Origin of the sequence: Desulfobacula sp., from assembly GCF_030145145.1 — a bacterium.
Lineage (GTDB): Bacteria > Desulfobacterota > Desulfobacteria > Desulfobacterales > Desulfobacteraceae > Desulfobacula.
On record NZ_JAQYWD010000028.1, the window covers coordinates 1 to 57,671 of the forward strand.

Consider the following 57,671-nt stretch of genomic DNA (forward strand, 5'->3'; position numbering starts at 1 on the left):
CCTAAAAAAGGTCCTACTTGACGGCTTTTAGCAAACCGAACGGGATCTTCAATAGTCAATACAAAACACAGGGCTGTGATGGGACCGACACCGGTTACTTGACTTAAATACTGTGTTTCCGGATACTGTTCGATGCTCAGTTGTTCAATCTGCCGGTCAAGTTCTTTTATCTGTTCAGTCAAATGAAAAATTGTTTTAAACACGAACCCCAGCGCCGGTTGAAGTTCAGACGGCACAAGAGATTCACAACGTTTGGCAAAACTTGCTGTACTGCATTTGGGCAAACGGTCACCATTTGCCTTGACAAGTCCTCTTACATGGTTGATCAATTGGGTGCGACTCTTCACCAGCATATCACGGGATTTAATTGTTGCCAGATCCGCTTGTGCCTGGCTACCACGATGGTACAATGGATGTAAAAGTCTGGGTTCTACCCGGCAGACCATGCCCAATATTCGGGCATCACGTGCATCGGATTTGTCAGTACTGTCCCAAATCAATCTTAGTTTACGGGGGTTCCCTACATACACGGTTAAACCCATTTCAGTGAGCAAACGGCTTATCCATGGAGAGTGGGTCCCGGCTTCCATGGCCACTTTAGCGTATTTGTACGGATTGAAAAATTTGCTCACACCGATTTTTGTGTTAATCACCTTGGCGGTTTCCAATTCATTACCATCACCGTCAAACACTACCGCTATATGAAATTTGTCTCCCAAATCAATTCCAATTGTGATATTATTTTTGTTATCCATGGCTGGTCCCTCCTTTTTTGCAGCCCTTCGGGTGACTGCGTTATTGATTTACTTGAGCGTGATTATATCACAACTCGTCGGAGGGATCAGCCTTCTCATATTATCTAACTTCGCCCACTTGTCGTAATTGATGGTTCGACGGGGTATTGGCCGAAACGATGATCAAGCCCCATATATGATATAGTGTCAGGATGTTTACATTGACGCATATCGTCGATGTGCAATTTCATAATTATTTATGATGCGGCCGTCCCTCATATCGATCACACGTTTGGCATGCTCAGCCACGTCCATTTCATGGGTTACAAGAACAATGGTAATTCCTTCATCATTGAGCGTTTGAAACAGGGCAAGGATCTCTTCTGTGGTTCGGCTGTCCAGGTTACCAGTGGGTTCATCTGCGAGAATAATGGCAGGATCTGTCACCAAAGCCCTGGCAATGGCAACCCGTTGCTGTTGCCCACCTGAAAGCTGGTTGGGTTCGTGAAGGATTCGTTTTGCAAGCCCGACCATATCAAGCGCCTCTTTTGCTCTTTTGTCAGGATGATGTATTTGTTTTCCCCTTCTATAGAGGAGTGGCAGCTGCACATTTTCCAGGGCTGTTGTTCTGGCAAGCAGGTTGTATCCTTGAAACACAAAGCCGATTCTTTGATTGCGAATGTCGGACAAAGCGTTCTTGTCCATTTGACTCACCTTTAATCCCTCCAGAAAATATTCCCCGTGATCGGCTTGATCCAGGCAGCCGATGATGTTCATGAGGGTGGATTTCCCTGATCCGGATGTACCAATTATTGCGAGAAAATCCCCCCTGTCAACGGTGAGAGAGATGCCATCCAGTGCATGGACGGTTTCTCCGCCCAGGTGAAAGGTTTTTTTGATATTTTTGAGTTGTATTGTTTTCATTTTTTCTCCACTTATGGATTGTCCATAAACCCTTTTGATTTAAACCTGCGTCTACCTTCTCGGCCCACGACCGCCTCCGGAGAGCTTTGGAAGAATTTTTGACAAAAACCCGTTGGAACTTTCGGTCTTCTCAATATTTTTTCCGATGATGACCGAGATCCCGGGGGTTAAATTTTCACCTTTTATCACCGAAGTTGTGCCGTCGGTGATACCGGTGGTAACAAGAATGCGTTTGGGGATTCCCCCACCCAGCACATAGATGCCGAGATCATCATTTTTATTGCGGTCATCAAGCCTGAAATTCAGGGCAGCATTTGAAATCAACAGTTCGTTTTCCGCCTTTTCCACCACAAAATCTGCTGTAGCGGTCATACCCGGAAGCAGTTTTCCCTTCTTGTTTGGCGCAGCCACAATTACTGTATAGGTCACTACATTGGAAGTCTCGGTAGGATTCATCTGTATTTGGGTTACGGTTCCGTAAAAGAGATCATCGGGATAGGACTGAACGGTAAATATCGCCTTTTGTCCCTTTTTTACCATGCCGATATCACTTTCATCAACGCTTGCCCCGATCTCCATGTTTGACAGATTTTCTGCAATAATGAAAATGGTTGGCGTACTTAAACTGGCTGCCACCGTCTGTCCCTCTTCGATATCCCGTTGGAGGACGACACCGTTAATGGGAGATCTGATTTGGGCGTTCCGGAGATTGATTTTTTCTTTTTTTAAAACAGCCTGTGCAGATAAAAGCTCCGCCCTTGCCGTCTCCTTTTCAGTCTCATAGACGAGGATCTCCTGGGCTGAAAGATGTCCCTGCTCGTACAACGGCTGATTCCTTTCATATTCGGCTGTGGCCTGTTTGTAGAGTGCCCGAACCTTGATAACCGAAGCGTTTGCTGCATCCACCGCTGCATTAAACGTATCCAGATCAAGCTCTGCCAGGATTTGTCCTTTTGTCACCCGGGCATTATAATCAACCAATACTTTTTTGATTGTACCGGACACCTGTGTTCCCACCTCCACGGTTCCAACAGCTGAAAGGGTTCCGGTACAGGAAATCGTGTTTTCTATACTGCCCCTTTTGATTTTTTCCATCTGGAATTGGGATGCTTTTGGCGTCTCTCGATATGAAGAAGCGACCAAAGACTGGTGAATGGTAAGCATAATGAAAAGAACGCCACAGGCCATGAGTGTCGGTTTTAAAAATTTTAGCCCTATTTTTACAACTTTCATGACAATTCCTCCTTTAAAATATGGGATAACCCAAGATCTCCTTTGTAAAAAAAGATGGAAATGATTTTCAGTATTTTATCCACCTCCGCTTGGATCATGTCATTCCGGGCTTCCACTTGATCGGACCGGATCTGGGTTAATTCAGTCAAATTGGCCGCACCCATTTTGTACCGCTGAAAAACGGATTCCAAGGACTTGTTGGTATAAAACAGTCTGGATTTGGACACTAGGATCGACTCACATGCTGTTTGGTAGTCGGCAACTGCCTGACCCAGCTCCAAACGGATCTGTTGTTTCAATTTTTTCAGGGTCACAGTTGCCGATTGTTTGTCTATTTTTGCCTGATTCACTCGGGTTCGGGTCAGATGCCTGTCAAAAATAGGCAGGAAGACTGAGACCCCTATGTAAGAATATAGATTATCGTCGCCGAACTGATCCCCAAAATTTTCATCATACCGGTTGTCATACAGGCTTCCCATGCCGGCATTAAAATCCACTGACGGGTATTTGCCGGATGCCGCCTCCTTTATCTTCGCTTTTTTTGCAGAAACGTTTTTCTCCAGTGCAAGAAGATCTGGGCGGGTTTGAAAAGCTGCCTGTATGAGACGATCAGTATCTGTTTCAGGTATCATGGTGGAAATCGTGATTTTGGGTATCTCAATCTCGATATCGCCCGGGACTGAGACACCTATTGTTTTAATTAGCTGCATCTTACTGATTTTGTAGGTGTTTTCAGCGCTGATCAAATCGAATCTGGCTTTAGCGGTTTCAGCCTGCTGCTGGTAAAGGTCTGTGGCCGGGACTTTACCGGCTTCTTGAAAGGCTTTGATCTCTTTCTCCTGCTGGAGGTTGTTTGTCAGATTCTCCAGGGCCACTTCAATTTTTTGGCGTTGTTGCGCAACATCGATATATGCACTCACAGTATCATAGATCACTTGCTGCTCCTGCCTGGTCTGTGAGTGTTCCTCTGAAGACAAATCATAACCTGCACTCTCAAGAGATGCCTTATCATCGAATCCTTTAAAAAGATTGAGTTGGGAGAATACTTCTGCTCCCTGGGTATAATAGTCGTGGTTTAAGCCTGATTGCCCATAGTTATTATTCAGGGCTGTATTTGCGATACCGGTTATTTGGGGTAAATAATCGTTTTTTTCCTTCTTAAGGGCAAGCATTGAGTATTGAACATTGTTTTTTGCAAGTTTCAAATCCTGATTGTTTTTTAGGGCCAGCTCAATCGCCTCAACCAGACTTATTTTCTGGACTTCAGACGCCTCTGCCACCCCCTGGGAAAAAACATGAAGGAACAAAGCAATCAGTAAAAAAAAAACGATTTGTTTATTCGTCATCCATGGTAAAATCCTAGATCCTAGTATCACCCGAATTTTTTCTTTTTTTAAATCCTTCATCATTATTGTTTTTCTGCCTTCTATTCTTTGGTTAAAATTTTTGATCATGATCACTTTTCATCTTGAAAAGTGATCTGAATATAACCAATTTTTTTTTCTCTTGCTGTAAAGTTACAGTTAAGCCAGGGTTAAGAATTGTAAATTCCGATCCAAATGACTTTACGTTTCTTCACATGCAAAATGATCGTATTCGTGTATAATGAAAACCGGATAAAGCAAACAACCATATAGCTGTATTTATTGTTTTTTTTAATAGTTAAGAGAAAGCCATGAACCGTATTCTTGTGATCGATGATGATGAAGAGCTCTGTGAACTGTTAAGCGATTATCTGACCCCTGAGGGATTTGATATCAAGGCGGTTCAGACCCCGGAAGAGGGTCTTTCACTTGCCCTCAGCCAAGTCCATGATCTGGTGGTTTTAGATGTAATGATGCCGGGGATGAGCGGGTTCGACACCCTGCGCCATATTCGTGCCAAATCTCAAATCCCCGTTATTATGCTTACGGCAAGGGGGGATGATGTCGATCGGATTGTAGGCCTGGAGATGGGAGCAGATGACTATCTGCCAAAGCCGTTTAATCCCAGAGAGCTTGTGGCAAGGATTCGTGCTGTACAGCGGCGATTTGAGACAAGATCAGACGCTGAAGATATACCCCAGCAGAGTCCCTCACTTGAGATAGGAGATGTTATCCTCAATCCTGGACCAAGGACGGTGATGATAGGTAAAAAACCCGTTTCGTTCACAGCAGTTGAATTCACACTTCTTTATGAACTCATGAAAAATGCCGGTAATGTGGTCAATCGCGATGTTCTTTCTGAAACTGTTCTGGGCAGGAAACTGGATATTTTTGACAGAAGCATTGATGTTCATGTGAGCAGTCTCAGGAAAAAAATGGGACCAAGATATCAGGGCATTGAGCGGATTCAAAGTATCCGTGGTCTAAAATATATTTATGCCCTGCCGGAAGAAGGGGTATAAGGAGACGTGTACAAATAATGAGCACTCAAACAAAGAAATTTTGCTCTGGTCTTTTCCTGAACAACTACCTCTCCAGCATAATAAGAAAAAATCTCTTTTTAAAGATTCTCTTTTTTACCTGCAGTATCAATTTATTATCTGTGGGAATCGCCCTGCTGGTAGCATTCACTTCCAGTACCGGGCCTGCTGCAAGGATGAAGCACCAGGAGTAAAATCGTCAACAGAATCTTGCTCAACTCCTTTATCTTTATTCAACCCCCTTGATTGAAAAGTGGATTTCAGATGGAAAATCCGCCTCAATATCCTATGCCGATCAACTGGAAAACATTGAAAATGTCGTTCGAAATGCCATTCGATATACGAATGAAAGTACAACCGTGAACATCAGTATTGAAGCCAAAAACTCAGAAAAAGATCCTGTCATCCTGATCATTGAGGACAACGGCCCAGGCGTTCCTTCGATAAATTTGCCCCATCTTTTCAAGCCATTTTACAGGGTAGAAGGAGACCGAGGAAGAAAAACCGGTGGTACCGGTGTGGGCCTTGCCATTGCAGACAGAGCCATTAAACTTCATGATGGAGAAATCAGGGCAGAAAATTCAAAGGATGGCGGCCTGAAAATCATCATCACTATTCCCAAAACAATCATTGCCGGTTAATGTGCCCAGCCTTTTTGTTTTACAGTCCCAATACGGGTCAGTTCACCATTTTCTCACCAAAAAAGTTGGTCTGGTCTAATAGGAGCGGTTTTACAACCGCTCCTTGGGGTTTGCTTAAAAACTATGCAATGGCGCCCATAAAACCACTAACAACAGAATCGTCATAACTTCCGGTCAAATCTGTCATTATGGATGTCATTGCATCATGATAGGCCTGGGTCGCAGCGTTTTGGGTCAAGATTGTCTGACTCATCCCCTGAGAACTGCTCATTCTGGCTTCACGTTCGTCCATTCCCTGCTGAATTTCATCCTGTGACAGAATGCCATCCTGATTCAGGTCCAGTTGTGAAAAGATTCCAGTCGCCAGGCTGGTTTCTTCGGCACTGATGCTGCCATCTTCATCCGCATCCTCCTGTGCAAGGAGGGCTTCCAATTCAGACTCCTCTGTGCTACCCACGTCACCAGAGGGTGGGGGTGGGCCACCGCCCATCATTGGAGAAGGACCGCCGCCCATCATTGGGGGCGGACCATTGGAAAAAACCTCTTCCAGTTCGTCGGAATTCAGATCACCGCTTGAATCTGAATCCGCATCTGCAAACATGCTTTCGGACATGGGGGTTTCATCAATGGTCAATACCCCATCCTGATTGGCATCATCGTTTTTCATGATGCTCTCACTGCTGGGTGGCTCAAACGTACTGCCACCCGCACTCTGGTTTCCGCGCATGTTCATGGACTGGTAAGCAAAACTTGATTGTCCAAGTCCTTGAATACTCATTTCATTCTCCTTAAAAATTTATTGGAATTAAAAAGTTAATCTCAATTAATCTCCAATTTCAAACCGCATACGCATTGCTTTCCTCCTTTTTTATGAAATTTATATTCAAGCTCAGGCCCAAAATAGGCCTTGCCTGATTTGAAATATACAAAAAGAAGGCCAGGGACCCCAAAGGCGCACCCACTAGAATAAAGTCCCCATGGAAATACTATTATTTGCCCCTGAAAGCCATAATTCAAGCCCTGGATCTAATCCACACATTATTAACACATTTCAACGGACAGATACCCGGCTCACACCTGCTGTTTTACAGGCTGCCCGTTATATTCTCTACAAAGAGTATGATTCTAATCGCATTTGGGGCCCTGTCTTCTGTCGGCAGGCGGATTGTCTGGACGAAGGACCAGACGATCGCCTTCCGCTTCACATGTACCTGTCACCGTATCGCCGAAGGGGCTTTGAAATTCTGCAGTATCTCCAACAGATTTTCCTTCACAGGCAGTATAGGCTTCCGGTGGGGGACCTTGATGCTCTCTGCCTCCTCCCTGGGCAAATGATTGAGCCATATACAAATTAAAGCTGATAAGAATTCCAAACAAGGCCACAGCCATCATTAAGGCCATCGCTATTGATTTACGAGCATGAGTTGTCATTGTAGATTCTCCTAAATTTATTGTTGATTATTTTCGCGATCCTTTTCAAAATGTTTAAAGAGATCGCACGGCGGTCTTTGAAATTTTGTTTCAGACAATTCGCTTTTTTCTATGTAGCCATCGGCATCTTGGTCAAGATCCAAAAAATGGTCATCAGGTCCGGAAAATTCTTCCAATGAAACCCTCACGTCATTGTCTGTGTCGAACTGCTGGAAAAATTGTTCAGATGCCTCTGCTCTCATTTCCAGGGAATGGGCAAAGCCCATGGCAACAAGTAACAGAATCAGCATAATTGCTGTCAATATGATAAGCTCTTTTATATCCTGCATCATTATGCCAAACTTTTTAATATCCTGAATCACATACATTTTACGACTCCTTTTTAAAGGGTGTTTAAGGGCTATCCTTGGCTCTATTTTTTGGGAGGAGGACCATCGGGCATTTCGCCCTTTTTAATAAATCCATCTGGGTTAATTTTCATTTTAATGCTCCTTTTTTATATTGTTCCAATACGTGTATGGTAACATCCAATTATGTGAACCAAGTGATCAAAATATGTGGACAAATAGAGGATTGCCCAGGAAAGCTTGAACCTGTTTTTGTAATTGATAGGCGAGTGAGTAGGATTGAGGATCCCGACGCGGGAAAACCGCACGTATGGCAGCGAAAAGCGAGCGTGCCAAACGCTATAAGACTTCACTGAATTCGAACAACGCACCGCTTACTTTGACGAAGATATCTGCATGGCTGTAAAAAAGGGGGTTAACATTCTTGGGCTTGATCATGGTTTCGGCCAATACCCAGGTGGGATTAGGCTTGCGTTATTGACACTTTTGCTGAATTTCTTGCAATCCTGGATTTTTCTCCAGCCTCTAAGCTCGACATTTATTTCTGTGCCCCTTAAAGGGCTTGTAAAGCAAAAACCTGCACTCCACATCAGGCTGTTTATAACCAACGGCCAACAACAATAGTATCCAATACTTCTCAGGAATATTAAATTCTTTTTTAACTGCTTCGTGATCAAATCCATCCATGGGATGGGTCTCAAGCCCTAAACTGGTTGTGCACGATAAATCATCGTTAGTTTCTGAGTCATAAGCAAGCAAAAAGCGAAAGGAAATACGGTTCAAATGATTTCACAAAAAAAACCTTTTGGCATTTGATTACGCTATTTCAATTCCAGACAAAGCCATTCATGGTTACCATGGCGCTAAAGAACTGTTACACCGGATAAAAGGAACGCCCACGGCCTGTCAAATTCCTGGCTTTAACCGGGCAGTTTTCCATACAGCGGCCACAGTCTGTGGGTAAGGTTTCACTGGTGATTGCAATGAGTTATGAATGCGCCGCCAACCTGGTCCGGTTATATTTAATCAGCAGTTGCAGATCCTGGCAGCAGCACGAGCAACGATTCAATTCATTGCCGGCAAACACTCAACCATGGGTTTTAGCCAATTTTTTAAACATATTGGCAAGGCCGGTGGACAAAGTATAAATATTTTCTATGGGCAGGTTTTTATCTGCGGTATTGTCAAAAAACAGATTTAGATCCGATTCCAGCCCGTCTTCGGCATGATTGTAGCAAATCAACATGGGCAGCAGCGGCAATGGATATATCATCAGGGAAATATCTGCATCATAATGATTTTGAACGGGCCGGCCGTTAAACAACTTTATGATGTCCTTGAAAAAAGAGGGATTTGTATCGGCCACCTGTTTAAACGCCCCCACACATTGATGTTCAAAAAACCGGGCCCAGTCCTTGGATGTTTCAAGTTCTCTGAAAGGCACCCATGATCCGGTCAAGGGTATCCCTTTGCTGGACAATACAAAATTTAGCACCGGTGGAGCGATCCAGGAATTGACATGAATATCGGTTGAGATTCCACCATTTTTATCAATGCCGAAATCTTTGCCGAAAATTTTTAAGATGAGCCTGCCATTTGAAAATTTACCCCCCAGCTTTTCAGCTCTGGATTCAAGATCGATCTGTTTTATCCGGTCTTTTAACTGATGCATCACCTTGATATAGTCCTGCTCAAATGTGGACGCATATTCTAATTTTTTGGAACCATATTCTTCCAGAATGTCTTCACCAATAAACGGGCACTCACTCAAAGCGATCTGGCCCTGGAACACAGCCGCGGCAAAGGCTAAGCAAGTGGGTTTATTGCATTTTCGACAATTGGTTTTTTCCAATAATTTAAAGACCTCCATGGTATTTTTAAATTCACCCATTGGTACTATCTCCTTTGTTTTCCTCAGTTAAATCCATGGGACATCAAAACTTTTCATATCGTTTACAGCAATTGTCATTATAAAACGCAATAGTCGCCCGTCAATGGGTCAAACTTACCTTATTGACGCTTTGGCCGGCTGCTGCCCCAGACCAGTTGCAATGCGTGCGGCTTAATGGTCAAAGACCGGCTGGTTCAACCGGGAACCGGGCTATCCGACGGACAGCAGCGGCTGTGTATTGCCCGGACCATGATATTAATGTCATTGTTTTAAATACAGCATTGAGCAAAGGACGGGACGCTCTTTATGAGAACTTGCGGCCGTTGGTTTAATCCGGCATTAAAATCAAAAAAGGTTGGGAGTTGAGCAAAGGGGGGGGGGGATTGCGTATCAGGCGGTTTTAAGGACAAAACCGCCTGATGATCGTTTAGACGTTAGGCTTTTTCGAGTTTTACCGCACACACCTTGAATTCCGGTATTTTGGCAATGGGATCAAAGGCCGGGTTGGTCAATTTGTTGACATTTGCCTCTTCAAAATGGAATGGCATGAACACAAGCCCCGGAGAGACCCGCTCTGTAATCATTATCTTTGTCAGGATCTCACCCCTTCGGGAGGCCATTTTAACTTGACTGCCATCGCAGACGTCCAGGGTTTTGGCATCCGCAGGATTCATTTCAAGAAATCCTTCCCGCACTTCAAAATCAAGGGATTCGGAATTCCGGGTCATGGTGCCGGTATGGTAATGGGCATAGACCCGGCCTGTGGTCATCCAGAACGGATACTCATCATCCACCACTTCATTCGGCGGCTTGTGACCAATGGCATGGAATAATCCTTTTCCCCGGGTAAACTTCCCATCTTTGTGCAGAAACGGGGTTCCCGGATGTTCTTTGGTGGGACAGGGCCACTGGAGTCCGGGTCCTTCAAGCCGGTCATAGCTGATTCCCGCATAGGACGGGGTAAGGCTTGCGATTTCATCAAAGATTTCTTGGGGAGACGTATACGTCATTTCAAACCCGAACCGGTTGGATATGTCTTGAATGATCTCCCAATCCGGTTTTGAGTCTCCCACCGGATCAACCGCTTTTCTCACCCGTGTTACGCGTCTTTCCGTGTTGGCAAAGGTGCCGTCTTTTTCTGCAAAGGATGTTCCCGGCAGCACCACATCAGCCAGTTTTGCCGTGGGCGTAAGAAAGATATCCTGGACAATGAGCAGTTCGACTTTTTCCAGGGCTTTGACCACATGATTGGCATCCGGATCAGACACAACCGGATTTTCACCCATGATCCACAGGGCTTTCACTTCATCCTTTTCAATACCTGACAGCATTTCAGGAAGGGTCAAACCGATATTAGAGGGCAATTCATCCACGCCCCAGGCCTGGGCAAACTTTTTATTGGCAGGCCCAAGGGTCACGGGTTGATATCCGGTGTATACATTGGGAAGTGCGCCCATATCACAGGCACCCTGCACATTGTTCTGCCCCCGAAGCGGATTGACCCCTGATCCGAGTTTTCCAATATTTCCCGTGAGCATCGCCAGATTGGCCAGGGATTTTACATTATCCACCCCGGTGGTATGCTGGGTAATGCCCATGCAATACACAATGGAAGCACTGCCGGCTTCGGCATAGAGTGTGGCAAGTGTTTCTATATCCGCTACAGAGACACCGGTAATCTGGGACGCCTCTTCAACGCTGAAATCATCAAGAGCATCTTTAAAGGCTTGAAACGCCTCTGTATTTTCCGCAATAAAGGTGTCGTCCTGAAGATTTTTATCCAGGATCACCCGCATCATCCCGTTTAATAACGCCACATCGGTTCCAAGATTGTGCTGGATATAAAGCTCGGCAAAATCGGCTATTTGATTTTTTCTTGGATCCGCAACAATGACTTTCCCCCCATTTTCAATGGCCCTGAAAATCCGGGTGGCCACCAACGGATGGGAAGTTGCGGTGTTGGATCCGATAATAAATATGGTATCTGACAACTCAAGTTCAGACACTGCATTTGTCATTGCTCCACTGCCAAACGCTGCGGCAAGACCTGCCACGGTGGAGGAATGTCAGAGCCGGGCACAATGATCAACATTGTTGGTGCCGATGGCGGCCCTGGCAAACTTCTGCATGAGATAATTTTCTTCATTGGTCACTTTGGCTGATGCAAAAAACCCGATGGCATCAGACCCGTTGGCCTCTTTTATCTCCTTGAGTTTTGATGCGGTAAACGCAAGGGCTTCTTCCCAGGAAACCTCTGTCAATTCCCCATTTTTTCTTAACAATGGCTGTTTCAATCTTCTCTCGGATTGAACAAATTGATGGACATTCCATCCCTTGATGCAAAGCTTGCCTTCATTTACCGGGCTGGTTTTACAGGGAATGGTACCGGTCAGTTTGCCATCAAGGGACTCAAGAAAAAAATTGCATCCACATCCGCAATAGGTGCAGGTTGTAAGCGTATTCCTGTAATCCATTATCTTTCCTCTTTATAGTAACCCCTTACTTTTCAGGTGCAGGACCCATTAAGCTTAAGGGTGATTTTTCATTTTTATTGATCCCGGATGTAAATCCGAATTCAGTATTCATAATCTCAGCTGTCTTTTTATATAAAAGTCGTAACGGAATATCAGACGGACAGGCTTCTTCACAAAGTCCGCAGTCTATACACCGGTCGGCCATATGCATGGCCCGGGTCAAATGGAACACCGGGATATCCACTGGAAGGTCCCCTTTTGATACCAGATCTTCACATTCAAGGCTGCATTCCCTGCAAAAACACATGGGACAGATATTCCGGCAACCATAGCATTTTACGCACTTTGAAAACTGATCCATCCAAAAAGAAAACCGGGTTGACAGATCCTTGTTGTCCATATCTTCCACACCCTGTTGAGAGATCCCCTCAAATTTTTCTCCTGCGACAATGTCATCCGGATACGGTTTTTTGCATTCGCACGCCTGGGCAAGGGATTCAGGACAGGGGATACCGATGGGAACCACTTTATCCGGTTCCAACTGGTTTAGTCTGTAAAGGCCATAAAGACCTCTCTCATCACACCCCCGAACCAGAACCCCGAACACATCATCCGGATACTGTCTGGCAATGGTGCAAAGAACCCTGTTCAGCGGATACCTTGCATCCCCCGATTTTTCTGTATCACCCAGACAAAGCGTGTCCAGGTCGTCCCCTTTTTGAAACAAACAGGGTGCCACATGGCCATTGGCTGTTACAAGTGCGACAACCCCCTTTACAGACCCCTCTGAAAGAAGCTCGTTTATTTTTTCTTTTACTCTATCAATCATAAACATACCTATGATAAGTTGTTCGGTTAACAATTAATGGCGATGCCCAGAATAATCTGACGATCATATTGTTGTATGCCTTTTAATAACTGCTAAGCGACATTTTTAGATGAATCTTTCTTTAATGGTGACGGTCCAATTTTCTTAAGGGCATCAATAAAATCGTTGATCTCCTCAACAAACTCAGGTGCCTCGGCTGAGGATACCCATCTGGCCCGAAGCCGCTCTTGTTCAACGCCGCAAAAACTCAGCATCTGGGAAAGAACCGTTACCCGTTTTTCAGCAGAATAATTACCATACAGGTAATTGCATTCGCTCAAATGTCAGCCACCCACAAAAACGCCGTCAACCCCTTGTTGAAAGGCACGTAATACATGATGGGGAGACACGCTCCCTGAGCACATTACCCGGATGATACGAATATTTGCCGGGTACTGCATACGACTGACCCCAGCCAGGTCAGCAGCTGCATATGCTCACCAGGTACACAGAAAACATATGATATCGGGCTCAAAATTATTGTCGCTCATTGACTTCTTTCCTTATATATATTTAAAATTTTCCACACGTTTGGTTTATTTTTTCAGCAACCGTTCATAGGGTTCCTGTTTTTTTTGACGGTTATGCCGCACCAATCTGTGCCAGCAGCTGCTGGGGTTTAAACCCCCGAAGCATGGCACTGTGAGATGGACAGGTAGCCGCACAATTTCCACATCCTTTACAAAGCACCTCATTGACCTCACAGATTCGCTTGTCCCTGTTATAGGTAATGGCTTCATACGGACACATGGGCAGACACGCCATGCAGCCCACACAGGCATCCGGGTTGATCTGGGCCACAATGGCACTTTTCACCAGTTTTTCCTTGAACAAAATGGCCGCCACCCTTGAGGCAACACCAATCCCCTGGGTTCGGGCTTCCGTAGATGTCGCAGGATACCGTCCGGACCCGCAGACAAAAATACCATCTGCAGCAAAATCAAGGGGACGAAGCTTTGCATGGGCTTCCAGAAAAAATCCATTCTGGTCTGTGGGCACCCGCAGCATATTGGCCAGCTTCCCTGAATCATTTCTCGGCACAAGGGGAGTGGACAGGACAACGAGATCGGCATCCAGTTCCTGGGTCTTCCCCGTGACCGCCTGAAAGAATGTCACTTTCCCATTTTCAACTTCCGGGGGATTATCAGGGGTGTACACATCAAATCGAATGCCTTTGCCCCTGGCATCCCAGAGCATCTGCTCCTTATGGGTGCCATACATCTGCATGTCCCGATACAGGACCCTCACATCGGTCAAGGGGTATTTATCCTTGATGAGCATGGCATTTTTCACGCCGATCATGCAGCAAATTCTTGAACAATATTCTCGTTCCGGGGTTCTTGCCCCGGCACACTGGATAAAAACCACCCGTTTCGCATCCAGTTTATCTCGTTGAAGCAGCTGTTCCAGCTGCATTAATGAAATCACCTGACGACCATCGTACCCAAGTATCCCCTCCGGGATCAGCGGGACCGCACCGGTGGCAACCACCATACACCCCACCTGTTCTTCAACCAGGCCGGTTTGGGTTTCAATTTTGACATCATAATTACCGATATATCCACCGGTTTCCGTCACCGTTGCACTGGTATAGCAGGTAATATTAGACTGGGATCGAACATCATCAATGATCTGGGAAAGGGCCTCTTTTGCCATCACCCCTGAATCCAGTTGATGTACTTGTTGCAGAAGACCGCCAAGACTGGCTGTTTTTTCAACCAGGATGACGTCCAGCCCCATATCTCCCAGGGCCTGGGCCGCAGACAACCCGGCAATGCCACCGCCAATCACCAGAATTTTCCGGATCAGGGAGGATTCAATCTCATTTAAGGCCTCCAGTCCGGCACTCTTGGCCACGCCCATGCAGATCAATTCTTTCGCCTTTTGGGTGGCGGCATCTCTTGTTCCCATATGAACCCAGGAACACTGGTCCCGGATGTTGACCATCTCAAACAGATACGGATTAAGGCCAACCTCAGCGCAGGAACTTGAAAACAACGGCTGATGCGTCCTGGGTGAACAGGATGCCACCACCACCCGGGTCAGGTTCTGCTCGGTTATGGCCTTTTTGATCTCCCCGATTCCGGCCTCCGAGCAGGTGTAAAGATTTTCCTTTACATACACCACATGGGGAAGGGTTTTGGCGTATTCAGCAACGTCAGGACAATCCAGATGGCCGGCAATATTTGAACCGCAGTCACAAACGAATACGCCGATTCGAGGTGCTTCATAAGGTGTTAAAGTATGTGTATTCATATTTGGCAACCTTTCTTTATGATGCCTTTTGGTCGTTTTTTTTGATCACGGTCTGCGCTGCTCTTGCAGCAGCAGAACTCGCCTGGGCAACAGATTCAGGGATATCCATGGGGCTGTGGGCACACCCGCAGACATAGATTCCGTCCCGGGAGGTATCCAGGGGATTGGAAGGATCAGTTTTAAAAAATCCAAACCGATCCAGATCAATTCCTAGTGTATCGGCAATTTTCTGGGCCCCTTTTACCGGTCCACAGGCAGTGGCCAGCACAACCAGGTCAAAGGCCTGTCGTTGAATCTTCTGTTCCCGGGTGTCCTCATAAATCAGAACCGGGCATTCATCCGGATTCCTGGTGATCTCTGCCACCCTGGACCGCTTATAGGAAATATTGGAATTATTGCCGCCCCGGATCTTATACTCTTCAAACCCTTTTCCCACCGCTCTGATATCCATCCCGAAAATCACCGTATGGGTATCATTGTCATGTTCATGGGCAATAATGGCTTCCTTGATGGAATGCATGCAGCAATATCCGGAACAAAACGGATAAAACCGCAAATCCCTTGATCCCACGCATTGGATAAAGGCGATCTTCTTCGCAGTGGTAAACCCTTTGGCTTTTTCTTTCAAAACCGCAAGAGGGTTGGCATTCTCAAGATGGGCTTCAACCCTTTTAGCCCATTTATCCTGATCTTTTTCAAGGTCTTCACCGGGCTTCAGGCTGCCGTCCGTGTAAGCCGCATAAAATTCATCGCTCTTTTTCCCATGCGTCTTTTCAAACCGATCCAGGGCTTTTTGAGATTTTTTCACTTTTTTCTCAAGCTCAGCAATGGTGGCCGTTACCTTTCGATCGGACGGACGATAGATGTGTCCGGCCGTGGGCCCGGAGGCAGACAGGAATCGTTCAAATTCCATGGCAGTGATCACGTTATCCAACTGGTTATAGCGATATTCAGGCATTCTGGACGGATCAAAAACATCATACCCCGTGGCCACAACAACGGCCGCCACGGGCAGGTCAATAATGACGTCTGTCTGATCAAAATCAATGGCACCTGCCTCACATTTTTTCTGGCAGATCCCACATTTTTTCCCGTTCAACACCCGGCAATGATCCGGATCAATGGCATGGGTGGAGGGAATCCCCTGGGCAAACCAAGAATAGATGGCTTTGCGTTCTGCATGGCCTTCGTTATATAAATCCAGGACAGGGGTGGGGCAAACTTGTGCACAGGCACCGCACCCGGTACATTTATCTTCGTCCACATATCTTGCTTTTCTTCTGATGGTTGCCGTAAAATTCCCGGCATCACCCTCTAGTCGTTCAAGCTCACTATACGCCAGAAGTTTTATATTGGGATGTCGACCGACATCCAGCATCTTGGGCGAAAGTATTCAGATGGCACAGTCATTGGTCGGAAATGTCTTATCAAGCTGAGCCATTTTCCCGCCAATGGAAGGAAGGCTCTCCACAAGGTGGACCTTGAACCCCATCTCTGCCAGATCCAGTGAGGACTGGATACCGGCAATTCCGCCGCCAAGGACAAGTATATCCTTTGTCACAATCTACCTCCTGTTACCGCTCGTTCATATTATCAACCATCAGGCCACCTGTTTGATATTGGCAGGCCCTAAGGCTTTTATGGTTTCAGTAAATTCATTTGCCACCTGGGCAAATTTTGTCCCTTCAGCTGAAGAGATCCATGCTAACCGGGTTCTTTTCGGATCAATGCCCAGAAGCTGTAACAATTCACTGGTCATTCCAAACATCTTTTGTGCCTTTACATTACCATCCAGGTAATGACAGTCCCCAATGTGTCAGCCCGAGACCAGAACCCCGTCTGCCCCCTTTTCAAAGGCTTTCAAAATATAATTGGGATTGATCCCCCCTGAACACATTACCCTGACAATTCTCATATTCGGCGGATACTGAAATCGACTCACGCCTGCAAGATCTGCTGCTGCATAGGAACACCAGTTGCAGGCAAATGTTAAAATCCGTGGATTAAAATCCGTTGACATTTTCAATCCTTTCTATTGTTCCAGTGCTGCCTCAACCATGGCCAGCACCTCATTATCGTAATGGAAAACACTGGCAGCCCCTGTGGGACAAGCAGCCGCACAGGCACCACATCCCTTGCAAAGGGCCTGCTGAACCGTGGCAATTTTCACCCCGCTGTCCAGCTCATTTACCGCAATCGCCCCGAACGCACACGTCTCTTCGCAGGCACCACATCCCCGGCACAGGGCTTCATTCACCTGGGACACCACCCCATCAACGGTAACCGTTTCTTTGGACAACACAACCGTGGCCCGGGAAACAGCCGCCTTTGCCTGGGCGATGCTCTCTTCAATGGGTTTCGGGTAATGGGCCATCCCGGCTAAAAAGATACCGTCCGTGGCAAAATCAACCGGCCGGAGTTTGGCATGGGCTTCCATGAAAAACTGATCATCATTCAAGGAAAGCTTGAACATCTGGGCCAGGGCCACATTATCCTCGGGGACAATGGCAGAGGCAAGGACCACCAGGTCCGTTCCAATCTCAAGATCCATGTCAAGCACATGATCTTTTACCGTCACACAAAGATCAGCGCCCTGTTTTTCAACCACGGGTTTATGCTCATAGGCATACCGGATAAAGATCACCCCTTTGTCCCGGGCTTCCGCGTAGAGTTCTTCTCTTTGTCCATAGGTTCTGATATCCCTGTAAATCACATACACTTCCATATCAGGATTCAGGTCTTTGAATTTAACGGCAGACTTTACGGAATGGGTACAGCAAACCTTTGAACAATACATTCGTTCCGGTTCCCTTGACCCCACACACTGAATGAACACAGCCGTGTTCGTGGTCTTGACAAAATCGCTATCATTGGCCATTTTCCGATCAAGTTCCAAATGGGTCAAAATCCGTTCATCTTCGCCATACAGGTATTCCGTGGGTTGTCTTTCCGTTGCACCGGTGGTAATGATGACGGCCCCATGATCGATGACCTGTTCTTTATCATCGGTGGCAAGGGTGGTCTGAAAATTTCCAATAAACCCGGATGTTGCCGATACCCGGGTGCTGGTAAACACATCAATCAATGCATGATCCTGGACTTCTTGAACCAGGGCCTTCACGTTCTCGGAAATGGATTCACCATTCCAGGTATAATTCAGGCTGAGGGCATTACCGCCCAGCACCTCTTTTTTTTCAACCAGGGTAGTGAAGAATCCCTGCCGGGCAAGCCCGAGGGCTGCGGTAAGGCCAGACACCCCGCCGCCAATCACCAGTCCTTTTTGTACAATGCCCACGGATGGCTGGGGCAATGGCCGCATCAAAGCCACCTTTGTAACGGCGATGCGGACCAGATCTTTGGCTTTTATCGTGGCCAGCTCGGGCTCTTTTGAATGCACCCAGGAGCACTGGTTCCTGATGTTGGCCATTTCAATGAGATATTTATTCAAACCCGAATCCCTCAGGGTTTCCTGGAAAAGCGGTTCATGGGTTCTCGGGGTACACGCAGCCACCACGATGCGATTCAGGTCGTTCTCTTGAATCACCTGTTTCATCTTGTCCTGGGTATCCTGGGAACAGGTAAACATGTTCTCTTCCACAAAGGCGACATGGGGCAGGGTCCTTGCATATTCAGCAACCGACGGAACGTCCACGATCCCCCCGATATTGGTCCCGCAATTGCAGACAAACACACCAATCCTCGGATCCTGGCTGACAACATCTCTTTCTGCCGGATATTCCTTGACCTTGGTCAGGCTCCCCCGAAACGGGGAAAGGCTGGTGCCGGCATCACAGGCCGCTGCACTGGCTTCCATGACGGCCAGGGGAATATCTTTGGGCTCCTGGAGGGCGCCGCACACATAAACGCCTTTACGGGATGTTTCCACCGGTGAAAAACTGGACGTTACAACAAAATTATTGGCATTGAGCTCAACACCCATATCCTTGACAGCCTGGGCAAGATCGGCAGGGGTTTCCATTCCCACGGACAGGACCACCATGTCAAAGACTTCCTCGATCTTTCGCCCGTCTTCCATCACATAGGTACAAATGAGTTTTTTGTCATCATCCTCTGTAATGGTATGAATTCGGGACCTGACAAACCGGACACCCTGATCTTTTGCCCGCTCATAGTATTTTTCAAAATCCTTTCCATAGGTTCTCATATCCATCAAAAAGATGGCGGCCTCAAACTCACCGGAAATATGATCCTTTGCCATCATGGCTTCTTTGACGGCGTACATGCAGCAGACAGACGAGCAATATTTATTATCACATTTGTTCTGATCCCTTGATCCGACACACTGGAGCCAGGCTATTTTTCTGGGCTCAGCCTTGTCCGGAAAGCATTGGATATGGCCCAGGGTGGGACCGCCGGCAGACAAAATTCGTTCAAACTCAATACTGGTAACGACATTGGGAAAATTTGAATACTGAAGGTTGTCCAATTTTGACGGATCAAACGGTTTAAACCCGGCTGCCAGGATAACCGACCCCACATGAAGGGTCTGCATCTGTTCCGTATCACCATAATTGATGGCCCCGGTGGGACAGACCTTTTCACACGTGCCGCATTTATCCTTGAGCAGTTTCAAACACCGTGACGGATCAATGGCATACTTTAACGGCACGGCCTGGGGATATGACACATAAATGGCTTTTCGCTTATCCAGCCCTTCATTAAACTCGTCCGGGGTTTTCCCGGGACATTTTTTCACACATTCTCCACAGGCAATGCACTTGTCCATGTCCACATACCTGGGTGCTTGTTTGATTACGACGGTAAAATCACCCGCCTCTCCATCAATCTGTTGAACCGTGGAAAGGGTGTGAAGTTGAATATTCAGATGCCGGCCGACCTCGACCAGTTTAGGTGAAATGACTCACATGGCACAGTCATTGGTAGGAAATGTCTTGTCCAGCTGTGCCATCACCCCACCGATGGAGGGGGCTTTTTCAATCAGGTGAACCAAATAACCTGAATCTGCCAGATCAAGGGCCGCCTGCATCCCGGCAATACCGGAACCGACAACCATGACCGAACCGTTACTATGATTGTTTTTTCCCATTGATGAACTCCAGTTTCTTATATATGCCTTGTATCCTGCTGCTACTCGATGTTATCCGCCAGATAGGAGGCAAGGTCTATGATATCAATATCATGATTTGTATTTTTCGTTGCACATGTCAGATGAATCTGGCATTTGGGACATGCCGTAATAATCGTCTGGGCACCGACCGCTTCTGCCTCTTTGAGCCGTTTTATCTGCATGACCTTTGAACAGGTAGAACATTCCATCCAGGCCGTGGTTCCACAGCAGACAGCATTTTCCCGGTTATGCTCCATTTCTGACAAAAGGGTTCCGGGGACAAGGGAAATCAAATCCCTGGGGGCATCATACACCCCGGACCGCCGTCCCAGTCTACAGGGGTCCTGGTAGGTCACTGTCCGGGTGCTGCCGGTTTTAAAAGAAATGTCTGCACCAGGCAGCTCTTTTGCCAGGAACTCTGTGATATGAACAATTTCAAAGGGCAATGGGCCCAGCTGATCCGTATAGGCTTCCCGGAACATGGCATATCCTTCCGGACAGCCAAATATAACGGTTTTTGCCCCTGTTGCTGCAATGGTCTCAATATTTTTTCTGGCAAGGGTTAAAAAGGTATCATCATCCCCGCACCAGAAGGCATCATGCCCGCAACAGCACTCGTCATTGCTGATGACCGGTTCAATCCCCAGTTTATTCAGCAGCAACAGATTATTTTTAGCGGATTCAATCATGTGCAGGTCCAGATATTGAAATGCCACATCATAATAAGTGATACAACCGGTAAAATAAAAGTACTCCCCTTTTTCAGAAATTTTTCCCGCCTGTTTTGCCCATGCGATCCTGTCTTGTTTCACGCCCTTGGCCTGAATGCTGGTAATCGTATGAAACATGCCGTGGTGGCTCAATTTGGGAACATTTTCTGCCTGTCTTGCTTTATTACGGTAGGTACGGATAAATGCAGGGAAGTCGATTTCAACCGGACACCGGTCCGAACATCGTGAACAGGAGAGGCATGCCCAGATATCCTTGCTTTGAAGAATATCCTCTTCAGGTTCATCCAATGTCCGTTTAATCATCTGACGCGGTGAAAAGCCTTCAAGATCCATGGCAACAGGGCAACTGCCTGTACAAACCCCGCACTCCATACAGTAATCAATTTGTTGTTTTGAAAGCTGCATATTATTATATATCCAAATATTTATGATAAATATAAATTAAAACGGTTTAATTTATTTAAAAAACCCAACCCTATTTGATGATCTTCCCATGGAAGCTTATCTTCCAAAAAAAATCGTTTTCTATGATATTGCTACCATGAATTTCTTATTGCGTTTGCAGCAAAAAAGCACTCCAGAAACAAAAAAGTCAACATTAATAGCGCCATAAAAGAGTTACTATGTAGCGATAAAATTTCTATTAGTCAAGGGTATGTTTTCAAGTTTTTCAAAGCGTTATCATATTGGTTTATGATAGTCTGCCAAGAAAACTGCGCCATCTCCCTGGACAATCTTTTCTGCAGCGGTAAATATTTTTCATAATTCAACAGCCGGTCCGCCAGTTTCGCCACCAGATCTTCTTTTGTCTGATACAACACCTGGGGGTGAACCGCTTTGGGCATGATTTCGGGATAAGACAATCTGTCCGGCAACACGGGGATACAGCCGAACCGGACTGCCTCAACAACGGCAATACCAAAATTCTCCTGGTTTGCACAACTGACAACAATGGCCCCTTTGTTTAACCAGGACTGATACGCTTCCCTTGATTCAACATACCCGCAAACCACGATCTCCTCTTTGAATTGTTCCCTGGCTTGATCAAAAACCGGTGGCACCAAATCAAGCTGTTCTCCCAACAGGGCCAGGGAAAACGAAATGTTCTTTTCTTTCAATCGGCCCAGGGCATCAAAAAAGAATTCCGGATTTTTATCATATTCCCACCGATGATTCCATATGATCAACGGTCGTTCAACATCCCCATGGGTTAAATCCATCTCCCCGGTTTCAAACCAGCACCCTGGATACACCACCCGGGTTTTCTCCCGGATGGTGTCCATCATCCATTTGGGCCTGAAATCCGGCATCTGTTTGACCAGGCGGTTAGCCGCCACCATAAAATCAGCAAAATGAAATTTTGAATTAAATACAACCTTATCTGCAGCAACTGCAGAAATTATATTGGTAAACCCGAGGTGAAAATCCCGTTTTTCATGGGGTGACAATGGATAGGACAATTGATTTTCATGAAAATACATCAAGACCGGGGGAAGATTGTTTCCGGCAAGGGACAAAAAATCCGTCAAATCCATCATGTCCGTGGTCATAATGACGTCATAGCAGGAAAAATCTTTGATGTGGTGGGCAAAATAAAGGGCCGCCCCTCTCATCCGCCATTTCCAGAATCTATCCGGAAGTGAGACAATGTCAACGTCATGACAGGAGTGGGTCTTAAACCCCAGAGCAAAATCTTGATGAGAGCCGCCGAAAAAAGGTTCAAGAAAAAGAATTTTCAAAAAAAAGACTCCCCAAACTGAAATTCCCTTTGATAATGAATTTATACGGCACCGTCAAGGTCTGACCGGCAATTCCCATTTTTTAAAAAATCATTGCCAAATGTTGATTTCGATTGTAAACAAAGCAGGGGTAAACATATGGCATCCATTGGACTAAAAACAAAAGACGAAACCCGTCACACCTTTCAAGGTCAGGATCTTTCAATCCAATTGAATCATCAGGGGAGCCGGGACTATACAAAGGTCAGTTTCCCAATAAAATATGGGCTTTTTTCACGGCTTGAGACCCGGGAGTATATTTTTGAATTCAATCTCAATCATGAAATCCGGCATGCCAAATCAAAAAAAAGGACCTGGCTCGATCCGTCGGAATGGCTGAAACGAACCATGGGAAATGACTGGGTATATTATTCCACTGGCGGGTATTCAGGGGTTTATGAGGCCCTGGGTGAATACTATCTGCCCAACCTGATGTATCCGACCAATTCCCTGCTCGGCGGCACCCCGTTTAAAAAAAACGACATCAATACGATTGTCAACAACTGGCATCACATCATTTCCCAAGTATCGGATACGGATATGCCGGACCCATTTTCACAATGGGTTTCCGCCATACAGCAGCAGACCCCTGAAGGCCTGCAGACAAAAGCCCGGAGCCTGTTTGACATATCCGGTTCCCGGGTAACAGTGATGCCCCCGGATGCCCGGCATGTGGACTATAATATTATTCCCTTGAATATTTCTGACGGATGTTTGTATAAATGCCGGTTTTGCAAAGTGAAAAATAAAAAAAAATTCGCTGTTCGATCCCGGCAGGACATTCATGGCCAGATCAACCGTCTCAAACAATTGTACGGTAAGGATATGATCAACTTCAATGCCTTGTTTCTAGGGGAGCATGATGCATTAAACTCACCGTGTGACGTCATTCTTCAGGCCGTGCAGGATGCCTATGAGGCGTTTGGGTTCCACGCTTCTTACATGAGAAACCATTACCTGTTCATGTTTGGATGTGTGGATTCATTATTAAATGCCGACCCGATCCTTTTTGAAATGCTCAAGCACCTTCCCTTCCAAACCTTTATCAATATCGGTCTTGAATCCTATGACCAGGCAACCCTGGACTTGCTGGGCAAACCCATCACCACCCGAAAGGTGGGCCAGGCGTTCGAAAAAATACAGTTCATCAACGACACGGTTCCCAACCTGGAAATCACCTGCAACTTTGTCATGGATGAAACGCTTCCAGCGTCTCACACTGCAGCGTTAATGACCCTGATCAGGGACAAGGTCCACCGGACAAAACCCAAAGGCGCTGTTTACCTGTCCCCCTTAACCTTTGGCACGCCCTCCCGGCAGGTCCTGTATGATTTTTACAAATTAAAATCCCTGAGCCGGTTTCCCACGTTTTTATACCTGATCCAGCGGCTGTGACACACGGCTGTCGGACACCAGAGACCCGGCAAATGACAGGGATAGGGGTGTCTAAAAAATCCCGATTTTATCTGTGAAGGGGCGATAAAAAATCAGGCAATGGATTTGAGTCTATTTGAAACCCTTGATTTTACCCTGTCTTTGATGGTAATTTCCTTTTTATGAACACACATCTTATTTCACTTCACGGTGGCCACAGTGGCCAGTATTGCAGTCATGCCCGGGATCTGCTGGAAGATATTATTCAACGGTATATCGAACTTGGGTTTAAACAAGTCGGGATTACCGAACATGTCCCACCGGTCAATGACCGATTTTTATACCCGGATGAGACAAAGCTCAATCTTACGGCTGACGACCTGTATAAACGGTTTGAAGCTTACTTTCAACAGCTGACGGCACTGAAAAAAAAATATGCCCCCCACATCAAAATATTTGCCGGCATGGAAACAGAAACCTGTACAGGTTATGTGGATCATATCAAACAATTGGTCTCCACATTTCAACCGGATTATATTGTGGGATCGGTCCACCATGTGGATGACATCTGTTTTGATTATTCCAGGGAAGACTATGACAGGGCATTGTCCCTGTTTGGCTCGTATGAAGCCATGTATGCAAGATACTTTGACCTGCAATACGGCATGATTAAGGCGCTTAAGCCATTTATTATCGGACATTTTGATCTGATACGGATTCATGATGCCGGGTACAAAAAAAGGCTTTTAATTCCAGGGATAGATCAAAAAATAACCAGGAACCTTAGGCTTATCAAATCCTTGAACCTGGTCCTGGATTTTAATCTGCGCCCCTTGACAAGGGGGAAGAAAGAGCCGTATATCACATCCTCAATTCTTAAAACGGTAAAAGAAATGGGGATCCGTGTGGTTCCCGGAGATGATTCCCATGGGGTCAATGAAGCTGGCAACCATGTTGACAAGGCCATTGAGAGATTAAACGCACTTGGATTTGACACCCAATGGCCGGATCCGGCAATGCTGGGGTAAGGCAATAAAGGATAGCAAATGAAAGCAGTGGTTCAACGGGTAAAGAATGCCCATGTAACGGTGGATGATACCATGATTTCCCATATTGGCAGCGGACTTCTGGTATTGCTGGGTGTCCAGGAAGAAGATACCCAAAAGGATGTGGCGTTCCTTGTGGAAAAAATCATCAACCTGCGGATATTTGAAGATGACAAGGGCAAGATGAACATTTCCCTTAAGGATGTAAAAGGGGAACTTCTGGTCGTATCCCAGTTCACCCTGCTGGGGGATTGCCGGAAAGGCCGAAGGCCCTCCTTTGTTAAGGCCGCATCACCTGAAAAAGCCAGGGCCCTTTATGAGTCCTTTATCGATGGGGCCATCGGGTCAGGCGTGGTGACAAAATCAGGTGTTTTCCAGGCAATGATGGCGGTTTCCCTGATCAACCACGGACCGGTCACCCTGCTCCTGGATACCCGAGAAACATAACAGAAAGACAGTATCAATGACACCAGAAAACCTTTCCATCGTTTTAGTTGAACCCCAGGGACCCATTAATATCGGCTCTGTCTGCAGGACCATGATGAATTTTGGATTCAACCGGCTTCGCCTGGTGAATCCCACCAAACATTACAAATCCCTTTTGGCAAAAAAAATGGCCTTGAGCGCGTTCACGGTTCTTGAAACCGCATTAATATTTGATACGCTCCAGGCCGCTCTTTCCGATATACAGATTGCCTTTGGCACGACCCGCCGGTTTGGCAAATACCGTAAAAATTTTTTCACCCCGTCGGATGCCGCCGAAAAATTAAGAAATACCCATCAGGACGTTCATTGCGCCCTGGTGATGGGTCCTGAGGATACCGGACTTGAGACAAAAGATCTTAACCTTTGCCAGCATTTTATCACCATTCCAACCCATGATGGCTATCCGTCCATGAACCTGAGCCATGCCCTGACCGTGCTGTTATATGAAGTATCTTTAAAATCCGATCAGGGAGAAAAGCGTTCCGATCCGTCCCCTAAACGGCTTGCAACAGGCGAAGAAATCGAACATTTGTTTCGCCATATGAAAGACAGCCTCATGAGCATTGATTTCCTGGACAAACAAAACCCGGATCACGTGTTGAGAAGTTTCAGGCGGCTCTTCGGTGCAGCCGGACTGTCATCCAGGGATGTCAACATTCTCCAGGGCCTTATGAGCCGAATCGACTGGACCGAAAACCAAAGAAGGAAATATACCCATGTTCACGATGAATGATCTTCTCGAAGTTGCCATAAAAATGGAAAAAAATGGGGCCGCCGTCTACACCGGTTCCATTCAAAAAATCCAGCACAACGAACTCAAATCCCTTCTCAAATGGATGGCAGATGAAGAAGCCATCCACGAACAATGGTTTGCTGACCAGAAAAACAGCCTTTACCTGGAAAGGGATGAGGCCAACCTGAAAAAAATGGTTCCCCAGGCGTTGCAGGACATGATGGGTGAAAAAACCCTCTCCCTTGATGATGTCGATTTCAACACCATAACAACGGCTTCAGAGCTCCTGGAAACCTTTATCAGCTTTGAAAAAGATACCATCCTGTTTTACGAAATGCTTGAATTGTTTGTTGAAGATGAAACCGTATTAAAGGGATTAAAAAAAATTATCCGTGAAGAAAAAAACCATGTTGACCAATTAACGGACATGATGGCATCTCTCTTTGAAGCGTCGGTTTAAACACAGGGATGTCTCCACATCCGGACCAACGCCCATGCCCTGGAATGCCGGGACAAAAAAAAGGGCCGGGCAGATCACTATCTGCACCGGCCCCTTAATCGTTTGAAATCAGACGTTATGCTTTTTTGAAGATATAATTCAGTTGACCGTTTGACAGGACATTCGTCGCTGTTGTCATCTCCATACCGACTTTTACTTCATCGTCAGGGATGGAACTGTCTAATCTGCCAAAGACCTTGTAATCGCCATAATCCAGAAGGGCGATTGAATACGGTAAATCCGCCTCAAAACCAATGGGGGCAAATTCCAGTTTGCTGTAAGTTCGGAGGATTCCCTTTCCTTCAACATCAAACCAGTCCATTTCCCTTGAAAGGCATTCGGCACAATCTGCTCTGGGGGGGAAATATTTTTTTCCACATCCCTTGCAGCAGGTTCCACTGACTTTACCCTCTTCAAGTTTGGTTACAAAATCGTTCACCTTTGTAATGGAGGTAAAACTAACTGTTCCAAATTTTTTAAACCTGTCATCTACTTCTCTTTTTCCCATTATCTACCTCCCAAAAATGGTGACATTACCATACAGACCCACGCCACCGATGTTATGGACCAATCCGAATTCAGGATCTTTTACCTGCATTTCACCTGCCTCGCCTCTCAACTGGAGAACGATCGTTCTCATTTGTGATCCACCGGTAGCGCCGATGGGATGGCCCTTTGAGAGCAGTCCACCGTCTACGTTAACAGGAATACTTCCCTCTTTGTAGGTTTCCTTGCTCTTGATCAGGTCTTTTCCCTCACCCGGCTTTGCAAAGCCAAGATTTTCATAGGCCATCATCTCTGCGATGGTAAAACAGTCATGGACCTCGGCAACATTAATGTGCTGTGGTGTAATGCCGGCCATTTTGTATGCTTCAGCACCTGCCAGTTCACCGGCTGTGAGCCCTGAGAAAACGTCTCTGCCTGCAAGGTTTACCGTGGTGGATGCAGCGCCGATACCCCTGATCCATACCGGTTTTTTGGCGAACCGCTTCGTCATTTCTTCATTTCCCAGGATAATACAGGAACTTCCATCAGCATTTGCACAACAATCCCCAACCCGAAGGGGGCTTGCAACAGGATTTGACATGGGACTTTTGGGATCATGGAACATTTCAAAGGTGACGGGTTTGCGGTATACTGCCTTTTCATTAATTTGACCGTATGTAGCTGATTTTACACGGATAAGCGCCAGATCATCCGGCGTAGTCCCATATTTTGCCATATGGCCCTGGGCGTACATGGCATAATAGGCCGGCATCATTGTCCCAAACGGACTTTCCCACTGGATATCAGCCCCTCGACCCATTCTTTCCTGTGATTCAGCTGATGAAATTTCAGACATCTTCTGGAAACCAACAACGGCAACCACATCATGAAGCCCGGATTCAATGAGCGCATACGCCAGCTTAACGCCCGTGCTGCTTGAAGAACACAGGGTTTCCACATAGAATGTGGGCTGGGGGGTCATCCCCAGATATTCTGCCATTACGCCTGCTGCTGAACGCTGTTTATCATATTCCGGGGAAGAACAAACGACAGACGCTTTGATATCTGTTGTTTTGATCTGCGCATCTTTTAAAGCATCACTGAATCCTTCAAACGCCAGCTCTTTAATCGAACCCGGGTAGCCTCGAACAAAGGAACTTTGGCCGACTCCAATAACTCCTACTTTACCCATAAATAACCTCCTACAAAAATTTCTTGGAAAGTTAACAGTCTCCGCCGGAATCCGAAATTCGAATGTGTTATCACTGCTTTGCAAGCTAACGGGCGGGGAGCTGCAATTGTTTTAATCATATATCAAACAGAAAAGAAGTATAGGGCATGGAGACTGACGGGTCAAGTCAAAAGGAAACTTGATGTGTAAATCCTTTGAATGAAGTTAAACATCACCCCCCAGATAACGGCTAATGATGGGAATAATATGGGGCTAACGCTTCTAGGGTTTTCTGAAGCGCCAGTGCATATTTTTCATCGGCATTCTGTTTGGCCGCCATGGCAGCAACAATAACGGCATGGTGTTTTTTCAGCCGTTCCACATAATCGGTCTGACTGGTTTTAACCCGCTGGGTCAAAAAATAATCGCTGATGGTGGCAATCACTCGCTGGGCATGCACTTCCTTATTCATTACCCAGCGAACCAGTTGATTTTGGGATTGTGCATCTGTTTTACCGGATAATGTTGCGATCAATTTGCACGATTTTAATACCGTGGCTGTGTCTTCCAGCATTTGGTCTACTCTTGCCGCATCATTATAAATTCCGCAGGGTATCTGACAATGGGCAGATGCTGTCGTTAAAAAAAATGCAATTGTGAGACCCCAAACCGCCAAAACAGATACCAACATCTTTTTAAACCATACTTTTTTCATATCCAACTCCTTGTTTGATGTAACCGTTAATATATGAAACTCAACGTTCGGTCTTTGGCGCTACTGGATGGGGGCATGCTTTTTTTAAGGTGCTTTTTATCCGTTTTTCATGACCAGATGAACAAATAGTGCCATGAGGAAAGCCTGCCACCCCAATATAATGGCCAACGTTGAAAGTTGAGTATAAAATAAGCGTGGAAATCCAATTGTGCAAGTCACTTTTTCATGCTTTTTCAGCAGTGTGCGGTCAATTGATTTCAGCCAGGTACACTATCCGTTATACAGTTGTGGTGGTTATATATTCCTTCAGGTCTGAATCCAGTATGTGTTTCAGCTCGATAAAATTGTCTTCCCGGGTTTCCGCAAACAAAAACCCAAAGACAGGGTAGGTTTTATAATTAATTTTTCTTAATTCCATTGGCGTTTCAAAATTTGAAACCAATTTTTCATAATCAAATGATGTGATCTCTTGTCCGTCAATGCCGGTTGAATTGTCCAATACAATAATACTGAACAGTTTGCCGTCTTTCCCCTTGAGGCGTTCAGGCCAATCTGGTTTTTTTTGGGCATAATAATACAGGTAGGGATTAAATCCATAGGCCCGGCAGGTGATATCCGGGGTCGTACACCACCCGCCAAACCGCATCGGGTTGACTTCTATGGGCACTAATGTTCCATCCTTGTCCCGCCTCAATTCCATATGTATGGGAAAATTTCTTACGCCGGACAGCCGGCCGATTTTTCCGACAAAATCTGTAAATTCTTCCAGGTTGGTTTCAATAATCTTTTTAGATGAACTGTAAACCCTGTCACTGACATCGGTATCCGAAGAAAATGTATGGTTAAAAATGCCGACAATAACCGGTTCACCCATGGAATTATAATAGGCATCCACTGCAAATTCATCGCCATTGATACACTGCTCAATAATAAAGGAATGGATGTTTAATACCGCTTCCGGGTATAAATCCTTAATTTGGTCTGTTTCTGCAATGATGGCATCAATGGTGCTTTCCCACTCCTCGTAATGGGAAACCTTATACACCCCCATACTGAAAAATCCCACAGCAGGCTTGATGATAATGGGTAGTGGAATCTGGTCAAACTGAATCTTTTTCAACTGCTCAACCCGAACCGCTTTAAAGTAAAAATCTGGGAAAAGGGGCTTGATCAGCTCGCGAAATTTCACTTTGTTTTTGAACAACTCAATTTTTTCAGGCAGATGGCTGAAGGCCAAATGCCTGGATATCCAGCCGATTGAATTTTCAGATGTTGTATAGATGATCGGATTGACTGTCTCTTGAATCCTTTTTATCGCCTGGGTTTCACTGATCATGGGTGTTCCGCTGTAAAGATCTAAATTTTTGGCGATATCGGTACCAACGACAGGGATGGCATTGTCCCTGAGCGTTTGTTTTAAAAAGTCAGAGATGTATGGTTTGTCTACAAAAAACATAATATTTACCTTATTCTTTACGGGTTTCCAGAATTTCCAGGACCTTTTTACATTGATGCCCTGCCCTTGTGTTTATATCTTCGGCCCGTTTCAGGGTCTTTTTTTTGAACGGCTGGTCGGTGATGTCCGCCATATTGATCAGGACATTTTTATACGCCCCCCAGATGCCGGTTTCCAGGGCCTTTGCCCCCACTTCAACATCAGATCTGGATGCGATATTACCATATCGGGCAACCCCTGCCATGGCCTCCCAGGCAGCATCAGCAAGGGTCATGGTGGTCAAGGGAACATCAATGGCTTTTTTCAGGCCCTGCTGCAGTTTTTCACGCTTTTGTTCCTTTTGCGCCGGGGTATCTTCAGGCAGGCGAAGGGCTTCCACATAGTCAATAAAGGCATGGGTATCCGCATCGATCATGGAAATCAGGGCGTTGGCTGCCGTATGCAGGGGAGGAACCAGTTCCCGCATCCTTGAATCAAGGGCTTCAAATTTACGAACCCCCAGGGTCAGTTTGGCCACCATAGAGCCAAGCCCCGAACCCATGGCTGCAATGGCCGCAGAGACCGAACCGCCGCCCGGCGCTGAACTTCTTGAGGCCACCTGTTCAATAAACTGTCTCACCGTCAAGCCTGCCAGGGGCTCTTTTTTTTCTTCGGCAATGATATACTCGATAATTTTTTCTTTTGGGTTGAACGGGGCAACGGAATTCAGGCCCAGCCGCTCAATGGCCAGCCTCACTTTCTGGTCTTCCTCCAGGACAAAAAGGTTCTCTCGTTCAATATAATACGCCGCCGCCATGAGCAGGGCTTCCAGGGGGACCACCCCCACAATTTCAGATCCGGTAACGGCCACCTTCAATTTTTTTGCATCTTTTTTAACTTCTTCAAACAGCATATGGGGAGGGGTAATGTGATAATTCTCCAGGTTAACCGTGACCTGGGCAAGATTATAGTCATCCACATACCATCCCATGCCCTTGACCGCTTTGAGTCTTCCGGGTTCAGCCGGACCGCGGCCGTCCTCCCGTAAATTCAGGGCAATCCTATGGGCCTGATTGGGGGTGGATAAGAGATTGACGTTATAGGCAATCAGAAAAGACCGGGCACCGGTTACGGTTGCCCCCCACTCGGGGATAAATTCACCCGGCCCGAAATCCGGCTGCCACGCTTTGGTACGGATCCTGTCTTTTATGCCTTCGTACTGCCCTTCCCTGATCTGGGGCAGTTTTTTGCGATAATCAAGGGTGGCGGATGCTTCATACAGGTAAATGGGAATACCCAGTTCCGCTGCCGCGCGCCTGCCAAATGCCCTGGAAATTTCAACACACTCTTCCATGGTCACACCCGCCACAGGAATAAACGGGCAGACATCCAGGGCACCCATGCGATGGTGTTCCCCCTGGTGGGTTCTCATATCGATTTTTTGCCTGGCCACCCGGGCGGCGTTCAAGGCCCCTTCCAGAACCGCATCCGGGGATCCCACAAAGGTATAGACGGTTCTGTTGGTGGCGTGTCCGGAATCGACATCCAGAACCCGGCAGTCCTGGGTCTGCCCAATGGCATCGGTTATGGCATCTATGGTTTCTTTGTTTCTGCCTTCACTGAAATTCGGTACACACTCGACTATTTTTTTCATGCCCGTTTCTTTCCTTTTAACTCAATTTTTAGGGTTGACCCTTTTTACATGTGACTCAGGAACCGATTTTTTTCAGCAATAGTTTGTCCAGGTTTGCAGCAAACAGGTTCCGATTTTTCTGGTTGAGTGCCGGTGGACCACCGGTTTCAATACCACTTGATCGAAGGGTATCTTTGAAATTTCTCATCAAAAGAACGCCACGAATGGTATCCCTGGAATACAACTCCCCCCGGGGATTAAGTGCGTGGCCTCTTTTTTCCAATACCTGGGCTGCCAAAGGGATATCACTTGTAATTACAATGTCACCAGGGCGTACCCTGGTTACAATTTCATTGTCTGCTTCATCAAATCCCGATGCCACTTGAATCAGTGAAATCCATTTTGAACGGGGGATATACATTTGCTGATTTGCGACAAGTGTCAAAAAAATACCAACCCGTTGGGCAACTTTAAACAAAATATTTTTTATCACCACAGGGCATGCATCTGCATCAACCCATATCCTTCTATCCCCCATCAAGTCCCCCGAACCAAATTAATTTAAACTATCCGCAAATATCATCCACCAGAACCGGACAACCCATTTTTATAAACTGAATCGCCCGACTTATTGTTTGTATTTGATCATGATAGATGATAATGTACTAACAAATCGAAGGCAATAAAAAAGAGGTGACAAATGTCCAAATCACAAGATACAAAAAAAGCGGTAAAGAAGAAACCCTTGAAATCTGCCAAGGAAAAAAAATTAGAAAAAAAAGAAAAAAAGAAAAAATAGCCGGTTCAAAACTGTCGGGTTCATTCTTTCGTCGACTTTGAGTCCTTCATCTTATAATACTTCCACGTATCTTCCTTATGCCGTGAGCTAAAACAGCAATTCTCATATTAGGAACAAATGTGATTAAATCAAAAATAAAAATAAGATCCAGATATGTGCCTGCCGGCATCCGTATTCTGTATGAGGATCGGGACATCATTGTCATTGATAAGAGCTCAGGTCTTTTAAGCGTTAAAGCCAAGTACGAAAAAGAACAGACCGCTCATCAACTGCTTATAAATTACGTTAGAAAAGGCAATCCAAGGACAAAGGCCAACCTATTTGTTGTACACCGTCTGGATCGTGAGACCTCAGGCGTATTGGTCTTTGCTAAAAGTTTCAAAATTCGTGAAAAACTGGCAAGCCAATGGGACGATGTAGAAAAAAAATACCTGGCCATCGTCCATGGTAATTTAACAAAAAAAAGTGGCATCATTGAGTCTTATCTTGCTGAAGGCGAAGATTATATGATGCATTCCGTTGAGAACCCGAAAGACGGAAAGTTTGCCAAGACTAAATATACGGTAAAAAATGATTCTAAGAACTATAGTCTGCTGGAAATCGATCTTTTGACGGGTAAAAAAAATCAAATCCGTGTTCACTTGTCCGAACTTGGACATCCCATTGTCGGTGATTTAAAGTATAGTGAGAATGAGAAAGGTCGTTTGGGGTTACATGCTTTTTCCATCAAGTTTAAACATCCCTTTACGAATGAAAAAATGGCGTTTGAAACTAAAATACCCGAATTTTTCACAAACTATTTTAAGCCCCAGGGCGAAATCGGGGCTCACAAACAGCCACGATATTAATTTATTTTTTTGCGATTCCGCGGCCCCTTTTCCAGGGACAGCCCCGCCCTTTCGGTTACAGTATCGCAACCTGAAATATATTAAGGAAAACCGCTTTGTATTCATCCACCCGGGAAGGGATAGACCCTTTGCTTATCTTCCCACGGCAATTGTGCCGAATCGTTTTTGCAAATACGCGTCCATCCTGAAATCCTTTCTATTTTCTATAGGGTCAGGGACTCGGAAATAACTCTCATCAAAATCGATATCAACCGGATCTTATTTACGGTTGATGTTTCAGGGATGGAAACCGGGATGCATCTGTATGGGGGTAAAACTTGGCGCCTGAAAACATATTCATAAATTCCTGGTTGACGTTCAGTTCGATATAGGTAATGGACTGCCGGATCTTCATGATCCGTTCAAAGGCCCCGGGAGTATTCAGCAAAACTTTTGCACCGCCAAGGGAGCTGTTCTCAAGGACCTCAAAGGTTTCTAACGGGATATCCGGAAGCATGCCAATGGAGATGGCCGACACGGGATTAATAAATGAGCCGAATGTTCCTGCCACATAAAACGTGTGCAGATCTCCAAAATCCAATCCCGCGGTATTTTTCACAATCACTTCCAGGATGGTGTACATGGCGGCCTTTGAACTGGTCAAAGAATTCAGGTCCACCTGGCTTAAACAGATGGGCTCCCCGGTGGCAGAATGCGTTTCATCCACAAGGATGAAACTCATGATCCCGTCCTGTTCCAACAGCCGGTTTTTACAGGCTGGTTTAGAAAATTTCCCCCGGATATCGATCCGTTTGGATAAAAACAGGCTCGCAGCCAGATCAATCATCCCGGAGCCGCAGATACCGATGGGCTTTTCCCCGTCCAGGGTATGGATGGCAAGATCACCGGATTCGGGATCAATCCAGACCCTGTCGATGACCCCGGGCTTTGCGGTCATGCCCATTTTACTGACACCGCCCTCCAGGGCCGGCCCGGCAGCACCGGCACAGGCAATGAGCCAGTCCTGGTTTCCCACAACAATTTCCGCATTGGTGCCAACATCCACAAGGATGCAGGGGTCTTTTTTCCTGTCAAGGTCTGAGTAAAGAATACCGGCAATGAGATCGCCACCGAAGTAGGAGCCGATATTGGGGAAAAGAAATACCACCCCGTTTTCATTGATATCAAGGTTCAAGTTCCTTGCCAACTGTGTATCCGGTATATTCACACAGGGGATATACGGTTCTTTGATCATCTCAAACGCTTCAATCCCTAAAAACAAATGGGTCATGGCGGTATTACCGGCTGCGGTAACCAGATAAATATCTTGTTTCCGGTATCCGTGCGCTTTGCACAGTGCAGCCATATGCTGACTTACCGCCTCAATCACCAGGTGATTCAATTCCGCAAGCCCGTTATGTTTATGAGAATAATGAATCCTTGCCAGGACATCAGGCCCGATGACGGCCTGGGGATTGTCAAACCCTTTTTCACCGATCTCCTGTCCTGATTCAAGATCCATCAGGGATATCACAATTCTGGTGGTACCGATATCAATGGCCACTCCCAGGACCGGTGTGGCTGACAGGGGGTCTAAAAGGTCCACCAGTATCCAGGAATAACGGTCTTTAAACAAAACCGCCCTTGCCTGAAATGCCCATAACCTTAAATTTGACGGCAGATGCTTAAGGACATGTAACGGCACCCGAATCTCTTCCCCGCCCAACTCATCCATAAGGGATTTTTCCAGCCGCTGGTCATCTGCCGTGTTATCGGTTAAGCTCGGGGTGTCAACACAGACGGTGCGAACAAACCTTTTTTTCTGCATCATTTATGCAACCTCTCCAGGCGTGCCTTGACTTTTGGAAAATAATCAAGGTTGGTATGGGGCATGAACAAGGCCCCCATATAATGATCCATATAGGAAGGGGTTGACGCCAATTCAAAGTTTGTCATCATATTGACAACCTTGGCCACATCCCGGCGCAGCGCATTGGTTAACGAATTGATCTTGCAGCCCAGAAGAGAACCGTTCCCCAGATACGTGACTTTATCCGGCTCGATTTCCGGCAGCAGACCAATGGTGATGGCACTTTCCAGATCCACATAACTGCCAAACCCACCGGCAAGAATGATCCGCTCAAGATCGTTTATGGTCAGCCCTATTTCTTCCAGCAAGGTCAATACGGCACCGTACATGGCGCCTTTGGCCCGGATCAGGTTATCCAGATCCGGTTCTGTAATGGCAATATCCCGGTCAATCTGGGTATTTTCCTTATAAACAATGACATATTCCCAGATATCATCTGTTTGACGGATTCTCGGGGTGCCAAGGGTCCGGTTGAACCTGCCCCGGGAATCAATAACACCTGTTTCCAGGAGTTTTGCCGCAAGGGTTATCAGACCGGATCCACAGATCCCTTTGGCCTTTTTATTGCCAACGGTGATGATCATGGGCTCATAGGTTTCCGGATTAATGGAAAAATCCTCAATGGCGCCCTTGATGGCCCGCATGCCGAATTTTACGCCGCCCCCTTCAAAGGCAGGGCCGGCGGACGCTGCCGTACAGACCATCCACTCCTTATGACCGATGGCGATTTCCGCATTGGTCCCAATATCCATGTACAAGGTCAGCTTATCGGTTCTGTAAATGCCGGAAGCCATGATACCGGCGATGATATCACCGCCCACATAGCTGGAAACCCCCGGAAAAATCAAGGCAATGGTATGATCTGCCAGATCAATGCCGATCTCGGAAGCATGGAATGGCGGATACATGATGGATGCCGGCACATAGGGATCACGACGGATATAACTGGGGTTTATTTTTAACAGCAATTGGGTCATGGTGGAGTTTCCGGCAAGGGTTATGGTGGTCACCTCGTGTTTGCCGATACCGGCTTTTTTAATAATCATCCCAAGAATCTTATTAATGGTGTCTATGACGCGTTGATGAAGAATGTCAAGCCCATCAGCCTTTTCAGCAAAAATAATCCGTGAAATCACATCTTCACCATAGCTGATCTGGCTGTTGAATTCGCCTTGCTGGGCGAGGACCTCACCGGTCTGCAGATCAAGGACTTGTCCAAAGACCGTGGTGGTTCCAATATCCACTGCAATGGCAAAATTTCTATCCCTGGTGTCAAAGGGTTCGATGTTGACGATCTCATTTTGTCCATCTTTTCTGACCGGTCTGACAATGGTTACTGTGACCTTAAAGTCGCCTTCCCTGAGGATATCAGATACTTTCCGGATCAATGCCAGGCCCATGGTCAGGCGGTGCTCATCATGTTTAAGGCGAAGATAATTGATAATCCGTGCCACATCTGCCTGATTATCTTCAACAGTTGCCGAATCCAGTTCCAGATAAATCTTTTCCACTGGCGGGGCAAACATCCCGTCCTTCCGGAGTTCATCAATATTGGAGTACATGATTTTTGCCGTATGCCGGTTGCCGGCATGGACATTTAACCGGCTGGTTTCAATCTCGGACTCAACCGGAATTCTCACCACCAGATCAGAGACAATTTCAGACATACAGGCCAGCCGATACCCTTTTTCCTGGTCTTCCCTGCTAAGATGTTCTGAAATACCCCCTTCAACCATTCCCTCTTCAATCAACACCCTGCATTTACCGCAGACACCGCCGCCGCCACAGGACGCGTTAATGTGAACACCCGCGTCCATGGCCGCCCGGATCAGGCTCTCTTTATCATCAACCTCAACGCTTACGTTATAAGGCAAAAATTTTACTGAATATGTCATCGTTACATCCTTTTTTGAATGCGTTTGTTTAATTGTAAAAAATCGTAAAGAGTATAACCATTCTCGCATTGATTTGGCAAGTTGAGTTACAAAATAATCGTACCTGTACCTTCGATTACCATTGAAATTTTCACCTCATTATGGAAGTATTGAATTTGTATCACTAAAAATGATTTAGTACATATAATTGATTCATCAAAAGGGGACCCGAATGAAAAAGATTGATGAAACCCGATTAAAAAACATTGTGGGGGAACACAATATAAAAACAGATCCTTCCGACCTGTATATTTATGGATCTGATTCTTCTGTCCATCATGCCATGCCCTGGGCGATTGTCAGGCCGGAAACGACCCGGCAGGTGCAGGACATCATGAGATACGCAAACCAGGATATGATCCCGGTGACGGCCCGGGGGGGCGGTTCGGGAATGTGCGGTCAGACCGTTCCGATCCAGGGCGGCATTATCCTTGACATGAAGCGAATGAACAAAATTCTGGAAATCAATCTTAAGGATGTCTACTGCCGGGTTGAGCCCGGTGTTGTTGACGATGACCTGAACCTGGCCTTAAAACCATACGGGGTATTTTATCCGCCCACACCGGCATCCAGCCGAATTGCCACCATTGGGGGTGAAATAGCCAATAATGCCAGTGGGGTCCGGTCTGTAAAATATGGGGCCACTCGGGATGCGGTTCTTGGCATGCAAGTGGTTCTGGCAAATGGGGATCTGGTCCATCTGGGTGCCCGCACCAGGGTTGAAGCCTCGGGTTACCAGCTTCACAAACTCATGGTGGGGTCTGAAGGCACCCTGGGCATCGTGGTGGAAGCCACGCTAAGCTTTGTGCCCATCCCGGAATTCAGGTGCATGGGGGTGGCCAATTTCGACTCCCTTAAAGATGCCGGTGATGCCATCGGGTCCATTATGGCAGCCGGTGCCGTTCCCTCCATGCTGGAACTGGTGGATTCCGTGGCCATCAAAGCGGTCAATAAAACCATGAACCTGGGCCTTAAAGAGGTGGCAGCGGCATTGATTTTTGAAGCAGACGGCATGGTACAGGAAGCCGTGGATTATGAAATCAACAAGATGAAGGCCATCTGTAAGCAACACAACGGCCAGGATATATACGCCAGCTATGATCCCAAAGAAAGGGAAAAAATATTTATGGGACGGAAGAAACTCTTTCCCGCACTCTCTAAATATGACGACAACCTGGCCAGCACCGCCCTTGCCGATGACATGGCCGTTCCATACTCAAAAATGGCGGAAATGGCCGAAAAAATCCATGAAATAGCGGATCGGCACCACATTGTCATGACGGCTTACGGTCATTGCGGTTCCGGATGCATGCACACCAAGATTTTAATGGACACCAGACGAAAAGATCAGTGGGATGATGCAAAACAAGCCATCACAGAGGTCTACGACTATGTCCGGTCTGTTAATGGGACGACCAGTGCTGAGCATGGTATCGGTCTTTCCAAAGCCGCATCCTTTAAGCTTGAGAAATCAGATTCCTTAACGCTTTTAGCCAGTATTAAAAAAGCCATCGATCCCCATAATATCCTGAACCCTGGAAAACTCAGCCAGGCACCTGAGAACTGGGTGACGGCAACCAACTTGAGATATTCTGTGAACAGTTAAACTAAAAGGTGACTCCCATGGAAAAAAAAACAAAAGACTTCAAACACCTTGAAAAATGGCAAAGCACCCTGGCCAATTGTATCCGATGCGGATATTGTTTTGAACACTGCCCCATGTTCAAGCACACCAGCTGGGAATCTGATGCCCCAAGGGCAAAAATCATTACCGCTTTCGGACTGTTATCCGGAGAGGTTGAACCATCGGAATCAGCAGCAGATAAAATGTTTTCCTGTTTTTTTTGTGGCCGATGTGAAGCGGCCTGTTCTTCAGGGGTTCCCTTAACTGAAATTTTTATTGATGCGAAAAAAGATCTTGTTGAAATGGGGCTCAAAGGCCCTGGAACCACCTCGACAACCGAATTAAATTGCGCCCGCTGTCTCATTTGTGTGGGATCCTGCCCCCATGATGCCCGGTTCTATGACGGGAAAGGGATTGCCACGGATCCGACCAAATGCCAGTCCTGTGGTATCTGCCTTGATGTCTGTCCCGCAGGAGCCGCTAAAATTAAAAATGATTTTGGAACCAACAGTGACAATTTGATTGAGAGGGCCGCCACCTTTTTAGACACCCATGAATCGGCCAAGGCCATCATTTTTGCCTGTAACTGGTCCTATTACCCCGAACTTCAGGCATCCCTGCTCCCGGAATCCGAGACCAGGGACAAGGGGTATGAAATCCTGGTAAACATGTGCGGGGGACGTCTTGGCGCACACCTGCTCATGGCCCCCTTTCTTCACAATGCCTGGGGGGTGATGGCCGCGGTCTGTCCGGACGGTGACTGCCGGCATGATGGCAACCTGAGGGCCAAAAAGGTCATTGAGACCCTACGCAATACCTTCAAAAGCATCGATATCAACCCGGAAAGAATTCAGCTCGTCCAGATCCCGGCCGGGGACAAGACATTGTTCCAGGCGGAAATTGATACATTTATTGACACGCTCAATCAACTGGGCCCCATACGATAAGGGAGAAACGGGTATGAAGGTTAATGTTCCCTATGGGAAAGAGGGTACCCTGGCCGTTGACATCAGCGATGCTGTCAAGGTTGATTTTCTTGAAGCCAATGATGTCAACATCGATAATGAAGACAAAACCATTCTCACGGCCATCCATCAGCCCATCAACAGCAAACCGTTTATTGAATTTTTAAGGGGGGCAAAAAAGGTGCTGGTCATTGTCAATGATGCCACGAGACCCACCCCCACACAAAAAATTATCGGGTTTATCTTTGATGAATTACAACACACGGATTTTAATTTCATTATTGCCACCGGGGCCCACAGGGGACCGTCACCGGAGGAATATCTTCAGATTTTCGGTTCTTTTTATCCCGACATAAAGGACCGGATTATTGTTCATGATGCCAGGGCCACCGAAGACCTGGTATTCCTGGGCACCTCCACCAATGGAACAGATATGTATGTCAACAAGGCCGGGGTTGAAGCTGACAAGATTATCATTATTTCTTCTGTGGAGCCCCATTATTTTGCCGGGTATACCGGGGGAAGAAAATCCTTTTTACCGGGGATTGCCGGGTATGGCACCATCGAGCAGAACCACAAGCTGGCCCTTGTTCCCGAAGCCAGGGCTTTGGCCCTTGACGGCAACCCGGTTCATGAAGATATGATGGATGCCATTAAAACCGTCAAACAGGATATCTTCTCCATCATGACAGTCCTGGACAAGCACCATAATGTTTATGCCGCCTGCTGCGGCCACATTCATGATTCCTTTCATGCCGCCATTGCCCGGGCCAACGAGGTATTTGCAGCCCCTTTAACGGCCAAAGCCGATATTGTGGTATCCGTGGTAACATTTCCCCAGGATATTGACCTGTACCAGGCCCAGAAAGGCATTGACAATGCAAAGCTGGCCCTGAAAAAAGACGGGATCATGATCCTGGTGGCAAAATGCCGGTGCGGTATCGGCGGCAAGGCCTTTGCCGATCTCCTGGGGTCCAGTGACACGCCTGAAGCAGCCCTTGAAACCATTAAACGAGGATATGTTTTAGGGTATCACAAAGCGGCTAAAATGGCTGAAATCGGACTTTGGGCACAAATGTGGGGAGTAACGGACGTAGATCCAGACCTCATTTCAAAATTATTCATCAAACCGTTTAAAGACCTGCAGACGGCTGTTGACAAGGCCCTGGAAGAAAAAGGCCGGGATGCCACCGTCCTGTTTTTGATGGATGGCGGGCTCACCGTCCCCTTGATGAAATAAGGGACCTTTTCCCTAGATCAGGTCCCTTATTTTAATGCGCTTTTTATGGATCGTTAAAGGTCGTTAATCGCTTCGGTAAGTTCCGGCATAAACTCAAGGATATCTGCCACAATACCCACGTCCGCCACCTGAAAAATAGGGGCTTTGGGGTTCTTGTTAACGGCAACGATGAACGGATTGCCCTTTACACCGCCCATATGCTGGAAGGAACCGGATATCCCCATGGCCATGTATACCTTGGGTTTAACCGTCTGGCCGGAGGTGCCGACCTGGCGGGATTTTTCCAGCCATTTGGCATCAACAATGGGCCTTGAACAGGACACAACCGATTTCATGGCTTCGGCCAGTTCCTGGGCAATTTCAATATTTTCTTCATCCTCAATTCCCCGGCCAACAGATACCAGTACATCGGATTTGGTAATATCGACATCCCCCACTTCTGCCGCAACAAGTTCAAGGAATTTTCTTTTTGAGGACAGGTCTCCGGCATCACCGGATTTATCAATAATAGATCCGCCGGCAGCCCCCCCCTCAACCGGTGCAAAAGATCCGGGTCTGATGCTGATGACAGCGCCGGAAGCGATATCAATGGTCACATGGGTACTGACAGCCCCGCCAAGTTCCTGGCGAACCGCTTTCAGGGCGGTTCCGTCGATCCCTTCAAAATCAACAATATCTGCTGCATAGGATGAATCCATTTTAACGGAAAGACCGGGTGCCAGATCCATTCCAAAAGTATTGTGGGGCACAAGAAAAATAGCATCGGCCGGAATAACATTCACCAGGGCTTTCCTGATGACTTCGGCATTGGGATAGGCAAAATCTGCCTGATTAATTTTAATAACCTCTGAATAAACGCTGGTCATCTCGTTGGCCACGGCATCCACATCAGCCCCTGATCCGACGACAACAGCCGTTAAAGAAGCACTCTCATCAATTTTTTTGGCAGCTGAAGGGAACTCCAATGCCACGTCTTCAGCAGCACCGTTGTTAAATGGAATATATGCAAAAATTTGTGTCATGATTAGAGCCCTCCTTTTGCTTTAAGCTTCTCAATCAATTTTTCAATAATCTCACCCGTGGAGCCTTCAAGCATTTCCGCACCATCCCCCATATCCGGTACAAAATAATCGACTCTCCGGGTTTTTGCGCCGGCATTACCCACACTGCCGGCATCAATACCGAGATCACCTGCTCCCTTTACAGGGATATCCACACTGGCCACTTTTCTGATACCGCGGATGCCCACATAACGGGGTTCATTAATACCCGTCTGAATGGAAAGAACACAGGGCAGTTCTATTTCATTCATTTCCTGGTTTCCACCCTCGATTTCTCTGCCCACTATAATTTTACCATCACCGACCTCAATTTTATTCACCAATGAGGCGTAGGGCATGTCCAGCATGGCAGCCACCATTCCCCCCACCTGACCGGCCCCTTCATCTGCCTGGGCCCCGGTCATGATCAGGTCGTAGTTGCCTTTTTCGATTTCTGCCTTAAGGATAGTGGCAATTCCCTTCCCATCAGATGCCTCAAATGCATCATCGGAAAGGAGGATGCCGTCATTGGCACCCATTGCCATTTCACGCCGCAGCACTTCTTCGGATTCATCATCACCCACCGTGATAACCGTCACATTTCCGCCAACGTTATCCACGATCTGAATCGCTTCTTCAACCGCATAGTTATCCCATTCATTCACTGAATAAACCAAGTCATCTCGATCAAGATCATTTCCGGCACTGTTGAGTTCAAATTCATTCTCAGCAGTATCGGGCACTCGCTTGACACATACCAAAATCTCCATTATTGTCTCCTTTAAATCAAGTAATCGTCACAGGTTTTTTAACCTTAGAAACCCGTAACACATTTATTGTTAAGCAAGATGCTGCTCAATGAGTTCTGTAAAATCCAACGCTTCCATCTCTCCTTCTTTGCCTGCAACCTTGATGGCATCCTGGATATTGACCAGGCAGAAAGGACAGGCCGTCACAATAACCGTTGCGCCGGCCTCAGCAGCCATATTCACTCTTAAAACGCCCATTCTTGTTTCTTCTTCCGGTTCATAGAAGAGCATCAGCCCCCCTCCGCCACAGCAAAAGGATCGATCCCGGCTCTTTTCAAGCTCTACCCGGGTTAACCCGTCAATGGCATCAAGGGCCTGTCGGGGATCTTCATATATCCCGTTATGACGTCCCAGGTAACAGGGATCATGATACACATACACCGCATCCGGATTTTGACAGGGCTTCAGGTCAAGCTCCCCTGCGGCTATTTTCTCCGCAACCACCTGACTGATATGCTTGACCGGCGGCAGACCCGTATAATCATTTTTCAATGCATTATAGGCATGGGGATCTGCTGTTACGATCTGTTTTACCCCTGTTTCCAAAATAGCCTCGGTATTTTGGGCTTTCAGATCCTGGTACAGCATTTCTTCACCAAACCGCAACACTTCGTTTCCACTGTCTTTTTCCAGTTTACCCAGGATACCGAAATCAACCCCGGCCTTGTTGAGGATAATTGATGTCCGTCTGGCGATCTCCTGGATATTATCATCATAGGATGTAATACTGTCTACAAAATAGAGGGTGTCGGCTGCATCCTTGGCAAGGTCTTTAATCTGCCAGTTGGCTTTAAATTCTTTATCATTGGCCCATTCTGCCCGCTTTTTCTCCATTTTCCCATAGGGGTTTCCCCGTTTTTCAAGGGCTTTTAACGGTTTTTGCAGAGACTGGGGTACCATGCCTTCATCCACCATCCCCCGTCGAAGGTCAACCATTTTATCAATATATTCGATTCCCAGCGGGCACTCTTCTTCACAGGCACCGCAGGTGGTACAGGACCAGATTTCATCTTCCGTATAAATATCTTCCACCAATAATTTGCTCTTGTAAATTTCTCCGGAAAACGGATAATTCTTAAAGATCAAATCCCTGGCCTTGATGGTGATAAACCGGGGGGATAAGGGCCGGCCCACTGCATTGGCAGGACATTGATCAGAGCATCGGCCACAATCCGCACACGAGTAGAAATCCAGCATATGCTTCCAGGTAAAATCTTCCAGGGTTTTGACACCAAAGGACTCAAGATCATCCAGTCGATCATCAGAGACCCCATGCATGACCGGCTTGATATTGCCTTTTTTGACCCGCATGAAAAACACATTAAAAATAGAGGTGATGACGTGAAAATGTTTTCCCAAAGGCAAAAAGCAAAGGAAGAAGAAAAACGTCAAATCATGAACAAAATAGGTGAAGATATGAAGTCCCTGGAGTAGATTTTGAGACGCGGATGCCAGCATGCCTTTAAAAATCCAGACCAGAGACAACGGCGCCAGAAAATGTTCCACCCCGGTATGCTGAAATTCATATGCCAGCTCAGAGGCTTCATAAAGACTTTCCGATATCATGAGGGTGGCAATAATACCCAACACAAAAACCGCTTCTGCCGTATGGTCATGGCCGTATTTTTCAGGAACATCATACCGTTTGGGTTTATAGATGCCCCTTCGGACAGCGGCAATGATACACGCGACAAGGACAAGGGTTGCGGCATAATCTTTAACAAAATTATAGATATCGCCCAACACCCCCCCCAACCCGGGGAGTACAAATCCATCCGAGACACCAATGATCACCAGTGAGGTCGACCGAATGGACAGGATTAAGAACCCGGCGAAGATCATGATATGCAGCACGCCTGCCAGCATATACCGGGGCTGCCGCATCTGTCCCAGCCAGATAACAACAAGATTTTTGACCCGCTGTCCAATTTGATCAAACCGGTTATCCGGGTTCGCCCTTACCAGGGGTGCAATCCGCCGGGCCATAATGTACGTGAACACGCCTACCCCGATGATAGGCAACACAAATGATAATATGGCCGCGGGAAATATCCCGAAAAACTTGAAACTTGCCGGCCCGATTATTGAAGACATACTTCTTACCTCCCAAATATTTTTTTTAAGCGTAATGAATAAAACTCAAAAAGCTTTAATAAACATGACCGAACACGTCAAGTAAAAAACAGTATTCAAAAAATTTATGTCATTCAAATGCTATATCTCATTAAACCATTAAAACCCCATCACTGACCCCTGACACCCGTCAGGTAAAGATCCACCAGCGGATCTGCCATTGAAACCAGATCATACCTGCCATCAGCCGACACCCAGGTACTGATGACCCCTTCGACTGCACCCAGAATAAACCGTTTCACCAGACCGACAAAAAGGTCCTGGCGAATGGTGCCTTCAATCTGGCCCTGCTCAATGATATCTGACAAAAGATCCAGATACATTTTTGATATATCTTTAATCTGAAACTCAATATCCCTTAAATACCGGACTTCTGACTGGAAAATAATGGCCATGTTTTTATCATTTTGAAATTCCTCAAGATGACAGTGAATTAGCCGACGGAGTTTCTCTTCGGCATTTCGACCCTTTTCAACGGCCGCATGCATTTTTTTAAACACAACAGTGGTTTTAAACGTGATGAACTGGTATAAAATGTCGTCTTTATTTTTAAAATACAAATACAAGGTTCCGTCTGCTACACCGGCCTGGGCGGCTATCTGGGAGATGGTTGCCTTGTAGAATCCAAGTTCCGCAAACACGGCCCCGGCACTGTTGAGTATGTTATGATATTTTTCCGTTTTATTTTTCTGCAAACCGGTTCAACCCTTCCTAAATATGAATGAATAAAGATTCATTATTTAACAAAAGATTTTTATAAATGTCAAGGGGATTATGATTATTGATACCTCCTTCTCCATATAATATTTAATCTAATTTTACAGATAGTTATAGAATCTTATTTTTTTGGTTTTTAAAATCACTTTAATTCAATGTGGACAATACAAACATGAACATTCATTCATTCTTCAATATATCTTGATTTTAAACCGGTTTCATGTAAAAAATGACAGATCTTCATTTACCATAATCCCAGAAAATCAAGGAGGGTGACATGATACACTCAAAAATAACCGCTTCAGATTTTGAAAAAGCACTTGATATCGGCAGGCCCCCTAATGTAAAGACACTGTTTCCCCACTCCAAAGCACTGCTGGTCAGTGGAAAATATATTGATCTGGCCATGTTGCGCAAGGGCAACTGCATGACCATTGCTGCCAACGGGCGTAACGCTTTTGTGATTCGGGGTGCCCTGGCCGCTGCCCAACGGGCCAATGCAGCCATTATCATTGAAATTGCCAGATCAGAAGGGGGGACAGGGGCCTATTGCGCAGTAAATTTATGGAATATTGCCCGACAGACAGATGCCTTCATGAACGAACTGGGAATTACGATTCCCGTGGCCATCCATGCCGATCATTTTGGGATAAAAACCCCCGAAGACATAGACCCGGCTAAAACTGAAATCCAGTCCTTATTTGACGCGGGAATTACGTCCATTGCCATTGATGCCTCCCATATGCCGGATGAGCAGAACCTGCTGGCAAACCTTGCTTTGTATCCGTATATTCCTGACTGGGCCGGCCTTGAAACAGAAGTCGGTGAAATAAAAGGCAAACTGGGGCTTTCAACGGCACAAGAAGCCTGTTTCCTTATCCAGGGACTCAATGCCCACAATATTTTTCCCAACTGGATTGCCTTAAATAATGGTACCACCCATGGCATTGAAGCCAGTGATACCGGTATCAATGTCGAGTTGACCGCACAAATCCATGAGGCCCTTTCCAAATATAAAGTTTCCGGGGCACAGCACGGTACCTCAGGGAACAATTCCGACAGGCTCCGGGAGATCGCCTCAAAAACCCGGACAACCAAAGCCAATGTGGCAACGGCCCTGCAAATGATCTCCTGGGGGGTTGAAGTCAATGATTACGGGAACGCCATCCTGGACAAGGGTCAGTTTATCAAACACAGCGACCAGGGCGTTTCAGAGACGTTATGGGCTGAAATGCAGGCCTTTGCCCAAGCCAATAATTTAAAAGGCGGGGACTTTAAAAAATTGAACCTTCCCTTTGAAAGCAAATTTCTGGCCCAGCCAAAAGACATCCGGGACAGAATGGCAAAGGGGGTTGAGACCTTTGTGTTTGGTCTGCTCACCACGGTTTTTAACGCGACAGATACCGCCCCCATCGTGATCGATGAAATTATAAAAAACAACTCCCATGATCCGGGTTTCAAGGCTGAAAAAATTGAATCCGAAATGGACTGGACCAAAGAAAAAATATTGGAGAAAGCCACAGATATCAACACTGACAAGGGTCCCAAGGGAAACTTTGATGATTGAAAATAATATTAAAGTTTTAATTTTCTCATACCGATAATGAGTTTTAAGGAGAAAATTAAATGCAGATACCGTCATACCAGATACAAAATGTCCTGAAAGTTTACTCCCGGCAACTGAGCCAGGGCAGAATACTCAGCCGAAACAAATCTGCCGCCATGAACAAACCGTCTGCTGACAGCGTGACCCTCTCCTCTGAAGGAAAAAGAAAGGCGATTATCGATAAGGTTGCCGCAAATATTGTGGACAAGATTATTACGGAAGGGCCGAAAGAAAAAAACGAAGAAGAGATCACCAGTCAAATTGAAAAAGAACTTGGTAAAAAGATTAATTTCACAAAAGATAAAACTCAGTTCACCTATACTGTGATTGATGAGAACAATCAAAAAGCAACCCATATATTATCTGTTGAAGATTCAAAATTCATTGTCAAGCGAATGACGGAATTGGCAAGAGAAGTCGCGGACAGCAATATGGAGTTATAAGGAGACACACATCATGAAAATAGCAAATTCTACTCCCCATTACATCAATCAAGCCTATACCAACCCGGCAAACACTGCTGCCAATCAAAATTTGAAATCCCAAAAAACAGCGGATCAGGTCGTGAATGAAACAAAGACTGACTCCATCAGCTTCTCTGACCGAACCAAAGATCTTCAAAAAATATCCAAAGCCATGGAGACAGACCCGGCTGACAGAAAAAACTATGTGGCAGATATCAAATTAAAGGTTGAAACCGGTCAATACACCATGAATGCGGAAACCATTGCCGAAAAAATGGTGGGATCTTTTATGAATGGGGTGGCGTAATAGAAATATTTTCCCGGTATTCTTTTTTTTTAAATGGCCGTTTCGGTGACACGAACGAAAGTATCTGATTTTATACAATTTTTCATCTGACCAATAATTACACCTTCCCTGGCATACCTTTTGCTTATTACATCATATTAGTGTATCTAAGTAAAAAGGAGGTAAGTATGACCCACATAAATCCGACAAATGAATCCGCTCCATCTTTTGGCACTCCGACTCCCAAAGGTTCGCATCATCAAAAAACAGACGTCTTTGAGACGGCCCTCGGCAAAGCCCTTGATAGAACGGAGGCACCTGAAATGGAATCGACATCACCCCATGCCTTAGGAGAAATCACCGCTAAAGGCCTGAATATTCTAACGTCTTCAGACGTGGTTTCAGGGAAAACCGGCAAACTCCTGGAATTGCTGGATTCATACGCCTCACAGCTTGAAAACCCAACCATCTCATTAAAGCGTATTGCCCCGGTTCTGGAAAAAATAAAGGACGATGCCGGTACCCTGTTAAAAGAGACAGAGCGTTTGACCGATGCGGACACAAACCTGAAAAAAATTGCCGCCCGGACGATTGTAACCGCACAAACAGAATACGTTAAATTCCAGAGGGGAGATTATCTGTCATAAGATTGTTTGGCCTGTTCCCAAAACAGGTCTTTTTGATTGTTTGAAAGATCTTTCAGTTTGACCTTTTTCTCCTTTAACCGGGTTTCCATTGCTCTAAATCGGCCTTCAAATTTTGCCGTGGAAACCGCAAGGGCAATTTCCGGATGAAAATCTGCAACTCTTGCCACATTGACGAGACTAAACAGGATATCTCCAAATTCCATCATGGCCTCGTTTTTATCCCCGGATTTTAAAGCCGCTTCAAATTCAACGATTTCATCTTTGGCAGTCTCCAGCACGTCATGGATCGTATCCCAGTCAAAGCCTTCTTTTACTGCACACCTGGAGACTTTTAAAGCCCGAATCAATGATGGCATCCCCTTGGGAACGGCATCCAGTACGGATGCCCGGGTAAGACCCTTTTCCTTGTTTTCCAGGGCCTTGATGGATTCCCACTGCTGGGTCACCTCTTCGGGTGTTGATACACTGGCATCCGCGTATACATGGGGATGACGATGAATCATTTTTTTTGCCACCTGGCCCACAACATCGGAAAAGGTAAAGGCGTGCTGCTCCTGAAACATTTCCAGGATAAACACCACCTGAAACAGGACATCGCCCAATTCCTCACAAATATTTTGCAGGTCTTTTTTGGCAATGGCCTCTTCCAGCTCATACACTTCTTCTACAAGACATTTCCACATGGTTTCAGGGGTCTGCTTCCGGTCCCAGACACAGCCGGTTTCACTTCTTAATGTTCGGACAATCTCCAGCAGGGGGTCTATTGATGCCAATTTTTTTGAATTCCTTCCAGGTGTTTTATAAAATCTTTTCGGGTATTTTTCGAGACAAACACGGTCATGGCTTTAGATACTTTTGCAACATCCGGCGAAAATTTTGAACCGGTTAAAAGGCGTGAGTCTTTTGGCAGAAACGTTGTAATCATAATAAACAGCACCGACACAATCAATAGTCCTTTGGCAGCCCCAAAAACAAGGCCAAAGGTTCTGTCCACCCACCCTAAAAAAACAAGATTCAAAAATTTCTGGATCAGTATGGAAATAATACCAATGGCGACCAAAATTGCACAGAACAAAAGAAAAAAAACAATCAATTTTCTGATACCGGGACTGGCAATCCAGGATTCAGCATAGGGGGTGATCAGCGGATAATAGGTATATGCGCCATAAAACCCAGCCACAACGCCGATGGTGCCGGACACCTCTCCAATCAACCCCTTAAAAAGTCCCCGTATCAGACAAAATGAAACGATCACAATCACAGCAATATCAAAAGCGTTCATGTTTCCCCTTTTGGCTTTGATTAACCCCGGCTTTCCAATACCAATTAACCCGTTTTTTAGTCAAGATTTTTATTGACGTTTAAACAAATAAATTGCACCCTATAGGCCATGAAAAATATAACATTTCAAAACCTGACGTATACCAGGGAACTTTTCGGGCATCACAACACCAACCTGGACAAAATTTCCCAGGCCTTTAACGTTGAGATCCATACCCGGGGAAATGCCATCCTGGTGAACGGCAATCCTGAAAATGTTCATCTTGCCGAACAACTGGTCAACCAGATGTATCAGCTGTTGGAAAACCAATTTTCATTTGAAGAAGCGGATATTGATGCTGCCATCAATACCATGAAGAACAACAAAACCGCCCGTTTAAAAGACATCTTTCTGACCACGGTATTTAAAACGGTTAAAAACAAAGCCATTACCCCCCGGAATCTTTCCCAGCAAAACTATGTGGCGGCCATTCAGAAAAATGACATCCTCATGGCCATCGGCCCTGCGGGTACGGGAAAAACCTATCTGGCCATGGCCCTTGCAATGGCGGCATTCTCAAAAGGAGAAGTTAAAAAAATTGTGTTAACCCGGCCTGCCGTAGAAGCAGGAGAAGCCCTGGGCTTTTTGCCCGGAGACCTGGCCCAGAAAATCACCCCCTATCTGCGGCCCTTGTATGATGCCCTTTATGACATGATGGAATTTGAACGGGCAAACGGCCTCATTGAACAGGATATCATTGAAATCGCTCCGCTGGCATTTATGCGGGGCAGAACATTAAACAATGCCTTTATTATCCTGGATGAGGCACAAAATACCACTTCCCAGCAAATGAAAATGTTTTTAACACGGATCGGTTATGGTTCAAAAGCGATTGTTACCGGTGATATCACCCAGGTTGATCTGCCGTCCGGGAAAAAATCCGGCCTCATTGAAGCCAGAAAAATCTTAACCCATATCAAGGGAATTGAATTTATATATTTTTCAAAGAATGATGTTGTTCGCCATAAACTTGTATCAAACATTATAGATGCATATGAAAAAAAACAAAACTGAAACCAATATCCAGCAGGTAAAACAATTTCTTTTGATAAACCCAGCTGTTTTGTGGTTGATGCTGGTCCTTATCACCGTAATCTTTACCTTTACCCATTACCCGAAACAAAGTAAACTGTCTTATTCCTATCGTATCGGGGATATTGCAAAAAGGGATATCAAAGCACCCAAAGATTTCTTTATTGAAGACACGGAATCAACAAACCTGAAGAAAGATGAAGTGAGTGCCGCCATTAAAATGGTGTATGATTTTGATGCCAACCTGATAAAAAAAATGATGGCCAACATTGATGCTGCCATAGAAATCCCCCGGGAATTATTCAAAAAATCAGAAGAAAACCCCCAGGAACCGAGCCCCACTTTGGCAACTGTATTAGACACCAAACCGGCGTTTGAAGAAAAACTGGGCATCGAAATCAGCAAAGAGGCCTATGCTGTTTTATTCAAACATCAATTCTCCCCTGACATTGCCCGGAAGATCAAAACCATAGTGAATAAAATCCTGACCAATGGTGTTGTGGCAAACAAAGAGATCTTACTGAAAGAATCAAACAAGGGCATTGTTCTTCGAACCATCGACTCTGAAAAAGAGCGCACCGTCAATAATTTAAAAGTCTATTACGGTCCGGATCAGGCGAAGACCATGGTTCGAATCGAAGGTGAACCCGTAGTAAAGGGCATCAACCATGATCTTTCCGACGTGATCGTTGACCTGTGTCAACGATTGCTGCAACCCAATATCACTTTAAATAAAAACGAGACGGAAAAACGGATACAGATGGCTGGAGACCAGATCAAACCGATTCTGTATCAGATCAAATCCGGTGAAATGATTTTAAGAGAAGGGGAACGGGTCGATCACGCCCAATTGATCAAACTTTTAGCCCTCCAGGAACAGGTGGAAGAAAAAGGGGTTTTCATTTCCAGTGCAGGGATAGCGTTAATCACTTTTTTTTCCATACTGGTGGTGTATGTTCTGTTTTTAAAGGACCACAAAAAATTGCGCACAGATCATAATAAGCACATCTTCTTTCTGGTGCTGGGCCTTGCCCTGTATCTCACTTTTGCCAGATTTTCAATCTATATTGCCCAGTCGACAAATTCTGAAATGACATGGGATATCTCCCGGATGTCATTTTTCATGATCATCCCCATCCCGGCAGCGGCCATGTTGACCTGCCTGTTCCTGGGATTTGACATTGCCGTATTTTTCACCATCATCCTTTCCCTGCTCACCAGCCTTGCATTTTCAGGCAGCTTTGAGGTCTTTATCTTTTTCTTTTTATCCAGCATTACCGCTGCCTATTGGATCAAAGAACGGCAGGAAAGGAAAACCTTTATTATTGCCGGCTTCAAACTGGCCATCTTTAATGTTATCCTGGCCATTTCCCTGGGGTTTTATTCCCTGGCCCAGCCCGATATCATTATTCTGGCAAAAGAAGTGGTTCTGGCCTTTTGCGGGGGGCTTTTCTCGGCCATCATTACCATCGGATTCACCCCTTTGATTGAGCTTCTTTTTGATTATACAACAGACTCTAAACTCTTAGAATTTTCAAACCTTGACCAGCCCCTGATCAAAAGACTCATGATCGAAGCTCCCGGGACCTATAACCACAGCATCATTGTCGCCACCCTGGCGGAGGCGGCGGCATCTGCCGTAGACGCCAGCACGCTGAGGGCAAAAGTCATGGGATATTACCATGACATTGGCAAACTGGGCAAAACACTGTATTTTATTGAAAATCAGGCAGACGGTAAAAACAGACATGACAAGCTTTCGCCGTCCATGTCGGCCCTTGTTTTAATCGGGCATGTGAAAAAAGGGATCGAGCTGGCAAAAAAAAACAAACTGGGGAATGATATCATCGAAGGCATTATTCAGCATCATGGCACCTCCCTGATCAAATACTTTTATCAAAAAAGCTTAAAAAGCGGCAATACCACGGCAAAAGAAGAGGATTTCAGATACCCGGGACCCAAGCCCCAAACCCGGGAAGCCGGGATTGTCATGCTGGCAGATGTTGTCGAAGCGGCTATTAGAGCACTGGAACGACCAACACCCGCGAGGATTCAAGGACGGGTCAAAGAATTGATTAACGATATTTTTGCTGACGGGCAACTGGAAGAATGCGAATTAACGTTAAAAGATCTTCACCAGATTGCCAAAAGCTTTAATAATATTTTAACCAGTATTTATCACAGCCGCATCGAATACCCGGACAAATCCCAGGAAAAGAGAAAAGAGAAAAATGGCACTGCTAAAGATACTGATCGACAATCAGGAAAAAAAGAAACTATCAACGGCCATCATCCACCAAAAGACAAAACAGATCTTAAACGCCTTGGGTTGTGATGACCATGAAATATCCATTTTAATTACGGACGATGCACACATCCAGGCGCTCAACAACACTTACAGGGGGATTGACAAACCCACCAATGTTCTGGCGTTTCCCATGCAGGAAGGTCAATTTGCAGATATTTCCCCCGGTCTTCTGGGGGATGTGGTCATCTCTTGTGAAACCGCTCAACAAGAAGCGGATGAGGCAAACATCAGCCTGGTTGAAAGACTGTCCCAGCTGCTGATCCATGGCACCCTTCATCTGATGGGATTTGATCACGAGACCGGGGTGTCGGATGCAAAACAAATGGAAGACAAAAGCCTTGAGCTGTTGCGAAAAATAGAACCCAATAAAGACTTAACCTTTTTTTAACCCGTGGAGGAGGAGAACAAATGGCTCGACTTGCCGTAAATGTAGACCATGTGGCGACGTTAAGAAATGCCCGGGGTATCAACTACCCCGAACCCATAGCTGCTGCCGTTGCGGCTGAAACAGCAGGGGCGGATGGCATCGTTGTCCATTTAAGAGGAGATCGCCGGCATATCAAGGAAAGGGATGTCCGGCTGTTAAGAAAAATCGTACAATCCAAACTGATACTGGAAATGGCCGCTACCCCTGAAATGTTAGGAATTGCCCTGGACATCAAACCGGATTGCGTCACCCTTGTTCCGGAAAAAAGAGAAGAATTAACCACTGAGGGGGGGTTGGACCTGATCACCCATCAAAGCCCTGTCCGGGAAGCGGTAACGACCTTAAAAAATGCCGGCATTGCGGTCTGTATTTTTATTGACCCGGATCTTGACCAGATAAAAATGGCCCATAAAATAGATGCGGATATGATCGAGATCCATACAGGGGCTTTTTGCGATGCAACAACAGGCGACCAGAAAACAAGAGAATTATCAAGAATCGTTGATGCTGCAAAAATCGGGACCAAGTTAAACCTTGAGGTCAATGCCGGCCATGGCATTTGCTATAATACGATTAAAGCGTTTGCGGGACTTCACGAATTCAGCGAATTCAGCATTGGACACAGCATTGTCGCAAGGGCGATCCTGACAGGAATGGAACAGGCTGTAAGGGATATGAAACAATTAATTTTAGCCCTTTAACATTGTTCAAAAGCATGGTATGGTAACGTCCTTTAAACTCTAAAAAAATTTGTAATTTTCCGGAAACAGTGATGACAGACCAGAAAACGATACTGATCATTGATGACGAAATCTTCATTCGAGACAGCCTGACCTATTTTTTTGAAGATGACGACTATATTGTCTTTACGGCAGAAAATGGTGACCGTGGCCTGGATATTTTTTTCAACGAACCCATTGATCTGGTGATTACGGATTTAAAAATGCCCGGGAAAAATGGCTTTGATGTCATGAAAACCATCCTTTACGCCAAACCGGATACGCCATTGATTGTGGTATCCGGTACCGGCAGAAAAGAAGATGTTATCAAAGCCCTCCGGATGGGTGCTAAAGATTACATTACAAAACCCATTGAAGACCTTGACATGATCCGTCATACCGTTCAAAAAGTTTTTGAAAACAAACGGTTAGTCCAGGAGAACAGGCAATATCGACAGCAGCTTGAAAAAAGTGAACACCAATACAGAACCATTACGGAAAATATTGCCGAGGGTGTTTTCACCGTGGATGAGAATCAAAACTTTACCTATACCAACCCGGCCTTCTGTGACATGATTGGCTTTTCAAGTGAAGACATACTGGCAAAAAATATTAAACGCTTCACCACTGAAGACAGTTATAAAATCGTCCAGCAACAGATACTGAACAGGAAAAAAGGATTAACCAACCGGTACGAAATACAGATACACCATAAAAACAAACAGCCGGTTCACGTGGAGTTGGCCTGCAGCCCTTTTTTTAGCGATACAAACGCATTCAAGGGGTCCATTGTTGTGGTCCGGGATATCACAAAACGGATTGAATTTAGAAAAAAAATCCAGCACTTCCTCGCCCAAAAAGACACCATCTCAAAGGACGTTCTCCCGATCTGTGCAAATTGTAAAAGCATTCGAATGGAAAAGGGCAAGTGGGTGCCGGTGGAAGATTATTTCTCAACCATTGTGTTTTCCCACGGGATCTGTCCCGCCTGCTGTGACAAATTATATCCGGACTTTGACTTTTCAGATCTGGATTAAGGCCCCTGGAAAAATCAGCCCCCCTTTGATTGTGCCCGGTTAAGACCGGGGCGGTATGGCCCAAAAACAGCCATGGCCCTGCCGCTGGCAGGGCCATGGCCCATATTCATCTTCTATAATAGTGCCTGACCAGAAACGCCGTGTTTGAGGGAAAAGTTGCCCATATGCAAGGCGCGAGAAATCTTGAAACCGGAGTGTACTATAGTACATGAGGATTTCAAGATTTTGCGGCAACGCAGCAGATGGGTGAGTTTTCGTTCAAACACCATCCCCTTACATATAATGGGCATTAATGAAGAGATGAACAAAAATACTGGCGATATACCCCAGGGCTATAATCGGCATCCATTTGAGATGAACACCAAAGGTATAGACCCCCCGGGCCGTTCCCATCAGGGCAACACCTGCGGCTGATCCGATGGAGAGAAGGCTTCCCCCCACACCCGCCGTCAGGGTCACCAGCAGCCACTGGCCATGGGACATCACCGGGTCCATCTTAAGAACCGCAAACATGACCGGGATATTATCAACAATGGCCGAGAGAACGCCCACAAGGGAATTGGCGATTGTGGGACCGAGATCTCCGTACATGAAATTGGATACCAGGCCCAGGTAGCCGAACTGCCCCAGACCACCAACACAGAGGGTTACCCCGTAGAAGAAAAGCAGGGTGTCCCACTCGGCCCGGGCAATTCTCTCCATGATGTCAAAACTTTTCCGGGTCCCCTGGAACTCGTTCATATCTTCAATGGTTTCGATGACGCCCACCACCTGGCCATTCTCATCCTTGAGGGGCGCTGAAGTAAAATAACGCCACATCCCTTTCTCCCCAATGGCAGGGTTGAAATCCGACACATCATAGGCAGATTCAAGAAAATTGTTGGCCATGATTTTACCGGGGTAAAACTTGTCAATCATGTGCTTAGATCCACCATCCAGAACCATATCGGCAAGAAGGGGCCGCTCTTTTGAATAAAACGGCTTCCACTGATCTTTTGTTCCGATCTTGTCCTTGGCGGAATCACCGGTCAAAACCTCCATGGCCTTGTTCCAATGGGTGATCACATGATCCCGATTGAGGATAAAGGCAGGCGTGGGCAGGTCGTTGATGAGCCCGGTAATCTCTTGATAGGTCTTGCCCTGAAGCACCGACAGGGATGTGGTTGCCGTGCTCTTTTTCCGGGCACCCAGGATATTGTCATAAAACAGCTGCCGCCCCTCTCTGCGTTTGATGTGGTAACTGAAAAACCCCAGATACCCAAGCCCCAGCATCATGCCGGCTGCCGGGGGAAGGTGGAGAAAATTATGAAAGCTGACCGCCGTGATAATGGTCAGCAGAAAAAGGGCGATCACGACCTTGGCGCCGTACTTCATCTCCACTTTATCGTCCAGTTTCTTGGGCGAAGATTTTTCAACGGCCAGGCTCATGCAGATGGCCGGCACCAGCCAGTTGACCAGGGACGGGATAAAAATATGAAAAAATTCGG

At 46.1% G+C, this 57,671-nt stretch carries 55 protein-coding genes (1 of these 55 running past the window's edge); 21 read left to right on the top strand and 34 right to left on the bottom strand.

Annotated features, from left to right (window positions below; translation table 11 throughout):
* From Q1Q15_RS16130 to Q1Q15_RS16145, 4 genes are all read right to left on the bottom strand, one after another.
* A partial coding sequence (locus tag Q1Q15_RS16130) for a transposase (RefSeq protein WP_300462159.1) occupies window positions 1-755 on the bottom strand: 755 nt, incomplete at its 3' end.
* A gap of 195 nt (window positions 756-950) precedes the next feature.
* On the bottom strand, window positions 951-1,658 hold the full coding sequence (locus tag Q1Q15_RS16135; protein ID WP_300462161.1) for an ABC transporter ATP-binding protein: 708 nt from the start codon (window positions 1,656-1,658) through the stop codon (window positions 951-953).
* A gap of 51 nt (window positions 1,659-1,709) precedes the next feature.
* Window positions 1,710-2,891, bottom strand: coding sequence for an efflux RND transporter periplasmic adaptor subunit (locus Q1Q15_RS16140; RefSeq protein WP_300462162.1), 1,182 nt, complete (start codon window positions 2,889-2,891; stop codon window positions 1,710-1,712).
* Window positions 2,888-4,237, bottom strand: coding sequence for a TolC family protein (locus Q1Q15_RS16145; RefSeq protein WP_300462164.1), 1,350 nt, complete (start codon window positions 4,235-4,237; stop codon window positions 2,888-2,890). The genes Q1Q15_RS16140 and Q1Q15_RS16145 overlap by 4 nt, the downstream gene beginning before the upstream one ends.
* A 329-nt stretch (window positions 4,238-4,566) precedes the next feature.
* Here Q1Q15_RS16145 and Q1Q15_RS16150 point away from each other — a divergent pair, with 329 nt between their 5' ends.
* From Q1Q15_RS16150 to Q1Q15_RS16160, 3 genes are read left to right on the top strand one after another with little or no spacing between them, the layout of a single operon-like run.
* Window positions 4,567-5,277: a response regulator transcription factor gene (locus Q1Q15_RS16150; protein WP_300462167.1), complete on the top strand. Its 711-nt coding sequence runs from the start codon at window positions 4,567-4,569 to the stop codon at window positions 5,275-5,277.
* A gap of 17 nt (window positions 5,278-5,294) precedes the next feature.
* Window positions 5,295-5,489, top strand: a complete 195-nt coding sequence (locus Q1Q15_RS16155) for a hypothetical protein (protein WP_300462169.1) — start codon at window positions 5,295-5,297, stop codon at window positions 5,487-5,489.
* A gap of 48 nt (window positions 5,490-5,537) precedes the next feature.
* Window positions 5,538-5,936, top strand: a complete 399-nt coding sequence (locus Q1Q15_RS16160) for an ATP-binding protein (protein ID WP_300462171.1) — start codon at window positions 5,538-5,540, stop codon at window positions 5,934-5,936.
* A gap of 121 nt (window positions 5,937-6,057) precedes the next feature.
* Here the strand turns inward: Q1Q15_RS16160 and Q1Q15_RS16165 are convergent, their stop codons facing one another.
* The 15 genes from Q1Q15_RS16165 to Q1Q15_RS16235 form a co-directional block, all read right to left on the bottom strand.
* Complete coding sequence (locus tag Q1Q15_RS16165; protein WP_300462173.1) at window positions 6,058-6,714, bottom strand: hypothetical protein; 657 nt, start codon at window positions 6,712-6,714, stop codon at window positions 6,058-6,060.
* Between the two features lie 347 nt (window positions 6,715-7,061).
* On the bottom strand, window positions 7,062-7,367 hold the full coding sequence (locus Q1Q15_RS16170; RefSeq protein ID WP_300462175.1) for a hypothetical protein: 306 nt from the start codon (window positions 7,365-7,367) through the stop codon (window positions 7,062-7,064).
* Window positions 7,368-7,384: 17 nt separating this feature from the next.
* The gene (locus tag Q1Q15_RS16175; protein WP_300462178.1) at window positions 7,385-7,735 is read right to left on the bottom strand and encodes a hypothetical protein; all 351 of its coding nucleotides are present in this window, start codon (window positions 7,733-7,735) and stop codon (window positions 7,385-7,387) included.
* Between the two features lie 504 nt (window positions 7,736-8,239).
* The gene (locus Q1Q15_RS16180) at window positions 8,240-8,497 is read right to left on the bottom strand and encodes a nitroreductase family protein (RefSeq protein ID WP_363321005.1); all 258 of its coding nucleotides are present in this window, start codon (window positions 8,495-8,497) and stop codon (window positions 8,240-8,242) included.
* A 304-nt stretch (window positions 8,498-8,801) separates the two neighbouring features.
* Window positions 8,802-9,605 (bottom strand): DUF3786 domain-containing protein, encoded by an 804-nt coding sequence (locus Q1Q15_RS16185; protein ID WP_300462181.1) that lies wholly within the window; start codon window positions 9,603-9,605, stop codon window positions 8,802-8,804.
* A 434-nt stretch (window positions 9,606-10,039) separates the two neighbouring features.
* Entirely contained in the window at window positions 10,040-12,079 is a 2,040-nt protein-coding gene (fdhF, locus tag Q1Q15_RS16190; RefSeq protein WP_300462184.1) for a formate dehydrogenase subunit alpha, read from the bottom strand.
* Window positions 12,080-12,104: 25 nt separating this feature from the next.
* The gene (locus Q1Q15_RS16195; protein WP_300462187.1) at window positions 12,105-12,908 is read right to left on the bottom strand and encodes a 4Fe-4S binding protein; all 804 of its coding nucleotides are present in this window, start codon (window positions 12,906-12,908) and stop codon (window positions 12,105-12,107) included.
* Window positions 12,909-13,000: 92 nt separating this feature from the next.
* Complete coding sequence (locus tag Q1Q15_RS16200) at window positions 13,001-13,438, bottom strand: hydrogenase iron-sulfur subunit (protein ID WP_300462188.1); 438 nt, start codon at window positions 13,436-13,438, stop codon at window positions 13,001-13,003.
* Window positions 13,439-13,529: 91 nt separating this feature from the next.
* Window positions 13,530-15,203 (bottom strand): CoB--CoM heterodisulfide reductase iron-sulfur subunit A family protein, encoded by a 1,674-nt coding sequence (locus tag Q1Q15_RS16205; RefSeq protein ID WP_300462191.1) that lies wholly within the window; start codon window positions 15,201-15,203, stop codon window positions 13,530-13,532.
* Window positions 15,204-15,219: 16 nt separating this feature from the next.
* Window positions 15,220-16,581 carry a 4Fe-4S binding protein gene (locus tag Q1Q15_RS16210; protein WP_300462193.1) on the bottom strand — a complete coding sequence of 454 codons (1,362 nt, stop codon included), beginning with the start codon at window positions 16,579-16,581 and terminating at the stop codon, window positions 15,220-15,222.
* Between the two features lie 15 nt (window positions 16,582-16,596).
* Window positions 16,597-16,764 (bottom strand): FAD-dependent oxidoreductase, encoded by a 168-nt coding sequence (locus Q1Q15_RS16215; RefSeq protein ID WP_014956672.1) that lies wholly within the window; start codon window positions 16,762-16,764, stop codon window positions 16,597-16,599.
* A gap of 39 nt (window positions 16,765-16,803) precedes the next feature.
* The gene (locus tag Q1Q15_RS16220) at window positions 16,804-17,223 is read right to left on the bottom strand and encodes a hydrogenase iron-sulfur subunit (protein ID WP_300462205.1); all 420 of its coding nucleotides are present in this window, start codon (window positions 17,221-17,223) and stop codon (window positions 16,804-16,806) included.
* A 12-nt stretch (window positions 17,224-17,235) separates the two neighbouring features.
* Complete coding sequence (locus Q1Q15_RS16225; protein WP_300462207.1) at window positions 17,236-20,271, bottom strand: FAD-dependent oxidoreductase; 3,036 nt, start codon at window positions 20,269-20,271, stop codon at window positions 17,236-17,238.
* Between the two features lie 41 nt (window positions 20,272-20,312).
* On the bottom strand, window positions 20,313-21,428 hold the full coding sequence (locus tag Q1Q15_RS16230) for a (Fe-S)-binding protein (protein ID WP_300462210.1): 1,116 nt from the start codon (window positions 21,426-21,428) through the stop codon (window positions 20,313-20,315).
* A gap of 242 nt (window positions 21,429-21,670) precedes the next feature.
* Window positions 21,671-22,762 carry a DUF3524 domain-containing protein gene (locus Q1Q15_RS16235; RefSeq protein WP_300462213.1) on the bottom strand — a complete coding sequence of 364 codons (1,092 nt, stop codon included), beginning with the start codon at window positions 22,760-22,762 and terminating at the stop codon, window positions 21,671-21,673.
* 138 nt (window positions 22,763-22,900) lie between these two features.
* Here Q1Q15_RS16235 and Q1Q15_RS16240 point away from each other — a divergent pair, with 138 nt between their 5' ends.
* The 5 genes from Q1Q15_RS16240 to Q1Q15_RS16260 all read left to right on the top strand — a co-directional run bounded on the left by Q1Q15_RS16240 (window position 22,901) and on the right by Q1Q15_RS16260 (window position 26,900).
* Entirely contained in the window at window positions 22,901-24,196 is a 1,296-nt protein-coding gene (locus Q1Q15_RS16240; RefSeq protein WP_300462216.1) for a radical SAM protein, read from the top strand.
* Between the two features lie 161 nt (window positions 24,197-24,357).
* A complete protein-coding gene (locus Q1Q15_RS16245) occupies window positions 24,358-25,203 on the top strand; it encodes a histidinol-phosphatase (RefSeq protein WP_300462218.1) in 846 nt (281 codons plus the stop codon).
* Between the two features lie 18 nt (window positions 25,204-25,221).
* Entirely contained in the window at window positions 25,222-25,668 is a 447-nt protein-coding gene (dtd, locus tag Q1Q15_RS16250) for a D-aminoacyl-tRNA deacylase (RefSeq protein ID WP_300462221.1), read from the top strand.
* Between the two features lie 16 nt (window positions 25,669-25,684).
* Entirely contained in the window at window positions 25,685-26,440 is a 756-nt protein-coding gene (locus tag Q1Q15_RS16255; RefSeq protein WP_300462224.1) for an RNA methyltransferase, read from the top strand.
* On the top strand, window positions 26,424-26,900 hold the full coding sequence (locus Q1Q15_RS16260; RefSeq protein WP_300462227.1) for a ferritin family protein: 477 nt from the start codon (window positions 26,424-26,426) through the stop codon (window positions 26,898-26,900). Before Q1Q15_RS16255 ends, Q1Q15_RS16260 begins: the two co-directional genes overlap by 17 nt.
* A gap of 115 nt (window positions 26,901-27,015) precedes the next feature.
* Here Q1Q15_RS16260 and Q1Q15_RS16265 read toward each other — a convergent pair whose 3' ends face one another.
* The 6 genes from Q1Q15_RS16265 to Q1Q15_RS16290 all read right to left on the bottom strand — a co-directional run bounded on the left by Q1Q15_RS16265 (window position 27,016) and on the right by Q1Q15_RS16290 (window position 32,917).
* A complete protein-coding gene (locus Q1Q15_RS16265) occupies window positions 27,016-27,447 on the bottom strand; it encodes a zinc ribbon domain-containing protein (protein WP_300462229.1) in 432 nt (143 codons plus the stop codon).
* Window positions 27,448-27,450: 3 nt separating this feature from the next.
* Window positions 27,451-28,617, bottom strand: a complete 1,167-nt coding sequence (locus Q1Q15_RS16270; protein ID WP_300462232.1) for a beta-ketoacyl synthase N-terminal-like domain-containing protein — start codon at window positions 28,615-28,617, stop codon at window positions 27,451-27,453.
* Between the two features lie 229 nt (window positions 28,618-28,846).
* A complete protein-coding gene (locus tag Q1Q15_RS16275; RefSeq protein WP_300462234.1) occupies window positions 28,847-29,311 on the bottom strand; it encodes a superoxide dismutase, Ni in 465 nt (154 codons plus the stop codon).
* 277 nt (window positions 29,312-29,588) lie between these two features.
* A complete protein-coding gene (locus Q1Q15_RS16280) occupies window positions 29,589-30,767 on the bottom strand; it encodes an ATP-grasp domain-containing protein (protein WP_300462236.1) in 1,179 nt (392 codons plus the stop codon).
* A 10-nt stretch (window positions 30,768-30,777) separates the two neighbouring features.
* Window positions 30,778-32,400 carry a glutamate formimidoyltransferase gene (gene ftcD / locus Q1Q15_RS16285; protein WP_300462239.1) on the bottom strand — a complete coding sequence of 541 codons (1,623 nt, stop codon included), beginning with the start codon at window positions 32,398-32,400 and terminating at the stop codon, window positions 30,778-30,780.
* 55 nt (window positions 32,401-32,455) lie between these two features.
* Window positions 32,456-32,917 carry a YaiI/YqxD family protein gene (locus Q1Q15_RS16290; protein ID WP_300462241.1) on the bottom strand — a complete coding sequence of 154 codons (462 nt, stop codon included), beginning with the start codon at window positions 32,915-32,917 and terminating at the stop codon, window positions 32,456-32,458.
* A gap of 380 nt (window positions 32,918-33,297) precedes the next feature.
* Here Q1Q15_RS16290 and Q1Q15_RS16295 point away from each other — a divergent pair, with 380 nt between their 5' ends.
* On the top strand, window positions 33,298-34,026 hold the full coding sequence (locus tag Q1Q15_RS16295; RefSeq protein WP_300462244.1) for an RluA family pseudouridine synthase: 729 nt from the start codon (window positions 33,298-33,300) through the stop codon (window positions 34,024-34,026).
* Between the two features lie 262 nt (window positions 34,027-34,288).
* Here Q1Q15_RS16295 and Q1Q15_RS16300 read toward each other — a convergent pair whose 3' ends face one another.
* Entirely contained in the window at window positions 34,289-35,836 is a 1,548-nt protein-coding gene (locus tag Q1Q15_RS16300) for an ASKHA domain-containing protein (protein ID WP_300462246.1), read from the bottom strand.
* Window positions 35,833-37,770, bottom strand: a complete 1,938-nt coding sequence (locus tag Q1Q15_RS16305) for an ASKHA domain-containing protein (protein ID WP_300462248.1) — start codon at window positions 37,768-37,770, stop codon at window positions 35,833-35,835. Before Q1Q15_RS16305 ends, Q1Q15_RS16300 begins: the two co-directional genes overlap by 4 nt.
* A gap of 211 nt (window positions 37,771-37,981) precedes the next feature.
* Between Q1Q15_RS16305 and Q1Q15_RS16310 the strand changes: the two genes are divergently transcribed.
* From Q1Q15_RS16310 to larA, 3 genes are read left to right on the top strand one after another with little or no spacing between them, the layout of a single operon-like run.
* Window positions 37,982-39,415, top strand: coding sequence for an FAD-linked oxidase C-terminal domain-containing protein (locus Q1Q15_RS16310; protein WP_300462251.1), 1,434 nt, complete (start codon window positions 37,982-37,984; stop codon window positions 39,413-39,415).
* Window positions 39,416-39,432: 17 nt separating this feature from the next.
* Window positions 39,433-40,380 carry a hydrogenase iron-sulfur subunit gene (locus Q1Q15_RS16315; protein ID WP_300462253.1) on the top strand — a complete coding sequence of 316 codons (948 nt, stop codon included), beginning with the start codon at window positions 39,433-39,435 and terminating at the stop codon, window positions 40,378-40,380.
* Between the two features lie 13 nt (window positions 40,381-40,393).
* Entirely contained in the window at window positions 40,394-41,638 is a 1,245-nt protein-coding gene (gene larA / locus Q1Q15_RS16320; RefSeq protein WP_300462256.1) for a nickel-dependent lactate racemase, read from the top strand.
* A 53-nt stretch (window positions 41,639-41,691) separates the two neighbouring features.
* Here the strand turns inward: larA and Q1Q15_RS16325 are convergent, their stop codons facing one another.
* The 4 genes from Q1Q15_RS16325 to Q1Q15_RS16340 all read right to left on the bottom strand — a co-directional run bounded on the left by Q1Q15_RS16325 (window position 41,692) and on the right by Q1Q15_RS16340 (window position 46,315).
* On the bottom strand, window positions 41,692-42,660 hold the full coding sequence (locus tag Q1Q15_RS16325) for an electron transfer flavoprotein subunit alpha/FixB family protein (protein WP_300462259.1): 969 nt from the start codon (window positions 42,658-42,660) through the stop codon (window positions 41,692-41,694).
* Window positions 42,661-42,662: 2 nt separating this feature from the next.
* The gene (locus Q1Q15_RS16330; RefSeq protein ID WP_300462262.1) at window positions 42,663-43,448 is read right to left on the bottom strand and encodes an electron transfer flavoprotein subunit beta/FixA family protein; all 786 of its coding nucleotides are present in this window, start codon (window positions 43,446-43,448) and stop codon (window positions 42,663-42,665) included.
* 69 nt (window positions 43,449-43,517) lie between these two features.
* Entirely contained in the window at window positions 43,518-45,581 is a 2,064-nt protein-coding gene (locus Q1Q15_RS16335) for a (Fe-S)-binding protein (protein WP_300462265.1), read from the bottom strand.
* Window positions 45,582-45,730: 149 nt separating this feature from the next.
* On the bottom strand, window positions 45,731-46,315 hold the full coding sequence (locus Q1Q15_RS16340; RefSeq protein WP_300462268.1) for a TetR/AcrR family transcriptional regulator: 585 nt from the start codon (window positions 46,313-46,315) through the stop codon (window positions 45,731-45,733).
* A gap of 299 nt (window positions 46,316-46,614) precedes the next feature.
* Between Q1Q15_RS16340 and Q1Q15_RS16345 the strand changes: the two genes are divergently transcribed.
* The 4 genes from Q1Q15_RS16345 (at window position 46,615) to Q1Q15_RS16360 (ending at window position 49,340) form a co-directional block, all read left to right on the top strand.
* Window positions 46,615-47,904 carry a class II fructose-bisphosphate aldolase gene (locus Q1Q15_RS16345; RefSeq protein ID WP_300462270.1) on the top strand — a complete coding sequence of 430 codons (1,290 nt, stop codon included), beginning with the start codon at window positions 46,615-46,617 and terminating at the stop codon, window positions 47,902-47,904.
* A 59-nt stretch (window positions 47,905-47,963) separates the two neighbouring features.
* Entirely contained in the window at window positions 47,964-48,386 is a 423-nt protein-coding gene (locus tag Q1Q15_RS16350; RefSeq protein ID WP_300462273.1) for a DVU0524 family FlgM-associated protein, read from the top strand.
* A gap of 13 nt (window positions 48,387-48,399) precedes the next feature.
* On the top strand, window positions 48,400-48,714 hold the full coding sequence (gene flgM, locus Q1Q15_RS16355; RefSeq protein ID WP_300462276.1) for a flagellar biosynthesis anti-sigma factor FlgM: 315 nt from the start codon (window positions 48,400-48,402) through the stop codon (window positions 48,712-48,714).
* 167 nt (window positions 48,715-48,881) lie between these two features.
* Entirely contained in the window at window positions 48,882-49,340 is a 459-nt protein-coding gene (locus Q1Q15_RS16360; protein ID WP_300462277.1) for a hypothetical protein, read from the top strand.
* Here the strand turns inward: Q1Q15_RS16360 and mazG are convergent.
* Complete coding sequence (gene mazG / locus Q1Q15_RS16365) at window positions 49,328-50,113, bottom strand: nucleoside triphosphate pyrophosphohydrolase (protein ID WP_300462280.1); 786 nt, start codon at window positions 50,111-50,113, stop codon at window positions 49,328-49,330. The two genes, Q1Q15_RS16360 and mazG, sit on opposite strands and share 13 nt — an antisense overlap.
* A complete protein-coding gene (locus Q1Q15_RS16370; protein WP_300462281.1) occupies window positions 50,101-50,622 on the bottom strand; it encodes a CvpA family protein in 522 nt (173 codons plus the stop codon). The genes mazG and Q1Q15_RS16370 overlap by 13 nt, the downstream gene beginning before the upstream one ends.
* A gap of 108 nt (window positions 50,623-50,730) precedes the next feature.
* Between Q1Q15_RS16370 and Q1Q15_RS16375 the strand changes: the two genes are divergently transcribed.
* From Q1Q15_RS16375 to Q1Q15_RS16395, 5 genes are all read left to right on the top strand, one after another.
* Window positions 50,731-51,675: a PhoH family protein gene (locus tag Q1Q15_RS16375; protein ID WP_300462283.1), complete on the top strand. Its 945-nt coding sequence runs from the start codon at window positions 50,731-50,733 to the stop codon at window positions 51,673-51,675.
* Window positions 51,656-54,028 (top strand): HDIG domain-containing metalloprotein, encoded by a 2,373-nt coding sequence (locus tag Q1Q15_RS16380; protein WP_300462285.1) that lies wholly within the window; start codon window positions 51,656-51,658, stop codon window positions 54,026-54,028. The genes Q1Q15_RS16375 and Q1Q15_RS16380 overlap by 20 nt, the downstream gene beginning before the upstream one ends.
* Entirely contained in the window at window positions 53,925-54,389 is a 465-nt protein-coding gene (gene ybeY, locus Q1Q15_RS16385; protein WP_300462287.1) for an rRNA maturation RNase YbeY, read from the top strand. The genes Q1Q15_RS16380 and ybeY overlap by 104 nt, the downstream gene beginning before the upstream one ends.
* A 20-nt stretch (window positions 54,390-54,409) precedes the next feature.
* Window positions 54,410-55,129: a pyridoxine 5'-phosphate synthase gene (locus Q1Q15_RS16390; RefSeq protein ID WP_300462290.1), complete on the top strand. Its 720-nt coding sequence runs from the start codon at window positions 54,410-54,412 to the stop codon at window positions 55,127-55,129.
* Between the two features lie 71 nt (window positions 55,130-55,200).
* Window positions 55,201-56,184: a response regulator gene (locus Q1Q15_RS16395; RefSeq protein WP_300462293.1), complete on the top strand. Its 984-nt coding sequence runs from the start codon at window positions 55,201-55,203 to the stop codon at window positions 56,182-56,184.
* Between the two features lie 273 nt (window positions 56,185-56,457).
* Here Q1Q15_RS16395 and nhaD read toward each other — a convergent pair whose 3' ends face one another.
* Window positions 56,458-57,671, bottom strand: partial view of a sodium:proton antiporter NhaD gene (nhaD, locus tag Q1Q15_RS16400; protein WP_300462295.1) — the 3' portion only. 652 nt of this gene lie beyond the right edge of the window; only the last 1,214 of its 1,866 coding nucleotides appear in the window; its start codon lies off the right edge, out of view; its stop codon occupies window positions 56,458-56,460.

Excerpts from the sequence above, each read along its gene's own strand:
- Q1Q15_RS16230 (WP_300462210.1), bottom strand. The coding sequence starts at position 21,428 with ATGCAGCTTTCAAAACAACAAATTGATTACTGTATGGAGTGCGGGGTT.
- Q1Q15_RS16305 (WP_300462248.1), bottom strand. The coding sequence starts at position 37,770 with ATGACATATTCAGTAAAATTTTTGCCTTATAACGTAAGCGTTGAGGTT.
- Q1Q15_RS16145 (WP_300462164.1), bottom strand. The coding sequence starts at position 4,237 with ATGACGAATAAACAAATCGTTTTTTTTTTACTGATTGCTTTGTTCCTT.
- Q1Q15_RS16270 (WP_300462232.1), bottom strand. The coding sequence starts at position 28,617 with ATGGGTAAAGTAGGAGTTATTGGAGTCGGCCAAAGTTCCTTTGTTCGA.
- Q1Q15_RS16255 (WP_300462224.1), top strand. The coding sequence starts at position 25,685 with ATGACACCAGAAAACCTTTCCATCGTTTTAGTTGAACCCCAGGGACCC.
- Q1Q15_RS16135 (WP_300462161.1), bottom strand. The coding sequence starts at position 1,658 with ATGAAAACAATACAACTCAAAAATATCAAAAAAACCTTTCACCTGGGC.
- Q1Q15_RS16165 (WP_300462173.1), bottom strand. The coding sequence starts at position 6,714 with ATGAGTATTCAAGGACTTGGACAATCAAGTTTTGCTTACCAGTCCATG.
- Q1Q15_RS16300 (WP_300462246.1), bottom strand. The coding sequence starts at position 35,836 with ATGATGCAGAAAAAAAGGTTTGTTCGCACCGTCTGTGTTGACACCCCG.
- Q1Q15_RS16170 (WP_300462175.1), bottom strand. The coding sequence starts at position 7,367 with ATGACAACTCATGCTCGTAAATCAATAGCGATGGCCTTAATGATGGCT.
- larA (WP_300462256.1), top strand. The coding sequence starts at position 40,394 with ATGAAGGTTAATGTTCCCTATGGGAAAGAGGGTACCCTGGCCGTTGAC.
- Q1Q15_RS16280 (WP_300462236.1), bottom strand. The coding sequence starts at position 30,767 with ATGTTTTTTGTAGACAAACCATACATCTCTGACTTTTTAAAACAAACG.
- Q1Q15_RS16375 (WP_300462283.1), top strand. The coding sequence starts at position 50,731 with ATGAAAAATATAACATTTCAAAACCTGACGTATACCAGGGAACTTTTC.
- Q1Q15_RS16360 (WP_300462277.1), top strand. The coding sequence starts at position 48,882 with ATGACCCACATAAATCCGACAAATGAATCCGCTCCATCTTTTGGCACT.
- Q1Q15_RS16260 (WP_300462227.1), top strand. The coding sequence starts at position 26,424 with ATGTTCACGATGAATGATCTTCTCGAAGTTGCCATAAAAATGGAAAAA.
- Q1Q15_RS16380 (WP_300462285.1), top strand. The coding sequence starts at position 51,656 with ATGAAAAAAAACAAAACTGAAACCAATATCCAGCAGGTAAAACAATTT.
- ftcD (WP_300462239.1), bottom strand. The coding sequence starts at position 32,400 with ATGAAAAAAATAGTCGAGTGTGTACCGAATTTCAGTGAAGGCAGAAAC.
- Q1Q15_RS16155 (WP_300462169.1), top strand. The coding sequence starts at position 5,295 with ATGAGCACTCAAACAAAGAAATTTTGCTCTGGTCTTTTCCTGAACAAC.
- Q1Q15_RS16370 (WP_300462281.1), bottom strand. The coding sequence starts at position 50,622 with ATGAACGCTTTTGATATTGCTGTGATTGTGATCGTTTCATTTTGTCTG.
- Q1Q15_RS16395 (WP_300462293.1), top strand. The coding sequence starts at position 55,201 with ATGACAGACCAGAAAACGATACTGATCATTGATGACGAAATCTTCATT.
- Q1Q15_RS16185 (WP_300462181.1), bottom strand. The coding sequence starts at position 9,605 with ATGGGTGAATTTAAAAATACCATGGAGGTCTTTAAATTATTGGAAAAA.
- Q1Q15_RS16290 (WP_300462241.1), bottom strand. The coding sequence starts at position 32,917 with ATGGGGGATAGAAGGATATGGGTTGATGCAGATGCATGCCCTGTGGTG.
- Q1Q15_RS16175 (WP_300462178.1), bottom strand. The coding sequence starts at position 7,735 with ATGTATGTGATTCAGGATATTAAAAAGTTTGGCATAATGATGCAGGAT.
- Q1Q15_RS16210 (WP_300462193.1), bottom strand. The coding sequence starts at position 16,581 with ATGCTGGATGTCGGTCGACATCCCAATATAAAACTTCTGGCGTATAGT.
- Q1Q15_RS16345 (WP_300462270.1), top strand. The coding sequence starts at position 46,615 with ATGATACACTCAAAAATAACCGCTTCAGATTTTGAAAAAGCACTTGAT.
- Q1Q15_RS16390 (WP_300462290.1), top strand. The coding sequence starts at position 54,410 with ATGGCTCGACTTGCCGTAAATGTAGACCATGTGGCGACGTTAAGAAAT.
- Q1Q15_RS16240 (WP_300462216.1), top strand. The coding sequence starts at position 22,901 with ATGGCATCCATTGGACTAAAAACAAAAGACGAAACCCGTCACACCTTT.
- Q1Q15_RS16330 (WP_300462262.1), bottom strand. The coding sequence starts at position 43,448 with ATGGAGATTTTGGTATGTGTCAAGCGAGTGCCCGATACTGCTGAGAAT.
- Q1Q15_RS16310 (WP_300462251.1), top strand. The coding sequence starts at position 37,982 with ATGAAAAAGATTGATGAAACCCGATTAAAAAACATTGTGGGGGAACAC.
- dtd (WP_300462221.1), top strand. The coding sequence starts at position 25,222 with ATGAAAGCAGTGGTTCAACGGGTAAAGAATGCCCATGTAACGGTGGAT.
- Q1Q15_RS16195 (WP_300462187.1), bottom strand. The coding sequence starts at position 12,908 with ATGATTGATAGAGTAAAAGAAAAAATAAACGAGCTTCTTTCAGAGGGG.
- Q1Q15_RS16205 (WP_300462191.1), bottom strand. The coding sequence starts at position 15,203 with ATGAATACACATACTTTAACACCTTATGAAGCACCTCGAATCGGCGTA.
- ybeY (WP_300462287.1), top strand. The coding sequence starts at position 53,925 with ATGGCACTGCTAAAGATACTGATCGACAATCAGGAAAAAAAGAAACTA.
- Q1Q15_RS16150 (WP_300462167.1), top strand. The coding sequence starts at position 4,567 with ATGAACCGTATTCTTGTGATCGATGATGATGAAGAGCTCTGTGAACTG.
- Q1Q15_RS16140 (WP_300462162.1), bottom strand. The coding sequence starts at position 2,891 with ATGAAAGTTGTAAAAATAGGGCTAAAATTTTTAAAACCGACACTCATG.
- Q1Q15_RS16335 (WP_300462265.1), bottom strand. The coding sequence starts at position 45,581 with ATGTCTTCAATAATCGGGCCGGCAAGTTTCAAGTTTTTCGGGATATTT.
- Q1Q15_RS16325 (WP_300462259.1), bottom strand. The coding sequence starts at position 42,660 with ATGACACAAATTTTTGCATATATTCCATTTAACAACGGTGCTGCTGAA.
- Q1Q15_RS16350 (WP_300462273.1), top strand. The coding sequence starts at position 47,964 with ATGCAGATACCGTCATACCAGATACAAAATGTCCTGAAAGTTTACTCC.
- flgM (WP_300462276.1), top strand. The coding sequence starts at position 48,400 with ATGAAAATAGCAAATTCTACTCCCCATTACATCAATCAAGCCTATACC.
- Q1Q15_RS16275 (WP_300462234.1), bottom strand. The coding sequence starts at position 29,311 with ATGAAAAAAGTATGGTTTAAAAAGATGTTGGTATCTGTTTTGGCGGTT.
- Q1Q15_RS16245 (WP_300462218.1), top strand. The coding sequence starts at position 24,358 with ATGAACACACATCTTATTTCACTTCACGGTGGCCACAGTGGCCAGTAT.
- Q1Q15_RS16315 (WP_300462253.1), top strand. The coding sequence starts at position 39,433 with ATGGAAAAAAAAACAAAAGACTTCAAACACCTTGAAAAATGGCAAAGC.
- Q1Q15_RS16265 (WP_300462229.1), bottom strand. The coding sequence starts at position 27,447 with ATGGGAAAAAGAGAAGTAGATGACAGGTTTAAAAAATTTGGAACAGTT.